At 42.6% G+C, this 57,671-nt stretch carries 47 protein-coding genes, 1 tRNA gene and 1 other RNA gene; 24 read left to right on the forward strand and 25 right to left on the reverse strand.

What is annotated here, in order from left to right:
• Nucleotides 1-120 precede the first annotated feature (120 nt).
• Both QA601_02665 and QA601_02670 read left to right on the forward strand, forming a co-directional pair.
• Nucleotides 121-1,824 (forward strand): hypothetical protein, encoded by a 1,704-nt coding sequence (locus QA601_02665; GenBank protein MDG5813966.1) that lies wholly within the window; start codon nt 121-123, stop codon nt 1,822-1,824.
• 371 nt (nt 1,825-2,195) lie between these two features.
• Nucleotides 2,196-3,536, forward strand: a complete 1,341-nt coding sequence (locus QA601_02670; protein MDG5813967.1) for a hypothetical protein — start codon at nt 2,196-2,198, stop codon at nt 3,534-3,536.
• Nucleotides 3,537-3,708: 172 nt separating this feature from the next.
• On the opposite strand, the gene QA601_02675 is transcribed toward QA601_02670, so the two are convergent.
• Nucleotides 3,709-4,398 carry a hypothetical protein gene (locus QA601_02675; protein MDG5813968.1) on the reverse strand — a complete coding sequence of 230 codons (690 nt, stop codon included), beginning with the start codon at nt 4,396-4,398 and terminating at the stop codon, nt 3,709-3,711.
• 705 nt (nt 4,399-5,103) lie between these two features.
• Between QA601_02675 and QA601_02680 the strand changes: the two genes are divergently transcribed.
• A complete protein-coding gene (locus QA601_02680) occupies nt 5,104-5,673 on the forward strand; it encodes a hypothetical protein (GenBank protein ID MDG5813969.1) in 570 nt (189 codons plus the stop codon).
• A 588-nt stretch (nt 5,674-6,261) separates the two neighbouring features.
• On the opposite strand, the gene QA601_02685 is transcribed toward QA601_02680, so the two are convergent.
• Nucleotides 6,262-10,878: a hypothetical protein gene (locus tag QA601_02685; protein ID MDG5813970.1), complete on the reverse strand. Its 4,617-nt coding sequence runs from the start codon at nt 10,876-10,878 to the stop codon at nt 6,262-6,264.
• 299 nt (nt 10,879-11,177) lie between these two features.
• On the reverse strand, nt 11,178-15,836 hold the full coding sequence (locus QA601_02690; GenBank protein ID MDG5813971.1) for a hypothetical protein: 4,659 nt from the start codon (nt 15,834-15,836) through the stop codon (nt 11,178-11,180).
• 640 nt (nt 15,837-16,476) lie between these two features.
• Between QA601_02690 and QA601_02695 the strand changes: the two genes are divergently transcribed.
• A complete protein-coding gene (locus tag QA601_02695; GenBank protein ID MDG5813972.1) occupies nt 16,477-16,629 on the forward strand; it encodes a hypothetical protein in 153 nt (50 codons plus the stop codon).
• Between the two features lie 225 nt (nt 16,630-16,854).
• Here the strand turns inward: QA601_02695 and QA601_02700 are convergent, their stop codons facing one another.
• Genes QA601_02700 through prfB form a run of 3 tightly spaced genes read right to left on the reverse strand, consistent with a single transcriptional unit; the run spans nt 16,855 to nt 19,229 of the window.
• On the reverse strand, nt 16,855-17,646 hold the full coding sequence (locus tag QA601_02700) for a Nif3-like dinuclear metal center hexameric protein (protein MDG5813973.1): 792 nt from the start codon (nt 17,644-17,646) through the stop codon (nt 16,855-16,857).
• On the reverse strand, nt 17,643-18,194 hold the full coding sequence (locus tag QA601_02705; GenBank protein ID MDG5813974.1) for a YkgJ family cysteine cluster protein: 552 nt from the start codon (nt 18,192-18,194) through the stop codon (nt 17,643-17,645). The genes QA601_02700 and QA601_02705 overlap by 4 nt, the downstream gene beginning before the upstream one ends.
• 15 nt (nt 18,195-18,209) lie before the next feature.
• Nucleotides 18,210-19,229: a peptide chain release factor 2 gene (gene prfB, locus QA601_02710; GenBank protein MDG5813975.1), complete on the reverse strand. Its 1,020-nt coding sequence runs from the start codon at nt 19,227-19,229 to the stop codon at nt 18,210-18,212.
• A gap of 369 nt (nt 19,230-19,598) precedes the next feature.
• Here prfB and QA601_02715 point away from each other — a divergent pair, with 369 nt between their 5' ends.
• Nucleotides 19,599-21,950, forward strand: a complete 2,352-nt coding sequence (locus tag QA601_02715) for a vitamin B12-dependent ribonucleotide reductase (GenBank protein MDG5813976.1) — start codon at nt 19,599-19,601, stop codon at nt 21,948-21,950.
• Between the two features lie 102 nt (nt 21,951-22,052).
• On the opposite strand, the gene QA601_02720 is transcribed toward QA601_02715, so the two are convergent.
• The 5 genes from QA601_02720 to QA601_02740 all read right to left on the reverse strand — a co-directional run bounded on the left by QA601_02720 (nt 22,053) and on the right by QA601_02740 (nt 25,707).
• Complete coding sequence (locus QA601_02720; protein MDG5813977.1) at nt 22,053-23,105, reverse strand: CDP-glycerol glycerophosphotransferase family protein; 1,053 nt, start codon at nt 23,103-23,105, stop codon at nt 22,053-22,055.
• A 176-nt stretch (nt 23,106-23,281) separates the two neighbouring features.
• The gene (locus QA601_02725; protein ID MDG5813978.1) at nt 23,282-24,199 is read right to left on the reverse strand and encodes an alpha/beta fold hydrolase; all 918 of its coding nucleotides are present in this window, start codon (nt 24,197-24,199) and stop codon (nt 23,282-23,284) included.
• Nucleotides 24,196-24,870 (reverse strand): hypothetical protein, encoded by a 675-nt coding sequence (locus tag QA601_02730; protein MDG5813979.1) that lies wholly within the window; start codon nt 24,868-24,870, stop codon nt 24,196-24,198. Before QA601_02730 ends, QA601_02725 begins: the two co-directional genes overlap by 4 nt.
• Before the next feature lie 430 nt (nt 24,871-25,300).
• Nucleotides 25,301-25,582: a hypothetical protein gene (locus QA601_02735; GenBank protein ID MDG5813980.1), complete on the reverse strand. Its 282-nt coding sequence runs from the start codon at nt 25,580-25,582 to the stop codon at nt 25,301-25,303.
• A complete protein-coding gene (locus tag QA601_02740) occupies nt 25,531-25,707 on the reverse strand; it encodes a hypothetical protein (GenBank protein MDG5813981.1) in 177 nt (58 codons plus the stop codon). Before QA601_02740 ends, QA601_02735 begins: the two co-directional genes overlap by 52 nt.
• A 427-nt stretch (nt 25,708-26,134) precedes the next feature.
• Between QA601_02740 and QA601_02745 the strand changes: the two genes are divergently transcribed.
• The 6 genes from QA601_02745 (at nt 26,135) to QA601_02770 (ending at nt 35,653) form a co-directional block, all read left to right on the forward strand.
• Entirely contained in the window at nt 26,135-27,091 is a 957-nt protein-coding gene (locus tag QA601_02745; GenBank protein MDG5813982.1) for a TIGR03885 family FMN-dependent LLM class oxidoreductase, read from the forward strand.
• Nucleotides 27,092-27,124: 33 nt separating this feature from the next.
• Nucleotides 27,125-29,032, forward strand: a complete 1,908-nt coding sequence (locus QA601_02750; GenBank protein MDG5813983.1) for a glycoside hydrolase family 15 protein — start codon at nt 27,125-27,127, stop codon at nt 29,030-29,032.
• A gap of 6 nt (nt 29,033-29,038) precedes the next feature.
• Complete coding sequence (locus QA601_02755; protein MDG5813984.1) at nt 29,039-29,968, forward strand: hypothetical protein; 930 nt, start codon at nt 29,039-29,041, stop codon at nt 29,966-29,968.
• Between the two features lie 131 nt (nt 29,969-30,099).
• Nucleotides 30,100-30,948, forward strand: coding sequence for a class I SAM-dependent methyltransferase (locus QA601_02760; protein MDG5813985.1), 849 nt, complete (start codon nt 30,100-30,102; stop codon nt 30,946-30,948).
• 498 nt (nt 30,949-31,446) lie between these two features.
• A complete protein-coding gene (locus tag QA601_02765; GenBank protein MDG5813986.1) occupies nt 31,447-32,424 on the forward strand; it encodes a transposase in 978 nt (325 codons plus the stop codon).
• 742 nt (nt 32,425-33,166) lie between these two features.
• Complete coding sequence (locus QA601_02770; protein MDG5813987.1) at nt 33,167-35,653, forward strand: CotH kinase family protein; 2,487 nt, start codon at nt 33,167-33,169, stop codon at nt 35,651-35,653.
• Nucleotides 35,654-35,769: 116 nt separating this feature from the next.
• Here QA601_02770 and QA601_02775 read toward each other — a convergent pair whose 3' ends face one another.
• From QA601_02775 to QA601_02825, 11 genes are all read right to left on the reverse strand, one after another.
• Nucleotides 35,770-36,186, reverse strand: coding sequence for a secondary thiamine-phosphate synthase enzyme YjbQ (locus QA601_02775; protein MDG5813988.1), 417 nt, complete (start codon nt 36,184-36,186; stop codon nt 35,770-35,772).
• A 138-nt stretch (nt 36,187-36,324) separates the two neighbouring features.
• Nucleotides 36,325-37,476, reverse strand: a complete 1,152-nt coding sequence (locus QA601_02780) for an acyl-CoA dehydrogenase family protein (GenBank protein ID MDG5813989.1) — start codon at nt 37,474-37,476, stop codon at nt 36,325-36,327.
• Nucleotides 37,460-38,263 (reverse strand): ribonuclease III, encoded by an 804-nt coding sequence (gene rnc / locus QA601_02785; GenBank protein ID MDG5813990.1) that lies wholly within the window; start codon nt 38,261-38,263, stop codon nt 37,460-37,462. Before rnc ends, QA601_02780 begins: the two co-directional genes overlap by 17 nt.
• Nucleotides 38,238-39,494 carry a beta-ketoacyl-ACP synthase II gene (gene fabF / locus QA601_02790; GenBank protein MDG5813991.1) on the reverse strand — a complete coding sequence of 419 codons (1,257 nt, stop codon included), beginning with the start codon at nt 39,492-39,494 and terminating at the stop codon, nt 38,238-38,240. The genes rnc and fabF overlap by 26 nt, the downstream gene beginning before the upstream one ends.
• 97 nt (nt 39,495-39,591) lie before the next feature.
• Nucleotides 39,592-39,825, reverse strand: coding sequence for an acyl carrier protein (locus QA601_02795; GenBank protein ID MDG5813992.1), 234 nt, complete (start codon nt 39,823-39,825; stop codon nt 39,592-39,594).
• Between the two features lie 62 nt (nt 39,826-39,887).
• Nucleotides 39,888-40,631: a 3-oxoacyl-[acyl-carrier-protein] reductase gene (gene fabG / locus QA601_02800; GenBank protein MDG5813993.1), complete on the reverse strand. Its 744-nt coding sequence runs from the start codon at nt 40,629-40,631 to the stop codon at nt 39,888-39,890.
• Nucleotides 40,632-40,648: 17 nt separating this feature from the next.
• The gene (fabD, locus tag QA601_02805; protein MDG5813994.1) at nt 40,649-41,572 is read right to left on the reverse strand and encodes an ACP S-malonyltransferase; all 924 of its coding nucleotides are present in this window, start codon (nt 41,570-41,572) and stop codon (nt 40,649-40,651) included.
• 40 nt (nt 41,573-41,612) lie between these two features.
• Nucleotides 41,613-42,572 carry a ketoacyl-ACP synthase III gene (locus QA601_02810; GenBank protein ID MDG5813995.1) on the reverse strand — a complete coding sequence of 320 codons (960 nt, stop codon included), beginning with the start codon at nt 42,570-42,572 and terminating at the stop codon, nt 41,613-41,615.
• Between the two features lie 31 nt (nt 42,573-42,603).
• Nucleotides 42,604-43,563: a phosphate acyltransferase PlsX gene (gene plsX, locus QA601_02815; GenBank protein MDG5813996.1), complete on the reverse strand. Its 960-nt coding sequence runs from the start codon at nt 43,561-43,563 to the stop codon at nt 42,604-42,606.
• A 56-nt stretch (nt 43,564-43,619) separates the two neighbouring features.
• The gene (gene rpmF / locus QA601_02820; GenBank protein MDG5813997.1) at nt 43,620-43,799 is read right to left on the reverse strand and encodes a 50S ribosomal protein L32; all 180 of its coding nucleotides are present in this window, start codon (nt 43,797-43,799) and stop codon (nt 43,620-43,622) included.
• 18 nt (nt 43,800-43,817) lie between these two features.
• Nucleotides 43,818-44,336, reverse strand: coding sequence for a DUF177 domain-containing protein (locus QA601_02825; protein ID MDG5813998.1), 519 nt, complete (start codon nt 44,334-44,336; stop codon nt 43,818-43,820).
• A gap of 411 nt (nt 44,337-44,747) precedes the next feature.
• On the opposite strand from QA601_02825, the gene QA601_02830 reads away from it, so the two are divergent.
• The 9 genes from QA601_02830 (at nt 44,748) to QA601_02870 (ending at nt 50,682) form a co-directional block, all read left to right on the forward strand.
• Nucleotides 44,748-44,836, forward strand: a tRNA-Ser gene (locus QA601_02830).
• Nucleotides 44,837-44,976: 140 nt separating this feature from the next.
• Nucleotides 44,977-45,075: signal recognition particle sRNA small type (gene ffs, locus QA601_02835), an RNA gene on the forward strand.
• A 25-nt stretch (nt 45,076-45,100) separates the two neighbouring features.
• Nucleotides 45,101-46,789 carry a DNA polymerase III subunit gamma/tau gene (gene dnaX / locus QA601_02840; GenBank protein MDG5813999.1) on the forward strand — a complete coding sequence of 563 codons (1,689 nt, stop codon included), beginning with the start codon at nt 45,101-45,103 and terminating at the stop codon, nt 46,787-46,789.
• 12 nt (nt 46,790-46,801) lie between these two features.
• Nucleotides 46,802-47,110 (forward strand): YbaB/EbfC family nucleoid-associated protein, encoded by a 309-nt coding sequence (locus tag QA601_02845; protein ID MDG5814000.1) that lies wholly within the window; start codon nt 46,802-46,804, stop codon nt 47,108-47,110.
• Nucleotides 47,111-47,118: 8 nt separating this feature from the next.
• Nucleotides 47,119-47,727 carry a recombination mediator RecR gene (recR, locus tag QA601_02850; protein MDG5814001.1) on the forward strand — a complete coding sequence of 203 codons (609 nt, stop codon included), beginning with the start codon at nt 47,119-47,121 and terminating at the stop codon, nt 47,725-47,727.
• Nucleotides 47,724-48,230, forward strand: coding sequence for a phosphatidylglycerophosphatase A (locus QA601_02855; GenBank protein MDG5814002.1), 507 nt, complete (start codon nt 47,724-47,726; stop codon nt 48,228-48,230). The genes recR and QA601_02855 overlap by 4 nt, the downstream gene beginning before the upstream one ends.
• A 2-nt stretch (nt 48,231-48,232) precedes the next feature.
• The gene (locus QA601_02860) at nt 48,233-48,553 is read left to right on the forward strand and encodes a DUF3392 family protein (GenBank protein MDG5814003.1); all 321 of its coding nucleotides are present in this window, start codon (nt 48,233-48,235) and stop codon (nt 48,551-48,553) included.
• 4 nt (nt 48,554-48,557) lie between these two features.
• Nucleotides 48,558-49,034, forward strand: a complete 477-nt coding sequence (locus QA601_02865) for a CinA family protein (GenBank protein ID MDG5814004.1) — start codon at nt 48,558-48,560, stop codon at nt 49,032-49,034.
• 277 nt (nt 49,035-49,311) lie between these two features.
• Nucleotides 49,312-50,682, forward strand: coding sequence for a rhomboid family intramembrane serine protease (locus QA601_02870; GenBank protein MDG5814005.1), 1,371 nt, complete (start codon nt 49,312-49,314; stop codon nt 50,680-50,682).
• A gap of 101 nt (nt 50,683-50,783) precedes the next feature.
• Here QA601_02870 and ung read toward each other — a convergent pair whose 3' ends face one another.
• On the reverse strand, nt 50,784-51,464 hold the full coding sequence (ung, locus tag QA601_02875) for a uracil-DNA glycosylase (protein ID MDG5814006.1): 681 nt from the start codon (nt 51,462-51,464) through the stop codon (nt 50,784-50,786).
• A gap of 171 nt (nt 51,465-51,635) precedes the next feature.
• On the opposite strand from ung, the gene asnA reads away from it, so the two are divergent.
• On the forward strand, nt 51,636-52,676 hold the full coding sequence (gene asnA, locus QA601_02880) for an aspartate--ammonia ligase (protein MDG5814007.1): 1,041 nt from the start codon (nt 51,636-51,638) through the stop codon (nt 52,674-52,676).
• Between the two features lie 183 nt (nt 52,677-52,859).
• The gene (locus QA601_02885; protein MDG5814008.1) at nt 52,860-53,285 is read left to right on the forward strand and encodes a hypothetical protein; all 426 of its coding nucleotides are present in this window, start codon (nt 52,860-52,862) and stop codon (nt 53,283-53,285) included.
• Between the two features lie 328 nt (nt 53,286-53,613).
• Here the strand turns inward: QA601_02885 and QA601_02890 are convergent, their stop codons facing one another.
• Both QA601_02890 and QA601_02895 read right to left on the reverse strand, forming a co-directional pair.
• Nucleotides 53,614-54,003 carry a hypothetical protein gene (locus QA601_02890; protein ID MDG5814009.1) on the reverse strand — a complete coding sequence of 130 codons (390 nt, stop codon included), beginning with the start codon at nt 54,001-54,003 and terminating at the stop codon, nt 53,614-53,616.
• Between the two features lie 102 nt (nt 54,004-54,105).
• Entirely contained in the window at nt 54,106-54,372 is a 267-nt protein-coding gene (locus QA601_02895) for a hypothetical protein (GenBank protein MDG5814010.1), read from the reverse strand.
• Nucleotides 54,373-55,653: 1,281 nt separating this feature from the next.
• Here QA601_02895 and QA601_02900 point away from each other — a divergent pair.
• Together QA601_02900 and QA601_02905 are read left to right on the forward strand one after the other, a co-directional pair.
• Nucleotides 55,654-56,448 carry a PhzF family phenazine biosynthesis protein gene (locus QA601_02900; GenBank protein MDG5814011.1) on the forward strand — a complete coding sequence of 265 codons (795 nt, stop codon included), beginning with the start codon at nt 55,654-55,656 and terminating at the stop codon, nt 56,446-56,448.
• A 21-nt stretch (nt 56,449-56,469) separates the two neighbouring features.
• Nucleotides 56,470-57,465, forward strand: a complete 996-nt coding sequence (locus QA601_02905; protein MDG5814012.1) for a GyrI-like domain-containing protein — start codon at nt 56,470-56,472, stop codon at nt 57,463-57,465.
• The last annotated feature ends 206 nt before the right edge of the window (nt 57,466-57,671 follow it).

A 57,671-nucleotide genomic window follows, 5' to 3' on the forward strand; every position in this document is an offset into this window, starting at 1 on the left:
GAATACATTTTTATTTTCTATTACTCTTAGATGAATGGCATACAACCGTATAATCATTTATTATTAATTGCAGAGAGCAGTTTTACCTGGTAATTATTATCATTCATCGGGAGGTCCAAAATGAAGGATAGGTCTTTACTCGTAATGACCATAGCACTTTGTATTGTGAATAGCGCTAATGCCTATAACGGACGAGTCGTCTCGTCCAGACATAGTGCAGCCAAAGGAGCTATTGTATATCTTCAATCAGACCCAAACATAAGCGATACCACCGATGAAAACGGAGAATTTTCTCTTCAAAAAGCTTCATCCATTGCTCCGAGAACAAAAACCAATAAACCTTCTTCAGTTAACATAAGAAACAATCAAATAAACTATACATCAACCGGAAATAAACGGGTCAGACTTGAACTTTTTACTCTTCAGGGCAGAAAGGTAAAAACCCTTGTTGATGAGATATTGTCTCCTGGTAACCATCTGTTTGACCTCTCTCTACACACCATCGCTCATCAGAGTATGATTCTCAGAGAAAAAACAGGAACAATAGAGTATACCTACAGAGTAACTCCCTATGGTAACACTGCATCAAATCGTTTCACAGGTGCTGCGGCCAAACCTGCTCTGCAGGTAAAAAAGCTGCAGGGGGTGGATTCTCTTATTATTAGCTATCCCAATTACCCTTTACTCTACTACCCATTGGATACAACAGAGAGTTTAGGCACAATTGTGCTCATTGATTCCACAAGAGGTGTTGCAGATAATATCACAGTATATAGTATTACTCCGTTCTCAGAACCGTTTGATACCATAAAGGGGCTCAGGGAAGGGGTGTACAAGTTTTCTGGACCTGCACCTGGTACCATGTGGTTATCTGGATATACCGACTACGTTTATGCCTTTCAGGAAGGTTTCTACAGTAGGTTTTATCCTATGCCTTTTTGTGAACATCATAGTATATATACAGCTAGCCCTGTTTCTCTGGATTTAGATACTATACCCGAAGCTGAAGGGATGCTAACCGGGGTGCTTTTTAGAAACCCGCCGTTTGCACATACTTTCTACGATGTGGATCTTGAAATAGAAGAGCTTGGAAAGAGTACTTCCGCTGACTCCAGCGGCAGGTACTTGTTTACTACTATTCCCGAAGGATCATACACCGCACAATTTGAAGTGGAAGGAAGTAAGTTCAGTTTTAGTGTGAATACGGATTCACCTTATCGTGATTTCACTTTTATGCTGCAGTCTGAACCCATCATTGTCAGGGCCCCCAATGTATATCTGTACCCTACAGAAACAACTGACATCTCTGTAACATTGTCATTTCCCCTTGGGGGTGAAGTGGTTACCTCCGATCCTGAGTACGGTAATGGGTGGGATGTTATAATTGACACTCTTGGCATGATCGATGACACCATACCATTTCTGTTCTATGAGGCCTCGCTTATGGGTCCGTTTAACTATGATAAGGCCTGGATTATCAGCGAGAGTAATCTTGAACAGGAGCTACGATCTCTAATGGAAGCAAGAGCGTTTGTGGGAAGAGAGATCGATGACTTTATTGACTACTGGATGCCGGTGCTGGGTGGGGCAGCACCATACTTTATCGTCTATCCCCAGGATATTAATGCCTTGATTGAGATTGATATTACCCCCCGTCCTCAAAGTGTTCACCGGGAGATGTGGCTTATCAGCTCACTTAACGAACCAATCGACATTCCTGAGCCTGAACCGATACTTTTTGATCGTGACGGATTCACCATGATGGAGTGGGGGGTGCTGCTTACACCGGAGCTTGATGCGAAGGTTGAGTCCGGGAATAAATAGACGGTAAGTTAGCTTTTAAATTAAAGGTATGGGATTGTTAAGAAGGGTACAGAACAATAGAAAGCTATACTGAGTATTGAATTATATTGTTCTTTTTCTTTCCCATTGCTCCAGCTTTACGATAACCATGGCAAGCAAGCTTCGCAAAATATAGACGGTTCGCTTGCCATTATAGTGAACACTTCTCTTTGATTCTACCACTACTCCTTTGCTATTGCTCTATCTACAGGATTTTTCTAATAAAGAAAAACATTCTAAAACAAAAACACAATGATGCTCTACATATAAATTTAGCCACATAACTTTTGTTTCACTCACCCTTGTATATTCTCCTGCCAAAATGTTAATTTATAACAAACCGGAGGTTTATAATGACTGTAAAAAATTTGAAAGATCTTAATTCCCTATCTCACGAAGAATTCCTGTCCACTGCAGAAGATGTACTCATTGATATCCACAAGATTAATGATAAACTGGCTGAATCTATCGGTCAGGATATGTCCGCTTACCGTCTCAGTATCACTTCTTTGCAGCAACTTAGCTGCTGGAAAGAGATCGATAGCTTAGAAAAAGAGCGCTATAGGTTATGGGAGCGAATGGTCGATACCTTAGATGATAATTTAAATGTGGAGATTGAAGATCCCACGATGACCCTCCACTACCTTCAGCTTACACCCGAAAGTGCTCTTTATGAGATTCCTTCCTATAAAGCATCATGGGAACTGCTTGAGCCCACAGAAGATGGTGATCGTTTTTTTTCAAGCGCCAATGCAGCAGATGGCCATTTCTGGGAACCGCCGGATATGGAAAACCTGATCAGAAGGCTTATTGATCCGCAGAACAGTTCTCTTTGTGAGATGGCCGGAATTCTTTCAGAAAGCAGTACGCTACAAAAAGTGCAGCTTCAATTGGACGCGCTCTGCAGTTCTTTGCCTGAGGACATAAACGATTCCCTGCGTAAAAAACGCTACTACATCTGCCTGGGGTTTTCCATATCAAATCTCTTTAAATCAGCAACTAAAGATTTTGTTCAGCTAGATGCCGGGGAGCTGTTTGAAGGCAGAATCAGGGAGCAGGAACAGATACGAAAACTTCAGATGTTCTCTTATGACCAGATCCCTCTGTCCCAGCTTTCAGTGCATGCGGAAAAAATCGTACAACAGGCCTATCAAAAAACCAATGACTCCTCCCTACTTAAACAATTTGAGGAGGCCCATAAGCCATTCATTGAAGTATTTAGTGAGTTTAAAAAACATTCATTATTTGAGCAGCTTGAGCAGGAAGAACTTGCTTTTTATAATGAGTTACGACGCTTGCTCGATAAGGTTGTCGGGTATATACCATGCTACAATCCAGAAGATCCTTCGTTCTGGGATAAACATATTAAAAGTAAAGAGTATAAAGCCTCTAAAAGCCTTACCTCACTGCTTAACAAGAGTCCCTATGATAAAATTGAATATTGGGAGCCTGACGAATCAATTTCTCCCCATAGCATTTATGGCATCATTGACGAGTGGAGTGAAAAAGAGAATTTAAAGTATCTAATGGACATTGGTGCCACTGAACTGTATGAAAGCACTTTGCAACTAAACGACAAAGCCGAAGAAACGGCTGATCTTATTCGGCAAGTGTACAGTGGTGCAAAACTTGAAGTTCTTAGATTCACACGATATCGTCTTTCGCTCTTTCTTGAGATCGTTCAAAACAGTTGATTCTCTCTGTTTGGAAAAACAAAAAAGCGTCAATGATGGTATCAGACAAAAAAACACAATGCTTACACCTTGAAAGCACTCCTCATAAGGATGAACCGGGTGAATACAATCTGCCCTGATGCAGTTAACCATTATTTAAAGGCCTGATAATTACTGCATCATGGTTCTATACTTATTTTACGGGCAGCTCGACCATCTCCTCAAACCTGACCCCATGAAAAATCATACTTTCACTTTCAAAACACAGCGTATCACCAATTGAGTTATGAAAGTAACTGAATTCAAATTCTATTCTGTTGATCCTTTTTGATGCATCAGCCCATGGAAACTGTGCCTCTGCATCAGCATCATAGGTAAATAATTGAAGCATTTCGGGAGTAACTTCAATCTGCTGCCAGTCTTCTGTTAAACCAAAAGTATAACTATACTGCCTTTGTTCATCGGCTTCATCCAGCAAGTCTGAACCAAAACGCATACGCAAAGTGCCCTGTCCCCTCGCATCAAAAGTAAAAGAGCTCATGGATGATAGATTCATTATGACTCCGCTGTTTTTTGAAGCTGGTAACGTACCAATCCCTTCAAAGGGATATTGGAAAGATTCCCCCAGTACTGCAGTAACATCCAAGGTTCCACCAGTAGTACTGTTTGGAACCTGTGATACGGTGATAGCACTGTTTCCTCCCATTTGCGGCGAAGATCCATAAATTACCCAACGACCGAATGAACGGTCGTAGCCGCGGGTGAGTGAATCTGAAAAAGTGTATCGAACCATATCGTCAACGAAATAGTCCAGAGAAGAATTAGCCACCTCTCCGGTCAGCGGATATAGAGATCCTGTAGCAGTGTTATGAAATCGTATCAACTTAAAATTCCGGGGCTGCAGGGACAGGTCGGCACTATAACGCTGCGCGACCTGAGAGGAAGAAAAATTATATCAACAACTCATAAAGGAAGATGTTTGCAAGTATTCCTTTACGCAATATTGCTTCAGGTGCTTATATTGTAGATGTGGTCAGCAGCGCTGGCAAATTCTCCGGCATACTAATTGTAAAGTGACTAGATATTTGCTTGGTAAAATATTTTTTGGTAAACAATAATTGTAAAGCTAGATGCTCTAGAGTTCCAATGGCAGCAGTTACTTTTGGGGGACTGCTGCCATTTCTAAATGATGAAAAGTATTTAATGTATCTAAAGAACTTACTTTAGATTATTTAATCAGTATGACTCTTTTCAATAGAATTTTCCGGCATAGTAATAAGAATCGGAACTATATCATTTGTATCAACAAAAAAAAATCAAACAGGGACAGATACCCTTATTATCTACTTTTACTGCGTTATGACCTGCATACTTTTTAACTAAAGCTTGAACTATAGATATAATCCTCATAAGAATTAATACCAGCAAGAGAACTTACTACCCATTTTTTCCTTATTATTTTGTACCGCCCCAAGCAAAAAACATAGTAATGAAGAGATCAATAATTTATATTAGACAAAATTTATTATCTTTACAGGATTAGGTCCTTAATTATGAGATTACTTGTCACTTACAATTAGGAGTAGTTATGTATTTGAAGAAGATTATGACAGTTGCCTTTGTTGCTACCATTTTTTTTCAGACTATACCAGCACAAACAATGCGAAATACGACTTCTATCCATCCTATATCACTTATTGCTAGTACTGCAATTCCGGAATTGCCCAGTACCTTCAAAATAACCTATGAAAGATATCGTCGTCCACAAAGTGCTCTAATACTTTCTCCAGAACTGAATATTTTGAATGACGCCCCCTTACAGTTTTTAGCACTTTCTGGTAGTGGAGGATTAAGAAGATATCTTGGAAAACCAGAATCTGGTATATACCTTCAAACAAAAGCACATGTAACTTATCTCAGTATTGAAGAATCCGATCGTTTTGGTAATAATAAATATGATGCTAAGGGAGTGGTCTTTAAGTTACTAGGGTATATCGGCGTAAAAGGCAAGTGGAATAGAATCTCAATTTTTGCAGATGGTGGTTTGGGATGGGCGTTCGGAAGTGTAAAATACAGCGGGGATTCCAATGCGCTTATCACTAGCGGAAGAGGATTAGGTTTTGATTTAAATTTTGGTATAGGCTATTCTTACTTTTAAAGGTAATAGTAAGGTCGATAAGGCAAAAAACAGAAAATGAACATTTTATAACCCAATACATGTTTTAAGTTATTCAATTATGAGAGTAATATATACGCTCCACTAACTTTTTTGTAATTTAATTACACAAAAATTCTGGTTAGAAGCATACCTGGAAATGAATCAGGTGAAAGAAATTTGGTTGATTCATCTCCGGGGCCCCTTTTCAATTCACCAATACCAAACTCCTCGCGCCAAACACTCTGTCAACAAAGAGCTAACTTCCTAAAATGAAGATAGCAATATTAGAGCATAGATAAGGCAAAAAACTATGCAGTAATGTAGGTAAACTTAGCATAAAACATTCTATAACCTTAGTACCTAAAATCATGTTCTATACGGTATACACGCTACCACATCGAAAGTTTTACTTTTTTACCTTATGTTTTTTTGTAACGTAAGTGTTTTTACCGATGGTACGCCTAAAAGAGTACAAGTACCATGGTTTTGAGAGATTGTGTTAGTTGGGATGAAAACTACTGTAAGAATTCTTCGGGCGTGATAAGATACTAAACAAGGGGAGTAGTATTACTCCCCTTGTTTTTTATTTTAGTTCTTTATAATAGAGAACAACTTCTTCTCACTATCTGTTCTCCTTGCACCATCTTGTGTGTAATGGGCTCTGAAATGAGCTAGGTATGTACCCTCACTTACATGCCTTCCACTTCTATTACTAATCGGATGCTCCCATTTATAGGTGAAAAATGTTCCTGAATCCCATTCCTCCATGCTTTCCTTCACAACAACATTCCCATTGTAATCATACACAGTAAGATCCACTGAAAAATTAGCATCTGAGATTCTTGATCTGAAATCTGCTCTAAATAAGATGCCTCTAAATTCACCCGCGCCCTGAGGAAGTACAACACTACTTCCCCAAGCATAAGGGCTTGGTCCTACATCTGCGCTAAAGTGAATTTCGGAGACGATTTGGAGTTCAACTCTCTTATTATTTGGATTTTCCTGTTCGTTTCCTTCAAGATCGCCTACACTTGCCACGGGGTTAATGTAAATCAGATCCCCAACATTGGGAAAGGCATCCTCAGATTCAACGACAAAAACATATTCATCTCCCCTTTGGCGGAAAAACCTTAATTCTAACAAGTACTCAGTACTTACACCATTTTCTTCAGTTATAAAGCTAAACGGTTCATTGTGTGAAGGAACTTCTATAGGTTCGCTGAAAACTACGAGTAAAGTATCCTGCGCAAAGCTATTATCATTTTCGATAAAGTCACCGATTTTGTAGGTAGCAGACTTAATTACCGGAGCGGCTCTATCTCTAACTGTTGCATTTACACCATCCTCAAAGCCAAGAAAATTAAGAGTTACTTCCATAAGCCCAGAGGTAACATCATCCAATTCTTTATTGAATGCCCCATTTAGATTAACCAGCACAATTGAGCTATCCTCACCAAAGGAGAACCTACTGTGGTCTAAGAGACCAGTTTTTGTGCTTTGAACCCAGCTAAATTCTGCTGTCATCTGATCCAATACTACATTCTTATCAAAGTGAAGCGCGGCCCGGTCGACTATACCATTTGCGTTACTATCGTAATAGAATGCAGACTGGATAACCGGAGGTACTGGTCGAAGACCAAGAACGATGGGTTCATTTTCCGGATGAATAGGAACACCGCGGGAGTCTTCCACATCTCCTGCAAATCTCAAGAGATCTCCCTCTTTAGGAGCATTCTCTCCCTCATCCCTGACAACGAGTTTAAATATGTCCCCCTGAGGTATAACTGATAAAACAGTAAGTGATATCTCATCATTATCTGCTTTAATCAATGTAAGCGACTGACCTTCAAGTGAACTTAAGGATACCCTTTCAGAGAAAGTCAACAGCAAGGTGTCTACACCTGGATTTAGTCGCTCATGAACGAGTCCGGTTTTAATCATAGGCCCTACACTGTCGACCACATTGAAAGAGATTTCTTCTACAAGTGGTGGATCGATAAGCGGGTCTTTGGATCTATAGTAGTGAACCCCTAAATTCCTTTCCCCAGTGAATGATGTAATCCTTTCAGGGAAAGGCTCATTAAAGATCACCGTTAGGTGCCTTGGATCATCAGGGTTTAGGGTAATATTATCCTGCCCGGCAACCCGCCTGTTTGTGTTAGCGGCAGGCCAGCTCAAAGCTATGGAATCAGGCATCTGTTCTACTTCTCTTATATAGTAGACTTCCATTCTGTTTACCCGTCCATCGCCATTGTCTGCATAAACAACACCCCTGTCTATTGCAGTAGCACTCTGAGTGAAAAATATATTCTCTCTAAAGTTCATGATTAGAGTATTGTCCACAGTTGGTCTAACTGCCAAAGTAGCATTGTCCACTACACTGGTTCCTGTAATCCAAACCCTCACCTCTCCATTTTCGAGACTAACTGTGTTGGTTGGAGTTGATGCATCAGGAGAGTCAAACACTATGACACCAGGATCTGGAATCAGCTCTAACTCAGTATCTCTGAATTCCAGGATAGTGTCTCCTCTAAGAGCCCTTATAACCACAGGAACTCTTTCACTGACCTCTGCCCTGACCTCCGCACTTTCATCATAGCCAAGTGTATCGCCATAGAAGATCCAAATTCGGTCGCTTGCACGCCCTACGATAAGTGTACCATCACCCGTAGCATTATTAGTGGTGAGTGTGGCTCTCATCTTTAGAGAATCATTAAGCGCCCCATTAGTCACCATTGCAGTGAAAAACGCGGCACCGGTGTCATTTGTGGTTGTAGTGGTCGGCGCCTCGAGGTCCCCAATTTGTGGATCTAAGCTTTGTATAGACACAGGGGCCTCTACGTTCACAGGATTAAAAAAGCGGTCACGTACCCTAACTCTGACATCATAGGGCTCTCCTGGTCTTATGATATCAGCTGTCCCGGGGGCAGGAGCTTCAAAAGAGATCTGATCCGGTTCTCCCGGAAGCACTACGAGGTCTGTTACACCGTAGAACAGTACGAAGGCCCCTTCCTGAGTAGGGTGGTCCCACACAGCACTTGCCTGTATTAGTTCACTACCACTAACGGTGAATGTTGCATTGCTCACCGTAAACATACCGCTTGGCATACCCGGTACACGAACTTCCTCCACTGGCATGGAATTGTCTCCCGGGTGCCTGAAAATTGTGTTTCCGGAAATAAGTCCCAGATCAACTTCGGTTAAATCTTCCCTAAATCTTTCACCGTCTGCTGATTGAGCAGTTAATCTGATTTGTACCTGTTCACCAGCCACCACGGTATCGGTAATCTCTCCACTGCCATCGAGTACGTCAACTGTGATCATGTAATCAAGTTCACGGTAGGGCAGAAAACCTACATCTGTAGTAACCGTACCATTAGGACCATCAGCCTCTATCACCAGTTCGAAAAAAGCATATTCACCCGGTGAGGCAACATTTCTGATGGTTATGGTGTTATTACGATCGATTCTAATATCTCCATCAGGAACATCAACAGTTGTTATATCAGCCTGGCTTATCGCAGTAGCATTACCACCAAACGCATCATCATCAAATTCGACGTCATTTAAAAAGCGGATATAGCCGATTCTTGGGTTGGCAAACTGGCTTGGATCATCAACATCAAGCATAAACTGAAGAATAGCAGTGTTATCATCATCGACTCTAACGGGTCCGGAAGGCCTTATTCTGGCTATATTAGATTGTCTGGGTGAAGACTGAATAGCCCCAATGTCCACAGGTGTTCCATCGCTTTTACGAATGTTTGCTTCGGGCCATCCCTGTTCCACTATATACTGAGCAACAACCGGATCATCCCAATCAGGAGTGAGAAATTGCGGATCATCGGGATCAAGCGAGAGAAAATAATCCTCCATTTCTATCCAACGATTATTTGCTGAAGAAGGAAATGGTCCACCCGCGGTTCTGGGTACAATCCTTGCCCCAGGCTCTATAAAATCAGGTGCGGAGACCTGCATTTCAGACCCATCAGAACATTCCACTGTAACTTCAGTTCCTCTTTCAACATTATCCATACCATTCATTATGCGTACCTGAGTGTAACCATCCATTTCTTCACCCAGCTGTCGGCAACTCTGTGGAATCTGAATATGACGACTTCCTATTTCAGGTTCTCCTATCATGGTAGAATACACAGAGTGTTTCATACGGTTTTCAAATGCCGGATCAAGTGCATGAAATGGGTTAGTAAAGTCACCGCCATACCCATCGGCCCAGTAATGCATTGGTCTGCTATAGATGTTATTGAATACCAGGTGATGTGCGCCAGGACGCCAGTGTCCTGCGAATGTTAAATAGTTGTTATGAAAGGTATTGTTGTAAATAGCAAGTGGTGAAAGAAGGTGATCCTTGGTAAAAAATGCGCCCCCAGCCTGATTGTCACCATCGGGCAAACCACTGACTAAGGAAACGATATCACTGGTCTGATGATAATTGTTGTAGATAAGATTAAACCTGATGGTTGACCCAAGGTCCCATACCGATTCCATAAATATTCCCCAGGAATTACTATGGATACGGTTATTTTCTATCAGATGGTCTCCTGTTCTACCAAAGTGAGCAAGTGGGATAACATTTTCCGGATTGATATCTGCCGGATTTGAGTTTCCATATATCCCCCCCTCATTTCTGTCTTTTATTGCGATCCCAAAATAGGCATTACGAAAGTCTGAGTTTCTTACAACCGTATTTCCTGCAATCCAAAGACACAGTGCGGCATTTCCATGAAACAGCGGATGCCTTCCCTCCCATACGCCCTGATAGCCGAATGGAGCAGCACCACCGCCATCCACGATTATCCCGTCTATGGTTACACCCCGTGCTCTTAATACTCTGAGTGCGCCGTTTTCATCGAAATTAATCGTTGCCGGATTTCGAGATTCCGCTTCATTTCTTGGGTGTACATTTTCTGTATCCTGCCACATTATTACAGGCCTGTTAGACGCGGTAGGATTACTTGATCTAAGAGTCAGATTGTGGTGAGTACTATCGATAGTAACCTGCTCTTCATAGACCTCAGTGTCTAGAATTTCAATTACATACCCCCGACCGGCTGCTTCCAGAGCTGCAGAGATAGAAGTAAACTGCCCTTGCCCCGGTGTTTGAGACACAGTTAATTGTTGCGAAAAAACCGACTGAGCTAAAAATGCAATCAGCATCACTAGTAGTGTTATTTTTCCAGACATCAAAATGGCCACTCCTTTTAAAGAGGGATGAATAAGTTCTTGTCTATAGTAGTAACATTTTTTATTTGGGTTTGAAAACAGAGTAAAAATGTAACCTTACTGCTTACTTAAACCTTTAAACAACTACTTTTTATGACTATTGTTCTATTAAATTATATATAAATTTTTTCTTTGGCAAAAGCAATCGATTCCTTGCTCTTACTGTTTTTTATGTACTCACCTGTTTAACACCATTACTCCTTCAAACAAAAAAGGAGAGACCCTTGTCTCTCCCCTCTTGTGCTTTCATCCCTCATTAGCTACTTATCCACATAAAACATCTTGGTGTGGTTTTTGTCTTCAGGATCTACACCTTCTCCCTCTACGCGTATTTTAGCCATATATGTTCCTGCACCGATATGTCGGCCACTCTGATTTCTCAAGGGGTGCTGCCATTCGTATAGCATGTAGCTTAAGTTTGGATCCTGTTCTAAATTTTCGCTGAATACTACGTTACCCAAATAATCATACACCACCAAATCAACATCTATGTCAATATTTTCGACTCTCGCTCTGAAGTCAATCCTAAACAGTACCCCCTGAAATTCGCCCCTGTTTTCAGGCAGGCTGACCGATTGACCCCATTTGTAGGGACTTGGTCCTACAAAGACCTGAATTTCTACAGGAACTGCTCCCACTTCAAGAGGAACCCTTTTGTTATCAGCATTTTCCTGGTAATTACCTTCCAGGTCAGAGATCTGTGCAACAGGGTTGATATAAATAAGGTCTCCGGTTCTTGGATAAAATCCACCGGGAATTGTATCAACGAGAAAATAGTATTGGCCGGCTCTTTCGGAATCGAGGCGCAGAACCATGCTGTACTCTTCCTCTTGCCCTCCCTCACGTGTTATAAACCCAAAAGGCTGATTATGTGAAGGTGTTTCACTAATTTCACTAAATTGTACCACCAATGTATCAGGAGCGAACAGGCCTTCACCTAATCCCCGACCTGGTCCATAGCGCGCTTCGGTAATTACAGGGGCTGCTCTGTCACGTACAATCGCAGTAACTTTTTCGGAAAACCCCTCAAAATGAAGTGTACCGGTCATTCTACCATCGGTATAATCAGCCACATTTTCTGTAAAGGCATCGACCATGTTGATGATCACGGTTGCATTGGTTTCACCGTAAGAGAACCTGTCACTATACAACGTGCCTGTTTCAGAATTATGAATCCAGGTAAAAGCCGCACTATCAAGAACAACATCCTTGTTGAAATGAATCTCAACTCTGTTTACAATACCATCTGCATTGGTGTCATAAAAGTAGGCTGAATCCACTTCCGGTGGAATAGGCCTTAGCCCCAATTCAACAGGAGTGTTATTGGGATGAGCTGGGATTTCACGGGAGTCCATGACGTTTTCTGAAAATTTCAGAAAATCACCCTCACCCGGGGCATTATCTCCAAGGTCTTCCACCACGACTTTGAATTGATTATCATCATAAGGGATATGACGAAGCACGTTAAGAGTAAACTCTTCCCCGGTTCCGCTCTTTATAAGTATCAGAGACTGACCTTCAAGTGTAGATAATGAAAGCCTTTCGGTGAATCTAAGGATAAGAGTATCGACTCCGGGTCTGAGCCGTTCGTGAACTATTCCTGAACTAATCATTGGCCCCACGCTATCGATGACCCTGAAGCGGTTTACTTCGACCAGTGGCGGATCGATAAGAGGGTCTTTTGATGTATAAAAATGAGTTCCAAGCTGATCATCTCCGGAAAAGGTAGTTATTGCGGGAGGGAAACGATCGAGAAATCTAACCGTAATATGCTTTGGATTCTCTTCATTCAACCGTATATCATACTGACTGGTGGCAACTCTGCGCACCTCAGCATTGTCCTCATCTCTTACAGGCCAAAACAACTCGATAGAATCGGGAAGTTCCTCTAACTCTTCCAAATAATAGACTTCCATCCTATTTACCCGCCCATCACCAGAATCTGCATAGACAACACCGTAATCCACGAGGGTTGGAGTTTGAGAGAAATAGATTTCATCTCTGAATCCCATAATCAACGTATTATCCTGAGTTGGAGCAGCAGAAATAGTAGCGCCGTCTACCACACTCGTTCCGGTGATCCACACTCTTACCTGACCATTTTCAAGATTGAAAATACGGGTCTGGGTAGTTGCGTCTGGTGAAGCAAATACAGCGACACCAGGATCCGGAGTAATCTCTATCTCTGTGTCTCTGTGTTCGAGTAAAGAGTCCCCTGCCTCACCTCCGTAAGCTCTTATCACCACAGGGATTTTTTCACCAACTTCACCCCTGATCTCTGCATTTTCGTCAAATGCAAGGGTATCGCTGTAAAAAATATGAAGCCTGTCTCTTGCTCTTCCAACCCGTAACCGTCCATCATCGGTGGCTCCATTGGCAGTCAATGTTGCCCTGAGGGTAAAGATGTCGTTAATATTACCATTGGTAACTTCAGCATTGAATAATGCCGCTCCGGTGTGGTCAGTTGTAGTTGTCGCGGGACCACTTATATCACCGATTTCTGGATTAAGGCTCTCGATTGTTACCGGTGCTTCAACATTCACTGCATTCCCGAATCTATCAAAGACTCTGACTTGTACCTGCCGTGAAGAACCGGGGTCGATAGTTGGCGCCTCATCAGAAACGGTGGTTGATGGAGGGTCTTCAAACACCACATTATCCGGAGTTCCAGGAGCAATTACCACATCAGCAGTACCGAAAAAGGGCAACTGCCTATCCCCGTATACCCAGGAGGCTGTAGCCGAGATATATTCTGTACCACCCCGGGGAACTCTGGTGAAAACCACCTCTGGTTGGGTACTAACTATTATTTGAGAAATCTCAAGCGCATCTTGCGGCTCTTCCCCTTCACCGGGCCATCTGTATAGGGTATAACCTGAATTAAGGTTAACTTCAACCTCAGTAAGGGTTTCGGTAAAACTTCTTCCAGTAGCAGCATCCACAGGTGCAAGCCTTAAACGTACCCGCTCACCTGCTCTGACCGTATCCAGCACATTACCACCCATATCGAGCACCTGAACTTCAAACAGATAATCAAGCTCTCTGTAGGGCAGAAATCCTACATCAGTGGTTACAGTCTGACCATTAGGTCCTTCACCCTCGATCACCATTTCAAAGAAAGCATAGTCACCTACACCCTGTACAGGAACATTTATTGAATTGGCACCGCCCCTTATGGGTGTAGAGGGTGGAGTGATATCTACAATATCGCTTGCCGCAATTACCGGCGCATTATTTGCAAATGAGTCATCAAATTCCACATCTCTAAGAAATCTGAGATATTTGATTCTGGGGTTACTGAATTCGGGTGGAATATTGAGGTCAAAAGCAAGGCTTGCCAAATTATTATCATCTATTAGCACAGGAGCGACAGGTGTGATTCTTCCGAAAACAGTGGGTACAGGACCCGATTGAGCTGCTCCGATGTCGACGATACTGCCATCCCCTTTAACTATTCCGGCTTCGGGCCACCCTGCTTCTTTAATGATCGAGTCTACTGTGGGATGATCCCAGTCCGGCACGAGAAAATCCGGGTGTGTGGGGTCATCGGTATTGAGAAAATGGTTCTGAATTTCAAACCAACGGATATTTGCGGAAGCAGGGAATGGGTCACCGGCAGAAGCTGCGAATAGGGCTCCTGGTGATATGAAATCGTTGGTTGGAACCTCAACCTCGGATCCATCATCGCACTCTATAGTTACAACAGCCCCACTTTGAACAGCCCCACCATCTATTCCATTCATCAAACGAACCTGAGTATATCCCTCCATTTCCTCACCACCTGACATGCGGCAACCCGGAGGGGTACCGATGTAACGTCCCTCAAACACAGGTTCCAGTGCCTGGGCCGCATAAATACTATGCTTCATCCGGTTAGGGTAGAGTGGATCCATGGCATGAAAGGGATTAGTATATTCTCCTCCACTATAGCCATCGGCCCACAGATATCTGGGCCTGCTGTAAATATTATTGAAGATAAGATGCTGTGCACCTGAGCGCCATTGGCCTCCAAAAGTGAGATAATTATTATGGAATGTGTTGTTATAAATAGCAAGCGGCGAAAGTATATGGTCTTTTGTGGTCATGGCACCACCCATGTTGTGATCACCATCCCCCAGACCACGAACTTCTGAAACTATATCTGAGCTCTGATGATAGTTATTGTATAAAAAGTTAAATCTTATAGTTGAACCCAGATCCCACACCGATTCCATAAATATGCCCCAAGAGTTACCATGGATATGGTTGTGCTCTATAAGGTGATTACCGGTTCTGCCAAACCCGGAAAGCGGTATAACGTTTTCTGGTGTAATGTCTGCAGGGTTTGAGTTACCGTATATCCCCCCCTCATTTCTGTCTTTCACTGCAATACCATAGAAAGCATTTCTGGCATCGGAATTTCTGATTACCACGTTTCCGGATATCCACAGACAAATAGCTGAATTTCCATGGAACAGTGGATGAGCATTTCCTCCATCACTCCAAACTCCCGGATACCCAAAGGGCATAGCACCACCACCGTCAACAATTATTCCATCTATGGTTACGCCCCGTGCTCTTAAAACGCGAAGTGCCCCGTTTCGGTCAAAGTTTATCATATCGGGATTCTGTGCTTCGGTTATATTCATTGGATGAACATTTTCGGTATCCTGCCACATTATAACCGGTCTGCTTGAGGATGTCGGGTTAGAAGAGGTAAGCGTCAGTCCGTTATGGGTACTGTCGATTGTTACCTGTTCTTCGTAGACCGCATTATCTAAGATTCTTATTACAGCACCTTCTCCGGCAGCATCTAACGCAGCCGAAATAGTGGAAAACATTCCTTCTCCATCCTGAGACACTGTCAGGATGGTTTGTGAGAAGGCTAACTGAGCCATCATAACAATCACCAATAAAATGATCGATTTTTTTGCAGACATAAATTTTGCCACTCCTTACTAAAGAGGGATAGATAGACAGTTCTTTATTAGTATAAGTGTAATAACACCTGTAACCTAAACGCAGTCACCCTGCAACTAAAACGCTTAAACTGGCTGTTTTATATAAGATAGTTCTACAGTTTAATAATAAATATTTCCGGTGTAAAAAGCAATCCATTCTTTGCTCCAGCACTGTTTAATGCACACATTTGTTTACACCTTTCTTTTGCCTCACCATTTCGGTTTGAATAAACCTACTTTAATGAATACATGCAATAAAAATCATTTCCAGCACCCCTTTCCACAATTGTTTAAGCAAGCGGAAACAGCACAGTATTTCCTAACGCCCTATATTTAATATACTTAAACCTAAGGAAATTGGTTTCTTTTTGAACTTTTTGTACTCTAAAGTGTACTCATCGGTTTAACAATGTCTCTTGTTAGTTGTTACATTTTTTCGCCCGGCCTTGCCTGAACAGTTTTAAAAGGATACAATAATAGCTATCAGCACATCGAATTTTTCATGGGAGGCAAAAGATGGAAGTTTCCCCACTGGATAGCCATCAATATTATAGTACAGTTAAACGCAGGTTGACTGCAAAGGTGGCGGAAGGCCTGCTGTCCAGGATGGGAGGTTTACATGCATCAACGAGTTGAGCACTATGTAACGCTCGACGATCGCCCAAACAGGGACACGATCATAGAGAAAGATGAGATATTAAGCCTTATCATAGATATTGAGGTCTTATCTAGTGAGAATTTCTATGATAAGTATTTTGACCTTGATGATTAGCGATGATGTCTCTTAAAAAAGGGTGATTATTGAGACATGTGTAATCGGCAGTTATGAAGACTTTTTGCTAAACGATGCTTCAATCCACGGTCTTCCAGCCGGAAAACGAAGAAAAGTCCGGCCTGAAAAACCGCGAGAAAAGTGTCCAAGGCATTGAGTTAACATTTCTGCCGTTAGTTTTACTCCCCCGATTAACCAGGTGCCATCATTTTAAGCAGAAACAATTCAAATTGTCGTAGGGATATCCAGAAAAACTGTTTCTATACCAAATTTTTCCGTGATCAGTTCACCAAGCGCCCGCACCCCGCCCTTTTCGGAGTGGTAATGTCCGCAATAGATCACATTTATCTCTGCTTCCAGCGCAGCGTGATAATTTTCATGGGATGATTCGCCGGTGATAAACAGGTCGACCCCCTTATTAATTGCTTCCTGAAGCTCCCCTGCTGCTCCGCCTGATACCACAGCAACCCGCTTAATATTATTAGTACCAAAAGGCAGCATCGACACCCTGCAATCCAGATGTTTGGTTAAAATTCTGGATATTGCATCAATTGAAACAGGCTCATTAAGGGTACCTTCAAACCCTATCTGCATCCCCTTATACCAACCAAACGGCTTAAGCGCTAAAAGACCTAGCATCTCTGCAAGTTTTGCGTTGTTACCAAGAGATGGGTGAAGGTCGAGGGGCAGATGAGAGGCATAGAGATTTAAATCGTTGTCTAACAAATATTTAAGGTGATTGTAAACAGACCCCGTAATTGATCGCAGACCATCCCAGATAATCCCGTGATGGGCAATAAGCATTTGGCAGCCGCTTGCAACGGCTTGTTTGTATGCTTCCATGCAGGCGTCTACGGTTAATGCAATCCGTTGTATCTCTTCACCCCCCTGAACCTGAAGCCCGTTTCGGGAAACGTCCTTTATAGCACCAGTGGCCAAAGTAGTGTCAAGAAAGGATACAAGGTGATCTCTTTTCACAAAATTATTGTCTGCAGAATTATTCGGTGTTGTTTTCATGTTTCAAACCCCAGAAAAGCTAAAAAGTGCTTAACTCCGCCCGTTTTACGGGAACTGTTCCATTTTTCTATAATAGAATAATAGTGAGAATCTTCCCTGATCTCTTGTTTTGCTATTTTTATCAGATCGTTTTCTACGGTGGTATGTGATGGTTTTGCTTTGCATTGAGTAATCTTATTCAAAGTTACAGATTCAATTTTCCTGTTTTTGGAATTGAGTTCAATGCTGTGGGGAAAGCTTCTGCACGTTACCGGGCGATTCTTATAAACGGAGCAGGTAAAATCGCCGCTGAGAAACACACATTTTTCACTAACTCTTTTAAGGCCCATGGCCCGTTTACCATACCTGAAACGAATCCATAGTGGCGCATCCGGATCGTAATTCATTTCTGAAGGGGAGAAGAAGCGTACAAATCGTTGCGGAGGTTGTTTTAAAAATCGGCTGATTCTCAAAACATCTCTGTAAGTGACGGGTACAATGGGCTCTCTGCAGCACCTCCCGCACCTGGAGCAATCAACTATAGTACAGACTCTTTCTTCACCCACCATCAATCCCTTCAGTTTTTAGAAAGAAAGAAGATACGATTCGATAAATTTATCGATATCACCATCCAGAACAGCTGCGGTATTGCTTGTTTCGGTATCGGTGCGATGGTCTTTTACCATATTATAGGGGTGCAAGACATAGGAGCGTATCTGACTTCCCCACTCAATTTTCTTTTTTTCAGTCATTTTAGACTGCCTCTGCTGCTCTTCGATCTCCTTATAGTGCTGCTTCACCCGCGCCTTCAACAGTTTAATGGCTAAAGAGCGGTTTTTAATCTGGGAGCGCTCGCTCTGACAAGCAACAACAATGTTTGTAGGAATATGGGTCATACGCACAGCACTGTCGGTTTTATTAACGTGCTGTCCCCCCGCACCACTTGCCCTGTAGGTGTCTACCCTTATATCTTTTTCATCAATCTCAAAGTCACCTGCTTCATCACTTAACGGGTATGCGTAAACTGATGAAAAAGAGGTGTGTCGCCGGGCGTTGGAGTCAAAGGGAGAGATTCTTACTAATCGATGCACTCCGGTTTCTGCCTTTAGATGTCCGTAGGCATAATCACCCTGAACTTCCATGGTCACACTCTTTATCCCGGCTTCTTCTCCCGGTGAAAGCTCAAGTATCGTCAAGCTGAACCCTTTTCGCTCAATCCACCTGCAGTACATTCTATAGAGCATGTCGGTCCAGTCGCAGGACTCGGTACCACCAGCACCACTGTGAATCGACACCACGGCGGGTGAATTATCGTCCTCTCCACTGAGTTTGCGAATAAATTCAATGTGCTCAATTTCTTTTTCCAGCGCCGCGGCCTGAGCCTTCAGCTCATCAAGAGTGCTTTGATCCTGTTCCTGCTCTGCAAGCGACAGCAACTCCTCTATATACTGCACTTCCTGCCAGGCATTTTCCCAGGGTTCAATCACCCTGCGAGCGTCTTTTATCTGCTTAAGCACCTTCTGTGCAGCTTCAGCATCATTCCAAAATTCATTTTCGGCCGATTGGGCTTCCAGCTGCTCTACAAGTGTCTTTTTCTTCTCGATGTCAAAGATACCCCCGTAGGTTTTCTATTCGGGCCTTAAATTCCTTTAATTTAGATGAATCCAAAACTTCTAACATAATATCCTCTCTTTCCTATAAACAGGTAAAAATAGTAAAAAGTACATCCTTTAATGATATAAACAGAATTTGTTTCCGGGTTTTTGGTTAAAAACTTGTTCTGACTCAATTTATTGAGTCCATACAGATCCTTTACACAGTATCTTGTGGTTGTGCCGGTTTTTTTTATTGACTTGAAAATTTATCTACCGTATTTTTACTCTCAACTAAAATCAAAATTCATTTCCAATACTTAATTACTGACCCCAAATTTTCATCTATTAAATACAGGGTGGAAGGAGTATTCAATAGTTATGGTCTCCCAAACTGACAGCAGTACTGGTAATTTCGGAAAAAGTGTAAAATCTTCTGTCTCGAAAAAAAAGGAATCAAAGCAAACAACAGTCAGTACCGATTCTCTCCGTGAAGAGCTAACCAAAAAAGCTATTCAGATAAGTGACAACGCCCGAACAGTCCTGGAAAAGCGCTATCTAAAAAAAGATGACAGTGGAACGGTGGTAGAATCGGCTGAAGATCTTTTTTTCAGGGTAGCACAAAACATTGCCAGTGCCGAGCTGCTTTTTGACCCTCAGGGTAATACGGATTTATGGACCGAAAAGTTTTATGATTTAATGGCTGCAATGGATTTTCTCCCCAATTCGCCCACTCTTATGAATGCAGGACGGGAGCTTCAGCAACTCTCCGCCTGTTTTGTTTTACCCATAGGCGATTCCATGGAAGAAATTTTCACTGCCGTTAAAAATACCGCTCTTATCCACAAAAGTGGAGGGGGTACCGGTTTCTCCTTTTCCCACATCAGACCTAAAAACGACCGGGTGAAGTCAACCAAAGGCATCTCTTCAGGCCCCCTTTCTTTTATGCGCGTGTTTGATGTGGCTACCGAGACGGTAAAGCAAGGTGGGACTCGCAGAGGTGCCAATATGGGCATCCTTAATTGTTCTCATCCTGAAATTCTCGACTTTATAGAGCTGAAAGCAACCGATGGCGTGCTTTCTAATTTCAACATTTCGGTGGGTTTAACCAACGAGTTTATGGAAGCCCTTGAGAGAGATGAGGAGTATACGCTTCGCAACCCAAGAACAGGTGAGGAGCAGGGAAGACTAAAAGCGTCAAAAGTTTTCAACCGTATTGTTGAACTTGCCTGGAACAATGGTGAGCCGGGGATCGTTTTTCTTGACCGAATCAATGAATCCAACCCTACCCCGCATATAGGCAAAATTGAAAGCACCAATCCCTGTGGTGAGCAGCCCTTACTACCCTATGAGTCCTGTAATCTTGGGTCGATCAATCTGGCGCACATGGTATGTGAGAAAAACGGAAAAAAAGAGGTAGATTACACTAAACTCAGCGAAACCGTTTGTACCGCAGTCAGGTTTCTGGATAATGTAATAGAAGTAAACAAATATCCACTTGAAGAGATCGGTAAAGTTACCAAAAGCAATAGAAAAATTGGTCTTGGTGTAATGGGTTTCGCCGACATGCTGATTGAGTTTTCTATTCCTTACAACTCACCACAGGCAGCAGATCTTGCCGAAGAGCTAATGAAATTCATTCACGAGGAAGCGCATAAGGTAAGTGCCTTTCTTGCTCACGAAAGAGGTACCTTCCCTAACTTTAAAGGATCTGTTTTTGACACCAAAGACGGCCTTCAGTTGCGCAATGCCACCGTTACCACCATTGCTCCTACGGGTACGATTAGCATGATCGCAGGCTGTTCAAGCGGTATAGAGCCGCTTTTTGCAATAGCGTATCAGAAAAATGTATTGGATGGAAACAAGTTTCTTGAAGTGCACCCCGCATTTAAAAGAATAGCACAGGAAGAGGGTTTTTATTCTGATGAGCTTATGAAAATGCTCGCCGAAACCGGTAGCCTTCATAACATACATGGTATCCCCAGGCGCATACGGGATGTATTTCTGACCAGTCATGATATAGAGCCCATTTGGCACATAAAAATTCAGGGAGCGTTTCAAAAGTATACTGATAACGCCGTCTCTAAAACGGTCAACTTTCGTAATGAAGCTACCACCAAAGAGATTGAGGAAGTTTTCCGGTACGCTTATAAGCTTAACTGCAAGGGTGTAACCGTTTACCGTGACGGGTCCCGTGTTAATCAGGTAATCACTTCTGGACAATCCGGCAGCACTGAAGCCACCGTTACACTTGCAGGTACAATTCAACCCCGACCACGACCTGCCGTTACCCATGGCCACACCTTCAAAACAAAAACCGGGTGCGGAACGCTTTATGTTAACATAAATTCAGACACCTTTGGTCTGTGCGAAGTATTCACCCAAATGGGGAAATCGGGAGGGTGCGCCGCGTCCAATGCAGAAGCCGTTTCGCGACTTGTTTCCCTTGGTTTACGAGCTGGAATAGACCCCAAGTCTATTATCGAACAACTAAGAGGCATCCGTTGCCCCATACCTACCTGGCATGGCGGGGAGATGGTACTGTCGTGTTCCGACGCGATTGCACGGGTGCTGGAAAAAGCTTTGAATAATCAAAACGGCAATACCAATCAGATAAGCTATTCGGGACTGGATATGGGCTTTTGCCCACAGTGCCCGGAATGTGGTGGTATCATGGAGCATGAAAGCGGCTGTGCTGTATGTAAAAGTTGCGGCTTTTCAAAGTGCGGCTAATATAACAGTACAGATGTGTGTTTAATGGATCTTCCTTTGATTGGACCATTAAACACACCAGTCTAATCTGAAAAGTCTTGGCCTTGCAACAATACCTTTGTTCTATTTTATTGCCAATTCCGGAACGAGTTCGATTATTCTCTGCGCAGCACGAAGACCGGCATATCCATCAGGTGATCCCAAAAAAGTTTTTGTAGCTTCCTTACGTGCCTGGTAGTAATGATCATTTCTTTGCTCTACAATACTCAAAGCAGCCTCAAGTTCATCAAATGAATTAATCTGAACAGATATTTTATTTATCAGCTCTTTAACTTCGTTAACTACACGTGGAGCGTCTTTAACTGTAAAAGTTACAATGGGTTTATCTAAAGCACAAAATTCAGCGATTATTGAGCTTGTATCACCAATGCAAACATCAGAAATCATAATATATTTTAAAATTTCATACTCTTTTATCAAATAGACCCCGGGTGTATTTTTTAATACATCAACATACTTATCACTCATCCATACATGTAAAGTAACAAGAATATTATATTTCTCTTTTAATTCGCCGACGCGGTCATACCACTTTTCAATCGCCGACATCCCACTTCCATCCCATGTTGCTGAGAACAGAAGAGTTTTCTTTAAAGGATTGAGACCTATTGTGTTAACTAAACTTTTAAGTTGTTCCCTTGTAATAGAACCATCAAAAGCACCATCAATTTTTGGACAACCTATTGTTTCTGCAGTTTTAACTCCTATTTTTTCAGCCTCTTTGCGATCGGCATCACTGGTCATAAAGAAAACATCGAAGAGATTAAAATACTGTGCTTTTGACTGACGTTTAAAACTGTATATTCCATGTTTAAATCCAATCTTTTTGATTTTTTTACACGGGAATTTCCATGCCATATTGCGGAACATAATAACAGAATCAGGAAATGATGGCATTACGGTGCCTTTGTATCCCAGTTCCCTAAGTTTCTGGAGAACATTTTTATTCTTTGCCACAAGATCCAGATTTCCAAGGTGTTTCCTGACGTTTTTAAATAGCTCTGCATCTAAAGCATCTTCGCAGTATAAAATATTTTTTTTCTTCCTACGAAAGATTTTTATTACTCTCCAAGTAAAGGAATAAACCGGACGAATAAAATAATAGGATAGTACCATTTAAATTTTCCAATCACTAAATTAATTTCTTTATTATATATAAAGAGTTACGATCACAGTGTATAGGTTAAAACAAATCAGCCGCCAAAATTCTTCTTTGAAGCTAACTAAGAAGTCAATCATTGCCTAAAATACTTATTAAACAAATAAAAAACAATAAAGCTCTAACGTCATCCCTATTTCTGCTCGAAATCCACCACCATTTTCCCCTCTCCGGAAATAAACGCTCTAATCCACTCAATGAATTTGCTATAGCCCACAACTGAAGGAATATCAGTATGAGCCGCGTTTTCTATTATCGCGGCAAAACCCTCCCTGCCAGTGTAGTTTTCCCAGATGGGCAATCCGTTGGTTTCTAACGCCAAGGTCTCATCCTCTGTTCCATGCAACCAGAGAAAGGGAATATCTATCTGTTTTATCCGTTCCATATTATTACCCCTGAAAGTGGTAACATATGAACCTGGCACATCAAAGTACAGTGCATCTTTAACCAGTGTTTCAATGGACCCTATGGGCGCTATAAAAGATAACGCAATTATGCTCTCGTAGGGGTTATGGGATGTAATTTTACCTCCTATTAAAGAACCCAGTGAGTATGCGATAACAACTATCTGAGGGTTACCATGATTTTTAAGATAGGATAGAGCAGTATGCCCATCTTCATAAATGTTTTCTTCAGTAGCCACTCCACTACTTCTGCCAAACCCACGGTAATCGATTGCAAATACCGGATACCCGCTTTCATAGAGAAGCCTTATTTTTGGCCAGTAGTAGTCTAAGTGTTTAGTATTTCCATGCAGGTACAGTATTACGGTGTCTTCACTAGTAAAATAGGATTGTGGTCCCAAAAGTATAGCCGCAATACTATCTGAGCCACTTTGCAAAGTCAGCTCATGAATCTTTTCTGGTCTAATCAGCCCTAAGGAATCTATAACATCATCTAACTCCCGTTCACCCCCGTAAAAATCGAATTTATAGCTCTCAAGCGCTTCCCCTTCAAAAAGAAAGGGATCAAGATTTAAGCATTGTAAACTGAAACACACAACTGCCAGCATGGAAATAAATATCAATTTAGGCTTTAAAGGTATTTTCATTTTCTACCTCCAAACGAGCGGTTAACTCCAATATAAATACCCCATATCCCATGCTGACCAATCCCCTGGTTGTTAACCGGTCTGCCGGAATTTTTAAGATGTGGAGTGAATAATCTCCCCTCAACCTGAAAACACCAGGTATTATGGTTTAACCCATAGCCCAGGTATAAAGCAGGTAACCAGCGATTTTTTTGTGGATTCTGATCTGTACGCTTGTTTCTGAATTCAAACCAGCTGTCTACACCAGTATAGAAAAAACTTTTCTTATGTTCCCAGTACCATCCAAGGTTCAAGGCGGGAAGTAACCGAAAACTATCTTCTTTAAAATTGGTTGTTAGTACAAAACCAGGGGAAACATAGGCGCCGGCATTCCACTTTTCTATTGTTAAGGGATGAAAAGTAATACCACCATCGATATGCATAACACCAAACAAAAGATCTGTCAGTGCCATACCGCTTTCAATGGAAACATCATCATATACACCGTATGAGTATCCGACATTAAGAAGCGGTAATGGGATATTGGTACCAGCGACTTCAGTAATTGGTCCACCAAAGCTTAAGGAGATTCGGGAATCACCTTTATTTAGAGGCTTTACATTACGAACCGCGGTACATGAGAGTAGTAGTAGCGCAAAAAAAACTATGGTTAGTGTTACTGTTTTTTTCATAAATCTCTTTTCTTTACCTATAAAACGCAAAATACTATTTAGACGGAGCAAAAAGCATAAATTAGCTCACACGTAGTAAGTACGAGCAATGGGCTTTGAGCAGGGAAAGGATAGTTTTTACAATTTTTTCTACCCCCGAAGCTTTTTTTTCCTTCCCTCTGTCTTCTATTTTCTGCGCGATTCTCATGAAGGATGTCTTGATCGGTTCTAGGGCGGAACTGATCGGTTCTAGGGCGGTACGGATCGGTTAAAAAAAACTGGTTATCGGGCATTAAGGAATATAAAAGGACGGGAAAAGCTATAGTTGGAAGGGCCGAGTACAAAAAGGCATAGTCAGGAAGTAATATGCTAATGCGCTAAGGACTAAAGGATGATGGGTTTCAGGAGTTTGCAGGGGAAGCAATCTGCTATCCCTTGCCTTAAAAAAATTTTAAACAGCTGCATTGGATCGTTTTTGCGCATTTATCACCGCCTGCTTGGCGCTTTCGAATATATATTCGAAACGGTCGACGATTCCTTTTCTAAGGTTGAAGGCTTCTCTTTTTAACTCCTGAAATTGGCTTATATGACATTTCTCCTCTTTGATACAAGAATCAACCTGGGCAACAGCGTGGGTAAATGTTCCTGCCCTGAAACAGACCGTTTTCAGGTAAATATGGTCTATTCTCGAATTTTTAAGATCTTCACCATATTTTTCAACCAGCTCTGCCACACGCCTCCCTCCTGCATCGCTTCAGAAAAGGGCATATTTATAACTGTTAGATTATCATCGGGGATTGATAGAATGTCCTCTTTTACCGCATTAAAACATTCAATCGGATCACGGATTTCGGTCATAAATTGCTCCTTGAGCCAGGTGTTACTACCTGTATAGTGATGGGACAGTCAAGACAGAACTGGTTTATATATTAATTATCCAACAATTTTTCTCTAACTACCGTTTGCAGTTTTTAAGCCATTTTTACGGCTACAACAAACTTTTATAGCTCTGCCAGCAATTAAGTAAAATGTATTTCGATTTGAAAGGAAGGCAACATTTTTTTTATGGTAGATTAAGAGTGCGGGGTTAAGGGATAGCACAATAGTAGTTTGACTACTCTCAAGCGTCGGGGTGAAGGATGAATTTTCTGCATCAATTAAGTACCCGATCTACAAAGGGACAAAAAGTGTAATGAACACCGCTCCTTCTGGCACGCATTCTGCATTACATCTATAGTGTGAACGATATATTCAGCCCATACCTTTTTCTGAAGGAGTCTGTTGTATGGTTGGTTATCATGCGTCGCATGAACAGTTTAAGCCTTCAGACCTTCTGAGGCTTGTACAGATGGCGGAGTCTGTGGGATTCGATGAAGTGCTTTCTTCAGATCATTTTGAGCCCTGGAGTAGTAATCAGGCTCAAAGTGGATTTGCCTGGTCCTGGCTTGGAGCAGCCATGCAGGCAACAGCAATCCCCTTTGGAGTAGTAACTGCTCCTGGGTACCGGTACAATCCCGCCATCATCGCTCAGGCTACAGCAACACTGCTTAATTGTTTTCCCGATCGTTTCTGGGTTTCGGTTGGCACGGGGCAGGCGCTCAATGAAAGTATCACCGGTCAGAGGTGGCCCGATAAAGAAAGCAGAAAGGAGAGGCTTTTTCAGTGCGCAGAGGTAATGCGTAAACTTTGGCTTGGAGAAACGGTTACTCACAGAGGTGACGTTACGGTGGAAAACGCCAATCTCCATACGCTTCCACCCTCCCCACCTCTTTTGATTGCTGCGGCGATCTCAGAAGATACGGCCCGCTGGGCAGGGCAGTGGGCAGATGGGTTGATAACGATCAGCCAACCGAGAGAAAAGCTAAAGCGTGTGGTTGACGCATTTAAGAGTGCAGGGGGAGAAAACAAGCCAATGTATCTTAAAGTGCAGCTCTCTTACGCACCGGATGAAAACGAAGCCCTCAGTGGCGCGTTCGAACAGTGGAAATATGTAATTCATGACAGCTCCGTAACCGCGGAGTTGAGAACACCGGAGCAGTTTGAGGCTGCATCGATGTTTATCACCCCCGATCAGATGCATGAGCATGTAAGGATCTCTTCGAGTATATCCAGATTTGTCGATTGGCTCAATGTGGACCTGGAGATGGGATTTAACAAGCTGATACTTCACAATGTAAACAGAAAGCAGGAGCGTTTTATTGAAGCATTTGGGACTTCAGTGCTTCATCAATTGGCAACATAGGTTAGGCCCAAAGAATAGGTAAGGAGATAACAGGTGAGTGCTGGGGGATATAAAGAAATCTCTGATTACGGGATAATCGGCAATCTCAGAAGCATTGCTCTGGTGGGAAGAGATGGCTCTATCGATTGGTGCTGTTTTCCTCATCTGGACAGTGATGCCTGTTTTGGTGCACTTTTGGATAATGAGCTGGGTGGGCATTTCTCTGTTAAGTTAAAGAACGGTCTTCTGGGGATTCAAAGATATACCGAAAGCACAAATGTACTTAAAACTGTATTGTCAGGAGAGAGTGGGGAGCTGGTCATTACGGATTTTATGCCTCTTAAGGGCAATATTTATACGCCGGGAAAATCAGAATCAAAGAGTGAAATCATAAGAATTCTTGAGTGCAGAGGAAGCCGCGCGGAGGTTTTCCTGGAGTGGGCTCCCAGGTTTAACTACGCAAAAAGCAAAACTACCATAGAGCAGGGCTCTAACGGCTGGATTGCCAGAGGCAGCGGAGGATACCTGATGTCACTGGCCGGTGTAGGTGAGGGGGAGAAATCCACAAGTACAAATAATGGATACGTAAAAGCGACGTTAAGGATTGATGGTGGGCAAAAACGTGTTATGGTATGCAGGTGGCAGTCCGATGATACGAATATCGATAGGGAGGAGGAGTTTAGAAAGTTATATGAAACAGAGATGGTATGGAAAGAGTGGGCAAATCAGCAGGGAATAATTGAGAATAAGGACTGGACAGGAAAATATTTTCCTGCGGTGATTCGTTCAGAGCTGGTATTAAAACTCCTTACTCACAGTGATACAGGCGCGATAGCGGCAGCAGCTACTACCAGTCTTCCGGAAACATTGGGGGGAGTCAGAAACTGGGATTATCGTTACACCTGGATACGGGACGCGGCTATGACCTCCCAGGCGCTGGTATCGGTAGGCCACACCTATGAGGCTCTTCAGCTTATGGAATGGATGGAGAAGGTATCCGAGATACGTTCTGAGAAGGACTTTAATCTTCAGATTATGTATGGTATTCATGGCCAGACAGAGCTTGGGGAGTCGGTGCTTGAACATCTGAGGGGGTATAAAGATTCAAGGCCGGTGCATATAGGCAACGGAGCCGCTTCACAGCTTCAGCTTGAAACTCACGGGGAGCTTTTAAATATCGCCTATGAACTGTCCCGAAGAGGAGAAACTCTTAGCCCGTATACCTTGGAATTTTTGGGTAAAACTGCGGACTTTGTAGCTGAAAACTGGAATCGCCCGGATCATGGGATATGGGAGATACGAGGACCCATGAGGCATTACACCTACTCGAAGGTAATGTGCAGGGTTGCTCTTCAACGGGCAGTTCATTTAGCCTCCAATTATGGCTTAAATGGCAGGGCCAAAAGATGGGTTCTTGCAATGGAGCGTATCGATAAGGATATTTTGGAGAAGGGGTATGATCCGGCAGTTGGAGCATTTGTGCAAAGTTATGAGTCAAAGCACCTTGATGCTTCAAATCTGAGAATAGCTTTGATGGAGTTTTTAGGTCCGGATCATTACATGATTCAAAATACAATCAACAAAACTTTGCAGGAGCTTACTGAAAATGGGTTAGTATACCGATATTTGTGTGATGATGGATTACCGGGAAAAGAGGGGGCATTTGTAATTTGTACATCCTGGCTTATCGATAATTTATCTATTTCAGGCAGAATCGAAGAGGCAACAGAAATGTTTGAATCTTTACTTAATAGGGCAAATCACCTGGGCCTTTTTTCTGAGCAGATAGACCCCTCAAGCGGTGAGTTTCTGGGCAATTTTCCACAAGCCTTCTCTCATATCGGCCTGATAAACAGCGCTGTTTATCTGGCTTATGGTCAGGGCAGATCAACACCTGAACACCATCCTATTGGCACCAAAATGCATAGAAAATTACAGAGTGGTAATCAGAGGAAACTGTAAGTACCTATGAACTCCAGGAAAAGATTACTGTACGCAAGGCTGGTGGGTGTACTTATACTGCTTATATTTTTGTCCTATTCCTATAAAGGATATGAGTCACAGGTGGAAACGTTAGTTTTTCTCGAGGATAATCTCACATTTAACGATTTTTCTTCAAACAATTCCCTTAGCGGCCGGGATCTGTGGAAAGAGTATGTGCCTTTTGCACAGGAAGTAGTAATCTATAATGAAGATAAAAGTGTGACTGAAGCGATGTGGCTTTCCTCTTCTGCCTTGATCAAGCGACCATTACTGGTAGTACTTGGTGACGATAATGGTCATTTAACAGACTGGAGTGTTCCGTTTGCTCACTTATCAAAGAAAAACAGGTGGAATTTTATTTTCCCTGATATCAAAACCGGATCTATTAATAAAACCAATCGTAACGAAGTGGAAAAAACAGCTCGAAAAATTAAATCCCTGGTAGATTACGCTTCTATTCATAGCAGAGTAGATAGTTCAAGGGTATATATAGTTGGGTTTAATACGGGAACGTTAGCAGCTCTTAGTTTCGCATCCCACTATCCACATCTGGTAAGTGCTCTTAGTTTATGGGGAAGTGAATGTATGCAGGATTTAAATGACAGCATTTTTTCTCTGTTAATTCAAAACCAAAAAGGCGGTCACTCAACCTTTATTCACTTAGCGCATGGGTTACATGACCCTGTAAACGATCCGTATAACACGCTCTATCTTTTTAAGCGGATTTCCGGAGCGAAGATAAATGGTATAGCAAGATTACTATCTGCTCATGATGAAGAATATGGAGGTGACACAATTTTTGAGTCACTGGCCGAATATACATACCAAAAAGAGAATATAGCCCTTTTTATTTTCGAAGGGGAACAGGATCTGTTCTACAACATAGCACTACGGCAGTTAGTACGAAGACCCTAAAGTTATTACCCTCTTTAAGATAACAAACAAAATGAAGACCTTTAGTTTACATAGCAAAGAGTGGCATTTTCTTTGCGGACCTATGAAATATATAGGTTTCGAACAGATAAATGTATTGTGATATGGAGATAATGATGGTACGAGTGCGAATCTGCACAGTTATGATAATTATAAGTGTTACGATGCTTGGAATTACTGATGCCGATGTAATGTATGTTCCGGCTCCGGTGGATGTGATAGAGCAGATGCTGGAGATTGCTGATGTTGGGGAAGATGATTTGGTGTATGATCTTGGATGTGGGGATGCTCGTATTGCTATAGCAGCAGTCACTCAAAGAGGGGCAAGAGCTGTTGGGATAGATAATGATCGAAACAGGATTAGATTAGCAATCAATGAGGCAGAATACTTAGGTATAAAGGAAAAAATACAGTTTGTGCAAGGCGATCTATTTGGCTATCCGGTGACTGAGGCAACAGTGGTAATGATCTATTTAGACCGGGAACTCAACCAACGTCTTCGCTATAAATTGTTAAAAGAACTAAGACCGGGATCAAAGGTGGTTTCTCATGAATATTGCATGGAAGACTGGAGAGCGGATATGATAAAACAGGTCCGTAATTCAAAAGTATATATGTGGATTATACCCGCAAATATTTCGGGTCTGTGGCGATTATATGATGAAGAGCAGGGCGAAAAAATGTTACATATGCAAGTGGTGCAAAGATTTCAGGATTTAGAAATTGAGGCTACGAGTGCAAAGGGAGAGGCTATACAATTAAAAGGCTCCAGTTTACAGGGGGCCTCAATGAGGATAATGCTTCAGGGTACAGATAAGCAATACTATCTGTACAGGGCAAAGTTTGATGGAGAAAAAATGGTAGGAGAAGTAGTAGCAGAAGATGGTACGATGAGGAGGTGGTATGGGGAGCGGGATGAAGGCACGAGGGGTCGGATTTTTTATCCAGCTTCGGGGATTTGAGGAGGTGTTTGGGGGGGGGGGGGACGGACTGTTTTATTTCCATTATCACTTCAAACCTAGGGACCAAATCATAGGGACGGACTGTTTTATCACCTAATTCCCAAATTGGAAAAGACGCCTCGTTCATGTAAGCACGCCAATGTATTTATTCAGTTATTCAATTAAAAATTTCTGATCTAATTAGACTATTATTGATTGATGTTATTGGGGGACGTATTATTGGGGGACGGACTGTTTTATTCCATTATCACTTCAAACCTAGGGACCAAATTATAGGGACGGACTGTTTTATCACCTAATTCCCAAATTGGTAAACTTGCCTCGTTCATGAAAGTACCCCAAATAGGTTTATTTCAATCATTCAAGTAAAAAGTTTCTGTTCCAATTAGATTAAAGGGATTTATAACCATAAGATATCAAAAATAGCAATTATGGCAAAAATATTGCTTATTCGAAATTCAGCAATATAAAAGTACTTAACTGAAATGAGGACACCTCATGCCACGCACACGACGCTTTGAAGAACCTGGTTCTCTTTATCACATAATGGCTCACTCAATAGAAGGTAAAGATATGTTTTGTGATGATTACGACAGATCCGAATTCCTTCTAAGGCTTGAAAAAGGGCTAAACAAAACTGGTTTTCAGTGCTACACCTGGACTCTTATGGATAATCATTACCATATGCTGATTAGAACAAACCATTTGAAATTGGAAAAACTGATGCGAGGCCTCAACGGAGGGTATGCACAGTATTATAACAAAAAATACAGTAGAACAGGGTATCTGTTTCAGGACAGATTCAAATCAGTTCTCTGTCAAGATCAGAACTATGCTGCTAATCTGGTTAAATATATCAACTTAAACCCTCTTCGGGCTGGTAAAGTTACATCGATGGAAGAGCTGAAGGCTTACACATGGTGTGGGCACAGGTTTTTGCTAGGAGAAAACTGTGCGATAGGGGAAAGGTTTCAAAGCCGGGCAGAATGTTTAGGTCGCTTCGGGAAAGAGGAGAAGGAAGCTGTTAGAAACTATATCCAGTTTTTGCAAGAAAACTATGTGGAAGATGTTGCAGAAGAAGCAGGGATGCTTTCGGAAGTCGAAACACAAGAGGTTGAAAAGTCATGTAAGGGATGGCCTACAGTTATAGGAGATGCGGATTTCATCAAGAGGGCAATGAAGCGATATCAAAGTGAAATGAACCTAAAGCATCGTAAAGCAGATTATCCAATTATACTGGAAAGTACAGCACAATGGGTGTGCAAAGTGCATCAACTGGAAAAGAATGAGTTAAAAAAACGTGGTTGGAATAATAACAGATCCAAAGCAAGAATCCGGTTTTGTTACCATTTAAATAAAAAGGAGCTTATCCCACCTTCAATCATCGCAAAATACCTTAAGATCACCATAAGTCCGGTAACAAGGATGATTGAAATTGGTGATATGTTGTTTAATGAAGAAAGAAATGTGCATTAAAAAGCTTTCGCTCAAAAAGTGATGATGCACGGTTAGGTTGAATAGATATTGAAGATTATTGATCACCCCTCCTAGTTGTTTGACTTCAGTAGAAGTTGCAACCAATTATGCTTATCCTATCTTTGTACTTTGTGTGGACAACAATACTTATTAGATTTTTAATAGTCCGTCCCCTAAAAGCCCATTCTTAACCGAAAGTGTAAGGCAAAAACCTAAACTCAGTCTAAGTTCAATCAACCAGAATTAACAAAAGATTATAACCACAGTTTTCCATAGGCTTGTGTATGTGTAGGATACTGCTGCCAAGTTGGTTTCAAGCATGAGTGTGGTTAGGTAAGTTATTCAGAAATTAAAGGTCCGTCCCTTAAAAAAGTAATAAAAACTAAAAGCCGTGCTCAGTACTATCCCCTTATCGGCCACAATCACACAGCAAGGCAAAGAAAAACTTAACAACGCACTTAGCCTGGATTACAAACAAGCTAAGGAATCCAACCACGGCTTTTGAGAAAATCGACGGGTACAACTTTCTATTCAGTTACTTAGATTGTGGTTGGGTGTTTTACTATTCAGATATTAACAGTCCGTCCCCACCAGAGCTCTCTAAAACCCTGAATCAAAACAAACTACCCCAACCCCTATCCCTAACCCACCTACACAAAAAAACACCAACCCTTGCTTTATCACTCTTTTTCCCCTATATTATTATAGTATATATAGGGAATTAAAAATGAAGGTGAGCGCCATGAAAAAATCCAATACTGTAGTAAAAGGAATAACTTTTCTGCTACTATGCAATTTAAGCGCTTTTGCTGGGCGGTTCAGCGGTACTGTCGTAGATTCTGAAACACAAAAGCCCATTCCCGGTGCACTTGTCTCCATAGGGCATACTCAGACCAGAACCACCAGCGATTCTGCCGGATACTTCTCCTTCTCTACCTCGGCTACTTCAGCAAGAACGGTTCAGGCACAACAAAATAGGAGTATGAGAGTCGCCTGGTACGGGGGACGGAGAGTCTTTGATTTCTCCAACGCACCTCAAATTACATCCTATGAGCTTTTTAATCTTAGTGGAAGATTAGTTCATAGAAAAGAACTGAGCGACAGCAGGGTCGTTTCTCCTCCAAATCTTGCAGGAAACATTTACATCATTAGACTTATAAACAGTGATATGCAATCCAAAGCATTCAAATGGACTCCCTTTTCCAATCGCTCCTCCTTCACACTACCTGCTGTGAAGGATAAAGAGATCGCTTCAACAGCACAGGCCGAAGGGCCTTTTCATCTTATATTTAGTCACGATGATTACTATGTGGTGAATCTGACTTTCCCCCGGGCTGCAGAAGGCGTTCGTATATCTATGCCTCCCGATCCAAGGAGTTTTGTTTTTAATGAAAAGGAGGTAAGGACCTATCGTTTCACAGTAAATGAGCAGGATTCACTCTATATGGAGGAAAATGCCTTACTTCAAAACTACGTTCCTGCCAATCTTCAATTTGAAGATCAGGACTGGGGTCAGGTAGGGCTTAGGTATAAAGGATCGATTGGGTATTCTTTACCGAATTGTTTTGATCCCGACAGAAGCAGTAATCTTCATAAATCAGTGTGTCATAAAATCTCTCTTAAAATCAAATTTGATCAGTATAACAGAGATAAGCGTTTTTACGATATGAGACGTTTGAATCTTCATGCCCTCTCTGCAGATCCAACGAAGATGCATGATATTCTGTCCTATGGACTCTTCAGAGATATGGGAGTTTTGGGTCCTCGGGTATCCTATGTTAAAATTTATATCAATGATAATTTTGAAGGATTGTTTTTGGCAGTAGAAGAAGTGGATGGGAGATTTGCCGCATCCCGCTGGCCCTCAAACAGTAACGGGAATATGTATAAAGAGGTATGGCCAACTACCGACAATCCTAACCACTATATCGATGCGCTCCGTTCAAATAGAAGTGAGCCTGACCCAAATGTGCAGCCGATGATCGATCTGTACCATGCCATTGAAGCTTCAACAGAAGAAACATTCGCGGAGAATGTAGGTAAATACCTTAATTTTAACCATCTGCTACGCTATATTGCTGTAGATAGAGCTATTAATGACTGGGATGGCATTATGGGCTGGTATGCAGACCAAAACCTTCGTTGGTATGGTAATCATAACTTTTACTTCTATCAGGAGGAAGTGGAGGGAGGTAAAATTTGGCTTGTCCCCTGGGATAAAGATCAGACCTTTAGACGCAGCGATCCGTTTATAGAAGATGCCGGTGTGCCGGATTGGAATGAAGCACCACCAACCTGTTCTGAAGCAATGCCGGTGTGGGGTGGTGGAGGTTGGGTACTTCCACCAAACTGTGATCCTTTGACCCGTATGCTGGCATCGGTTTTCTGGGATGACTTTGTAAAAATAGGTCACGATTTTTTGCATGATCTCTTTTCTGCAGAACGGATGATTGGAAAAATTGATACCTATGCTCAAACTATTGATGATATCATAAGAGAGGACCCCGTCGTAGATCACTCAAGCTGGGTTTCTAATGTCAATAGTCTTAAAACAACCATTCATATTCTGAGAACAAAATTTGAAAATCATCTCACCGGGTACAAGCCTGTTATTGACACGACAGATTACCAGAATCCTTTCCCTGGTACATCAGGTCACCTTCAGCTCGACCATTTGAACAATTTTGAATTCACGGTGGATCCAAATATAAGGTGGGCCTATTCATATGAATCCAGGAACTCTTTTACCGAAATTTCTCATAATACAGTGAACCCCATATCCGGTGATGCTGATTTTAAACTGTCATTTGAACTACATCCCAGTGGCCACGACAGCCCATGGAGTGAATGGTGCGGGGCAGGTTTAAACTTTGAAGAGGAGGCAAACCTGAGTGATGTTAAAGAAATTCATCTCAGTATAAGGTCAGACAGGCAGCGTTCATTGAGAATTTCAGTTAACAGCAGCGAGAGAGAAAGGCTTGGAGCTAAAGAAGACTATGGATGGGATGCAACTGTTAACAACCAAACCCGGACAATCATACTTCAAATGAATGAGATAGATTATCCTTCGTGGGGAGACCCCAATAACCCCGATATTGTCAATGAAGTGATTTCGACGGCCAATGCCTTAGCGTTCTCCCCGGGTGCTCAGTTTGATGCAGCCGGCGAACTTTCCCGAAATCCTGATATAGGGTATCTTCAGGTTGATAATATTCGCTTTGTTAAATAGAGTTCAGTGATAATGCAGGTGAACAGAGAGAAACTACTGTCTCGGTCTGTTTCCTGCATTTATCTGTGATGGTACTGTATACTACCTCTTTAAGTTTGAAGCGCCAGCTTTTTACCCTAATCTCCGACAACCTGCACGTACACTTTTCTGTTTCTGGGTCTGTTATCATGGTCTATCACCACAATCTGCTGCCAGGTTCCCAGTGTCATCTCTCCATCAACGAGTGGTACCGAAATGCCGGGTCCCATAAGGGTGGCTCTCATATGAGAAAACCCATTATCGTCTCCCCAGGTCTGAGAGTGATGAGAATGCATTGAGCTTGATGCAAGGAACTCAAGCCGTTCCTTAATATCCTGAACAAGTGCAGGTTCATATTCCATAGTTGAAACCGAAGCAGTGGAGCCTACGGCAAATACAGCTACAATACCATTTTTTATTCCGGAATCCTCTACGACCTGCTCTACTTCACTACTAAGATCATGAATATCAGAAAAACCCTTGGAATTAAATTCAATGGACTTGCCATATACCATTTGCAGACCTCCTGATACTGTATATTAAATGCTTGTGAGGGATTATTTATGAGAGAGATGCTTTTACACTAGTATAATAAAAAAAAGGAAAGCAGTTGTGAAACTACCTCCCTACTTAAAACTACAGATCCATTACTTTTAGGATGCCGCTTCCTTAATGAGCTGCAGAGCAATCTCATTTCTCTGAATCTGGTTTGTACCTTCATAGATTTGAGTGATTTTTGCATCACGCATTCTCTTTTCCATCGGGTACTCTTTCATATATCCGTAACCACCCATAACCTGAAGAGCATCAACCGTTACCTTCATAGCTACATCAGAGCAGTAAAGCTTTGACATTGCCGAGTCTTTGGCGAATTTCTTTTCACCGGCATCAATTGTGCGTGCGGTAGCATAGAGAAGAGCACGTGCAGCCTCGACTTCAGTAGCCATATCAGCAAGCATATGCTGAATTGCCTGAAACGATGAGATAGCTTCACCAAACTGTACGCGCTCCCTTGAGTATTTCACCGCATCATCAAGTGCACCTGCTGCAATACCCAGTGCCTGTGACCCTACACCGGGCCTTGAATAGTTAAGTGTATTGATTGCCACGATAGAACCCATACCTTCACGTCCAAGAATAGCACTTTTAGGAATGCGGCAATCCTGAAAGACAAGCTCTGTTGTGCTTGATGCTCTGATACCCATTTTATCTTCATGCTTACCAAAAGTGAAACCAGGTGTTCCTTTTTCCACTATGAAGCATGAAATACCACGTGCTCCTTTTTCAGGATTAGTTTTAGCAAAAACGGTATACACCTGAGCATTTTCGCCATTAGTAATCCACTGTTTTGTACCATTTAGTACGTAATGATCACCATCAAGCACCGCAGTGGTACGCATTCCCAGAGCATCACTACCAGCATTGGCTTCAGTAAGACCGAAAGCTGCTATAGACTTACCCGCTGCAATATCGGGAAGATACTTTTGTTTCTGCTCTTCGCTTGCATGAAGAAGAATGGGAAAAGTACCAAGAGCAGTTGCTGCCATTGCCAAAGAAATTCCCCCATCTATCTTTGAGAGCTCTTCAACCGCAAGACAGAGTTCAAAAACACCTCCACCGAAACCACCATACTGCTCCGGAATATAAAGGCCGCACATATCAGCTTCTGAAAGCGCCTCTACTACATCCCAGGGGAAAATACCTTCGTGGTCGTACTTTTCCCTGACCGGTAATATCTTTTTAAGAGCAATTTCCCTTGCGGTTTCAACAATCATGTTCTGCTCTTCACTAAGAAAGTAATTCATTCTTTCCATCTCCTTTGATACGGGAATTTATCAGGTCTTTGTTATAATTTACAATTGCAGATTGTGCTGCGTTCTGCTGAGCAACTTTTTTATTGGTCCCTTGTCCCTCGCCCATTGGAACACCTGCAATATCAATACGTACTTTGAACTGCTTTGCATGATCTGGTCCGGTTGCATCGATGGTGACATAACGGGGTATGCCAAAGCCGTCTCTTTGAGCCAACTCAAGGATTCTGCTTTTGTAGTTTATGTTACTCTCATCTTTAAGAAAATCATTTATTCGGTTAAACAAATGCCTGGTTAGAAAACTTCTTGAAGCATCTAATCCATTATCAAGATAAATGGCTCCAAGCAGTGCTTCAAATGCATTGGAGAGAATAGAAGCTCTGCTTCTGCCCCCGGATTTCTCCTCAGAAATACCTAGTATAAGATATGAACCCAAATTGATAGACAGGGCAACCTCACCCAGAATCTTTCTACTGACTACAAGGGATTTGATCTTGGATAATTGTCCTTCACTTTTTTCAGGGTGTGAAAGATACAAATGTTCTGTTATAAGACAGTTTAATACCGCATCCCCAAGAAATTCCAGCCGCTCGTTTGATAGTAACCCTTTTGTGTCATCGGGTGATATTGAGGATTTATGAGTCAGGGCCTGAGTTAAAAGGGTCTGGGTTCGAAACCTGTAGCCTATATGTTTTTGTAGCTTGTCAAGAGAACCAGTGCGATTGGTTCTCTTGACACGTAGCCTTCTGAAGAGATCAGTTATTGGCCTCAGAGGAGTCATATCTACCGATAAGTAGTGATGCGTTATGGCCTCCGAAACCAAAGGAGTTACTCATTGCGTATGTTATTTCCTTTTTGGCAGCCGTATTAGGAGTATAGTTGAGGTCACACTCGGGATCAGGGTCCTCATAGTTTATGGTTGGAGGAACAACACCATCCCGGATTGCAAGCACAGAAGCAATAAACTCTATTCCACCGGAAGCACCTAAAAGGTGTCCTGTCATCGATTTAGTGGAACTGATATTAAGTTTTGAAGCATGTTCACCAAACACCTTTTTAATCGCGATAGACTCGTATTTATCGTTTAAAGGTGTGGATGTACCATGAGCGTTAATATAGTCGACCTTTGATGGTTCGACATTAGCACTTTTTAGGGCCATCTTTATTGCACTCTGAGCACCAACACCATCAGGTGCAGGGTGAGAGAGATGGTAAGCATCACCTGTAGCTCCATACCCTACAAGTTCTGCGTAAATTTTTGCACCCCTTGCCTTAGCATGTTCCAGACTTTCAAGAACAATAATTCCTGAACCCTCTCCCATCACAAATCCATCACGTTTTGAATCGAAAGGGCAACTTGCTTTCTGCGGTTCATCATTTCTGGTGGACATGGCTTTCATGGAGCAGAAACCGGCAAAAGATATAGGCGTGATACCAGCCTCACTTCCACCCGTTACCGCAACATCCATCATACCACTTTTTATTGCCATCCATGCGTCCCCAATGGAGTGTCCTGCAGAAGCACATGCACTTACAACCGCGTAATTAGGACCTTTTAACCCGTAGGCCATTGAAACACGGCCAGCCGGCATATCGGTTATCATCATGGGTACTAAAAATGGCGATACACGTCCGGGCCCCCGGGAAAGCATCTTAGCGTGCTCATTTTCAAGAGTACGCAGGCCTCCGATTCCAGATCCCACGATTACTCCTGCACGATCCCGATCAATAGCATCTAAGTCCAGACCAGAATCCTGCAGTGCCATCCTGGCTGCAGCCAGTGCAAGAAGGATTACTCTGTCTGTTCTTTTAACCTCTTTAAGATCAACATAGTGACTAAAATCAATCTCTTTAACCTCTCCAGCTATTCTGCATGTATACTTAGAGGCGTCAAAGAGAGTGACATCGCCTAAACCCGACTTTCCAGCACACAACGCACTCCAGAAAGTCTCAATGTTATTTCCCACCGGACTTGTGACTCCAAGCCCTGTAACAACTACTCTTTTGGACATGAAAGATATTCCTTGATGCAGGTCTAAAAACTAAAGGGTTCTTTTGCTCCCGAATACTATCCGGTGGCAAAAGACCCTGTGAGTTTCTATTAATAATTTAAACTTTACTCTGCAGGTATTCCATGGCATCTTTAACAGTGCGCATCTTCTCAGCATCGTCATCAGGTATATTGAGATCAAAGGCATCTTCAAAAGCCATGATCAGCTCTACCTGATCAAGAGAGTCTGCACCAAGATCATCAACAAAGGAAGCCTGTGGATTGATTTTTTCCTCACTTACCCCAAGCTTATCAGCAATGATCCCTTTAATTTTTGATTCCATCTCGCTCACAACCTACTCCTTTCAAAAGTGATTATGGTCTGAATTAATTATATAAAATGGTATATACCACGTTACATGACAAGTCCACCGTCGACCGTTAAAACCTGTCCGGTTATATAGTCGCTAAGAGAAGAACTGAGAAACAGAACAGAATCAGCGACATCCTTTGCCGAGCCAAGTTTCTGCATAGGTATCTGACTTGAAAGTTTTTCCTTATCTGCATCCGATAATTTATCAGTCATTGCTGTTTTGATGAATCCGGGAGCAATGGCATTCACATTAACTGATCTGGCAGCAAACTCTTTAGCCAGTGTTTTGGTTAGTCCGATCATGCCTGCTTTTGACGCAGAGTAGTTTGCCTGACCTGCATTGCCCATTAGACCAACAACCGATGCGATATTTACTATTTTCCCCGAGTGAGCCTTCATCATCGGTCTCACAGCTTCCTTACAGCAGAGAAACGCGCTCTTAAGATTAACGTTTAAAACAGCATCCCAGTCACTCTCCTTCATTCTTAATATGAGGGTGTCTCGGGTGATACCTGCATTATTTACCAGTATGTCGAGAGAAGAAAATTCTCCAACAACATCCTTAAACATGGCCTTAACGTCATCTTCTTTGGAAACATCTCCCGATACGGCAATTGCCCTTCTTCCAAGAGCCTCGACCTCTTTAGCTGTTTCTTTTGCACTTTCAAGGTCTATATCACTAATAGCTACATCACAGCCTGCCTGTGCCAGGCGTAACACAATCTCTTTACCGATACCTCGCCCAGAGCCGGTTACAAGAGCTTTTTTTGAGGAAAGATCAATCACGTTTGCGCTCCTTCATTTTAGCTTTGTGTTAGCAGGAAATATATGTTTTCAACAGTTCCACATGGTATAACATTTAAAGAAGGGGCACTTTTTGTCACGAGGCCCTTTAAAACATTGCCTGGCCCGGTTTCGGCACACAACTGAGGACCAATTTCCGAAAGCTTATTAACCGATTCAACCCATCTAACAGGAGATATAAGTTGTTTTACCATAAGTGATTTTAAAAGGTTTTCATCGGTTTCTGCCTCTGCGGTAACATTACTAATTACCGGGCATTTGGCTTTATTAAGGGTAAGTGGCTCAATTACCTCAGAGAACTCCTGTGCAGCATTCTCCATAAGCGGAGAATGGAATGCACCACTTACAGGTAAAGGCATGGCTCTTTTGGCACCTGCTTCTTTAAGCAAAGCACAAGCCTCTTTTACCGCTTCCGTCTCTCCTGATATCACGGTTTGAGCAGGAGCGTTTTCGTTTGCAGAAACAACTGTTCCGCTATTTACCTTGTTTATTACTTCAACGATTGTTTCTTTCTTCATTCCAATGACAGCTGCCATGCTACCAGGATTTTCCTTCCCGGCACGAGCCATAAGCTCTCCTCTTTTTGCAACTAACCTGATACCATCTTCAAAAGACAGTGCTCCGGATGCGTAAAGTGCGCTGTACTCTCCAAGAGAGTGTCCTGCGGCATACTGAGGTTCTACACCTTTTTCTTTAAGTATATCGGTTATACAGGCTTCTACAGCAAAAAGCGCTGGCTGGGTATTTTCTGTTGCAGTAAGTTTGTCCTGAGGACCATCAAAAATTATTGAGCTGAGTGATCTTTCAAGAATCTCATCTGCCTGCCTGAAGCGTTTCTTTGCACATTCATACTGATCAAAAAGATCCCTGCCCATTCCCACTTTCTGAGAACCCTGACCAGGAAAGAGAAAATTTACTTTCATATTGTATAACTCCCCAAAACATTGCTATGTAAGGAAAAACCTAAAAATATACCAGTGCACTCCCAACAGTAACCCCACCACCCAGACAGGTGAAAAGAACTTTGGCACCTTCTTTTATCAATCCATCATCCCAAGCCTCATTAAGAGCAATGGGTATAGAAGCTGAAGAGGTGTTTCCGTATTCATCTAAATTTACAATTATCTTTTCCATAGGAAAACCCAGTGAATCGGCCACCGCGCGGATAATTCTAATATTCGCCTGGTGGGGAATTAAAAGATCTATGTCGTTAATGCCGATTCCTGTTTGCTTTATAACTCTTGCAGACGTGTCGGACATGAGCCTTACTGCGTGTTTAAAAACTTCATTGCCTCTCATCTGCATAAAACGTTTATCGCCCCATGCAGGAAGTTTGAGAATATCACCCAAGTTACCGTCACTTTCGATATGAGAAGCCATAATGCCTTTGCTAAGATCATCTTTAGCCTGAAGAACAACAGCTCCGGCACCGTCGCCAAAAAGAATACAGGAGTTTCTGTCAGTCCAGTCAAGAGTTTTTGAAATAATCTCAGACCCAACCACAATCATTGTTTTAGCCTGCCCGCAGAGAATCATGTTATTGGCTACAGTCAAAGCGTACACAAACCCGGCACAAGCAGCACTGATATCAAAAGCAAAGCCCCCCTTGCACCCAAGAGCAGCTTGTATCCTGCATGCAGTCGAAGGGAAGAAATAATCGGGAGTGAATGTTGCACAAACAATACCGTCTACATCCTGAGGCTCGATATCAGCTTTCTTCAAAGCTTGTGATGCTGCTTGTGTTCCAAGATCCGCAGCTGAAATATCCTCGCCCTTAGGGATAATATGACGTTGTTTTATACCGGTTCTTACGGTAATCCATTCATCGGAAGTATCTAAAAAACTCTCTATATCTTTGTTGGTAAGCACTGCTTCGGGTACAGAGCTGCCAACAGAGAGTATCTGTACACGTTTACTGTTCACTAAACCTCGCTTTAAAAAACTAACGCCTTTCCTAAGCAGCTTCACTGCTCAGGGTTCGAATTGCAGTCATTACAGCGTTTCTGATGGCTCGGATAGAAGAGCCACCATGTGCCTTCATAACTATACCCTTAACACCCAAAAAGGGAACAGCTCCATAATTTTCAGGGTTCAGAGCTTCCATGGTTTTTGCCAGAAAATCTAAATACTCAGGGCTATCTTTCAGTACCGATGCCGTGAGTGTGTAAAAACTTTCGCAGGCTTTTAATAGTACGTTTCCGGTAAACCCATCACACACTACTACATCAGTTTCTCCTGAAAGAACCTTATCGCCTTCGATATATCCTTTAAAAGAACTAAACCGTTTCTGTAAAACTTTTGAAGCTTCCTTTACAGAACGTGGCCCTTTGACCGGCTCTTTACCTATATTAAGCAAAGAGATGGTCGGCTCTGGTACACCTGCAAGCTTTTTTACATAATTGTACCCCATCTGAGCAAAAGAAACCAGGTGTTCACTACGGCAATTTAAATTTGCTCCTACATCAAGTAAAAGCACTGGTTTCTGCTTTTGAGCAGTAGGTATAAGAGCTGCAAGCGCAGGTCTGTTTGTATCTTCAGAACGCCCCAGGATAAAAAGTGCGGCACCTATAAGCACACCCGTATCTCCAGCACTAACAGATGCCTGAACAACCTTTTCTTTTTGAAGACTGACACACCTTACAATAGAAGACTCTGCGTGAGTTTTCCAGGCTTTGGAGCGATTGTCTCCAGGACGGATAAGCTCAGGACAGTGCTCTATTGTAAACTCAGAGCTGTCAAAACTTGTACGCCCTTTTAGGTGCTCAAGCACACGGGCTATCTCATCTTTATCACCACAAAGGAAAGTGTCAAAAGGTGATGCGCTTATAGCACGGGCCTCAAGTACACCCTGAATCACAACTTCGGGACCAAAATCTCCACTTTGCGCATCAACAGCAATTTTGAGTTTGCTCATGTCTCGATCGCTTCATGCATGACACTGCCCGGTTTGTTTTTTTGTTTACCCAAAACCTATTCTTCTGGAGTACTTACTTCCATCCCGGCGTAATGTCCGCAATTACCACAGACTCTGTGAGCTACTTTAGGCTGCTTGCAGTGAGAGCACAACACCGGATTTACTGGTTTTATAGCCAGGTGACTGCGCCTTTTGTCTCTGCGTGCGCTGGTAACTCGCTTTTTTGGTACTGCCATGTATCCTCCTTGTAAACATTAATCTTGTTTCTTGTTTTTCAGTTTCAATAATGCTTCCCAGCGAGAATCAATGGGTTTTTCTCCCTTTTTTTCACCAAGAGCATCGTAATGTACACCAGGTAAGCTCATTTCTATACCCTTACAGCTTTTAGAACATAAAGGCATCATAGGAAGAGCTGTCATAATTTCATCATAAATCGCCGGGCTTAGATCAAGAAAATCAATACTACTATCAAAATAGAAATCTGCTTCTGAGTCGTCCTCTGCTACTCCCTGGTGACCAGGGTTTTCCTTAATTATAAGGTATGTAGAAGATGTTACCTTTTCATTGTATTGTTTCAGACACCTGGAACACTCAAGTTCAACGGATGCATTGAAACTGAGATTAAAAAAGAGTGTTGCGCCATTTCTATCGATACTGGCCCTGCACTCAACTGCCTGTTTCAGTGGCGGTAACAACTCAGAAACCGATGTAAGCATTGAGTTTTGCTGAAAATCCGAATGCCCCTGCGGTATAGTTCTTATATCTACATTCATGTTTTTTTCTCTCTTATTCGGCCTCTATAACTAGCCGAATATAAATATAGAAAGTTATAGAAAATAATACCTCAATATACCTTTTACAAGTACGCTTTTTAACAATTTAACTCTGAACCTGAAAGAAATCCAGGGGAAGGTCATTACCTATACGCCGAAGTGGTTGTATTTATTATAAATAAGACAGAACAGAGGAAATGGTTTTTGAACCACACATTTCACAACAAAAAATGAACCTTGATGCTAACCACTTTAGCTTTTAGAGTTCTCCCCGCTTTGTTTGTGCCAAAAATTTGCTCAAATCCCCCAAAAGAATGCCATTTATAATGGCTTTTCCAGTAAGTTGGAACTTTTTTTTCCTGAAGCCGTCGTATTTTACTATATTAGTGTCGTTTTCGATAACACCGAAACGGAGAGGTGCCCGAGTGGTTTAAGGGGCACGCCTGGAAAGCGTGTGTGCGGCTCCCGTACCCAGGGTTCAAATCCCTGCCTCTCCGCCATTTTGTTGTTGGAACACAACAGTCAGAGGACAAAAATGTGGTGTAATTTCAAAATATTATAGTCTGATAGCCGTAATACTGTTTAATTACAAGATTGAATATTTGGTTCGAAAAAGTTATAAAACATGTGAAAAGATTGGGGCCAGGCCCTGCGCAACCAAAGGCTGTGAACCCCGCCAGGCCCGGAAGGGAGCAACGGTAAGCGGATTCTCGGTGTGCCGCAGGTAAACTTGGCCCCTTTTTTCCTTACCCCGGTAGAAAACTATGGCTTATCTGGTATTTGCACGAAAATGGCGTCCTTTATCCTTCGAAGATGTTGTAGGTCAGGAGCATATCACCGAGACGTTAAAAAAAGCGATAGAAACTGACCGGGTAGCGCACGCCTACATATTTACCGGCACCAGGGGGGTGGGCAAAACCACTACAGCCCGTATTTTAGCCAGAGCACTTAACTGCGATAAAGGCCCTACTACTAACCCCTGCGGAGAGTGCAACAGCTGCAAAAACATATTGGGTGGATCAAGCTTTGATGTGCTTGAGATAGATGGTGCATCGAACAACAAAGTAGAAGATGTACGTGATCTTCGCGATAACATCGGTTACTCTTCGATGGGTGGAAAGTACAGAATCTTTGTAATCGATGAAGTGCACATGCTCTCAAATTCCGCCTTCAATGCTTTGCTTAAAACCTTAGAAGAACCGCCGGAAAAAGTAATTTTTATCTTTGCCACAACAGAGCCACATAAAATACCGGCCACCATTCATTCAAGGTGTCAGCGTTACGATTTTAGACGTATTGGTGCAGAGCAAATACTTGCCAGGCTTATACATATCTGCGATTCGGAAAAAATTCCCTATGAACGCAGCGCACTGATGCTTGTGGCACGCAAGGCTGAAGGAAGCATGCGAGACTCCATGAGTCTTCTCGACCAGGTATATTCATTTTGCAAAGAAGCTATTACAGAAAAAGAGGTGCGTTCTGTTCTGGGGCTGGTAGGAACAGAGGTTTACCGCGAGGTAATGAATAACATAAAGGAGAAAAATCCTGTGCCTGCGCTTAAGGCTGTTCAGGATGTTCTTTATAATGGCTTTGACCTTCATGAGTTCATAACCGGCTTTCAGGATCATATAAGAAATCTTCTCTTTGCCCGCATCTCAGGAGCACTGGAGAGCCGGGGCATTGAGCTTGAAAACGATATTATTGAACAGCTAAGGGCTGAATCTCAGAATTTTGCAGAAACTGATTTGCTGCGAATGGCTGAAATACTGAAAAAAACGGAATCTGAACTTAAGTGGAGCGCCTTTCCCAGATTTCTGGTTGAAGTAATGATGCTTAAACTTGTGTACCTGGATAGTACATTAAATATCGAGCAACTCCTACAACTCGCCTCAGGCGGCGGCTCATCTCCGGGTGATGCTGTAGAAAATACCGCCTCGATTCTTTCAGCCGAAACTGAAGCAAAAAAAAAAAAGGAACTGAAGAATGAGCAACCCTCTGAGGCCCTGATAACGCCTGTTGAGGAATCGTGTGACACCATTCCTTTAGTTTCATCACCCAAAATGCCCGTTGATCTTAATCAAAACTGGCCTCTGTTTTTAGACACCTTCATGAATGAACGACCCGAATTAGGGGCACATCTCTCCCACGGACAGCTTGTTAGTGTAAAAGAAGAAGTCGTTGAGTTGGAGTTTGGGTATAACTACAGATTTCAATATCAGAAACTCACCCAAAAGAATAACAAAGAAGAGATAAGCAAGTATATAAAAACCTTTACCGGCCAGCCCTTAGAGGTTCGCATTACTTTAGATACGAGCAAAAAAGACACGCAGGTGGATAAACCGCCAATGCAGTTTACCCCCTCCAGACCCGTTGTCAGTATAGATGATGATATAGAAAAAGAGCCTATTATACAGACCTTAATCGACATGTTAGATGGAGAAGTACTTTCCTAAAGGAGTTATGCAATGAAAAATATGAACAAATTATTAAAGCAGGCACAGAAAATGCAGTCTCAGATGATGAAAGCTCAGGAGGAGCTTCAACAAAAGGAAGTTGAGGGGACTGCTGGGGGTGGAATGGTAAAGGTTATGCTGAATGGCAAAAATGAACTTACCTCTATAAAGATTAACCCTGAAGTAGTTGACAGTGATGATGTGGAGATGCTTGAAGATCTTATCATTGCCGCACATCAAAATGCGCAGGAGAAGATTAAGGAGATCTCCGAATCTACTTATGGTTCTATCTCCGGTGGGCTTAATATTCCAGGAATGTAATAACTACTATGGTTGGTTCACTCGAAAAACTGGTGGAGGCGCTTAGTCGTCTTCCTACAATAGGGCAAAAGAGTGCCTGGCGCCTTGCGATTCATCTGCTTGAACGACCCGAGTCTGAAGCGCTGCACCTTGCACATACAATTGAAGAGGTCAGAAAGAGCATTAAGCGCTGTGAGGTTTGCTTCAATTACACCGAAAAAGAGATATGTGATCTATGCTCTTCACCTTCAAGGGACGGCTCTGTTATTTGTGTGGTAGAAAAGCCGGCCGACCTTTTTACCATTGAAAAGGCCGGAAGATACAAAGGGCTTTACCATGTACTGGGAGGAGTGCTTTCGCCACTGAACGGAGTAACCGCAGAGAAGCTCAATTTGGCACCTCTGAAAAAACGAATAGAGCAAAAAACACCCAAAGAGATAATTATCGCTCTTGGTGGAAGCAGTGACTCAGAAACCACTGCAATCTACCTGGCACGCTTTTTAAAATCACAAGACCTTCGGGTGACAAGGCTTGCCAGAGGTTTGCCTGTGGGTATGGAGCTTGAGTATGTTGATCAGATCACACTCGCTCAGGCTCTTAACGAAAGAACAGACCTTGATTACGGAGAAAATCGATGACCTTAAACCCAGTGTTCTGGATACGTAAACTTTTTGCGACCTGCCTTTTAACCGGTTATATTCCCTTTGCTCCCGGCTCCATTGGTGCCGCTATTACCGTTATTCTTCTCTACTTCTTTCAAGACACCTTTCATTTTTTCCTTGGACCCGAGCACTTCCTTCGCTATTGGGGTATAATCATTATTCTCATAGCAATCTGCTTCTTCTTAACTGCCAAGGCAAAAGAGGTTTTTGGAAAAGAAGATCCACCACAAGTTACTTTCGATGAATTCGTAGGACAGTTTATTACCTTTTTTATGGTACCATTGTCCATCAGGACTCTTGTGCTTGGGTTTGCCCTCTTTCGATTCTTCGACATAGTTAAACCGTTTCCTGTTCATGTAATGGAAGAGATGGAAGGAGGAGTAGGGGTGACAATGGATGATGTAGCTGCCGGAGTGTTAGCTAATATTACCCTTATCGCCATACTTGGTACTTTCAACTGGATTATGGGAATGTTGTAATCATGGACCCGATACATTTTTTCTCATCATTTATCAGAGGTCATCTTCAGGAAATCTGTTTTGGTATTACAGCAGTAACACTGATGCTTTCGGGAAGACCGGTGAATTCAGTCGTTAAAAAATTCACCCATAACCTTAACTGGTTTTTACGGTACTGTGTTTATATAGTATTGTGTACTGTTGGATATGGTTTTCTCTCTAAGGTTCTGTATAAAGGGCTTTGGCATTGGTTTGCCAATCTCAATAATACTTCCCTGGTCTTATGGGTAACTTCTATTTACCTGGTTTTAGCGTATCTGGCTAAAGCACAGAAAGAAATTTGACCTTATGAATACTGTAGAGGAACTTGCGGCTATTCTTAAAGAAAAAAAGTACCGCATCAGTACAGCTGAATCCTGTACCGGTGGACTCATTGGCGCTAGATTGACCGATTTTAAAGGTTCATCAGAATTTTTCACCGGAGGAATCATAGCCTACGATAACAGAGTAAAGGTAGATATACTTGGTGTGTCACCAGATGTCCTTAATCAGGTGGGCGCGGTTAGCTCAGAAGTCGTTGAGGCAATGGCAACCGGGGCATCCTCTGTTTTTAAAACCCACTGTGCTGTTTCTGTCTCAGGCATTGCAGGTCCCGGTGGTGGAAGTGAAGAAAAACCGGTAGGCCTTGTGTATATCGGATCTTTGGTAAATAGTGATATTAAAAGCCGCGAATTTCATTTTACCGGTACCAGAAAAGATATCAGATATTTGGCTGTGAATGCAGCTCTGGGCATGATAAGAGAGCATATTTTATCATTAGATTAAACCTTTGTTGTTCATAAGCAAACTGCACATTTTGATTTCGATTGCCCCTCTTTCCTTCCAATAATTTTTCAATATTTAACTTTTCTGTAAAAATGATTGTCCTTATCTCTGATCAGAACCTATTTTGCTAAAAAGTGATTTTTGCTTCACTTAGTTGCTGACAGGATAATTAAGTTAGATTCTGATAGTTGTCCCAGACTTGTTGTCCTTCTGAATAATTTATATTGGAATACACTTTTCTGAATATTCATCAGCATTCAGGAGAATCTGCATGTTTATGCCATACAGTACAGATGAACATGATGGTGAAATAGGTATCATCTCAGTTTCTATTATTACGATCTGTGTCATCGTATTCAGTATCATATACTTTAATGATGTTGAGATTAGAAGACAGATGAGAGATGTTAATCGTGAGTTGATTCAGATAACCTATAATCCCGATTCTAATCCATCAATAGTTCAGGAGATGTTTGGGTTAGAAGAGACAAAGGATAAACGGGACAGATTTGTTCATCAACGGGATTCCCTTAAAAGCGTTTTAACGGAATTAGGTGAAAAACAGCTACTTCCCAGATTTGCCTTTATTCCCGAAGAAAAAAGCCTTGCTCAAATTTTTCTCTCTATGTTTGCCCACGCAAGCTGGTTTCATCTCCTGGGAAATATGCTGTTTTTCTATGTGTGTGGTGTAGTCATGGAAAAATACTGGGGACATTTACGCTTTTTGATGGTGTATCTGTTATCTGGTGTTGGTGCGGTGCTGGTGTATTTGTTTCAGGGGATAACGTTTGCATCAACATCAGATTGGGCTTCAACACCTCTGGTAGGAGCCTCCGGGGCTATTGCAGGGACGATGGGTGCAATGATGGTAATTCATCCAAAAAGTAAAATAAAAATACTGTTTTTCTTTTTTGTTTTGTTTACTACTTTTCAGATCAGTCTCTTTATCTATTTGGGGTTTTGGATATTCACACAAGTTCTTTATACACTAATGGACCCAGATATGAGCTCAGGAGTGGCATTCTCTGCTCATGTGGGTGGTTTTTTAACCGGTGTACTCTTTGCCTACCTACTAAAGGGAGATGAGCTAAAGTTTGATCCGCAAAGCTCTTTCTCTCATGCCCCAAAGCCAAAAAGCAGAGTGGCAATGCTATCATCCCAAAGAGAGCAAATTAACAAATCAGGTCAGCAATCACCAGTGCAGACAAACTCATCCCTTCTCAGCGAAGGATGGCTTGCGTTAAAAGAGGACAGAAAAGAAGATGCTTCCGAGTGTATTCTCAGAGGCATTGAATTGATTATGCATAATGCCGAACAAAAAAAGCAGGAAGTTGCAGAGAATATTGATAAGCTTTTTGAATCAAAAGGTAAGCTTACTATAAATGGCACTCAGGTATATCAATGGGCCAAAAAGTTACAACTATTAAATATGCCTATGTCAGCTCTGCGCTGTTTTGATATAGCTGCTACCACTGCCTCCGGGCTGCATCTTAAAATAAATTCCCGGTATGCCGCTGCTCTTTTACGCAACAAAATGATGATAGAATATCAAAAGGCCGAGGAAGACCTTAGATGGATTATCGATAAAGCACCTGACTCTATTCCAGCCAGGGATGCTCAGGAGCTTATAGAGGAGCTATCTGCTTAACGACCGGGCTCATTGTACCAAAAGTATGCTTAACCCTGAAACAGTGTTCCAACAAGCCGGGGTAAACTACAAACTGGATTTCTTAGCATTGACCAGCATTACTATAAACTCCAGTCAACCTCCGCTACTCCCTGTGACTTTAGTATCTCATTTGCCCTGGAAAAATGGCGGCAGCCAAAAAAACCCCTGTTTGCAGAAAACGGTGACGGGTGAGGGGCGGTTAAAACATGGTGTTTGGAAGTATCGATAAGCTCCTCTTTAGCCCGGGCGTAATTACCCCATAACAAAAATACCAGACCTGTCCTTTTTTCCGATAGTAGCCCTATTACCCGATCGGTGAATATCTCCCACCCCTTTTTCTGGTGAGAACCGGCCTGATTCGCTCTGACTGTAAGAGTAGCATTTAATAACAGCACCCCCTGTTTGGCCCATTTTTCCAAATTGCCACCTTGGGGTATTGAAGCACCGGTGTCGCTGTGCAGCTCTTTAAAAATATTCACCAGTGATGGAGGTTTTCTTAACCCATCACTTACAGAAAAACACAGTCCGTTTGCCTGACCCGGGCCATGGTAGGGGTCCTGCCCTAAAATCACCACTTTAACCCTGCTAAAGGGAGTATGATCAAAAGCGGCAAACACCAGAGGCCTGGGGGGATAAATGGAATATTTTTCATCCTCCTGCATCAAAAATTGGTTTAGGGATTTAAAATAATCCGAGCCAAATTCTTCCCTAAGGTGCTCTTTCCAGCTGCTTTCGATTGAAAGGTCCTTTATTTGAGACATAATGATCTTTCGCTACGTTTGAAAACTAAAAAAAATAAATATGTAACCCAATGCGCAAAATACCTTTGATGCTTTTTATTACGGTTTGTGCTAAACCATTCGTACTACCAAAAGCGTGCTGCACTTATTATTTTGGAAGTCACCTTCTCTGAAATTCATCGAAAGTATGCAATGAAAACACAGCTCTATTTACCCAAAGATTATGCCCCCCTGCTGGATATTAAGCAAACAGAACATGCAATTACAGTCATTAAAGACACTTTTCAGATGTTTCTGTCGGCAGAACTGTTTCTAAGAAGAGTAACTGCGCCACTTTATGTGCTGAAAGGAACAGGTATCAATGATGACCTAAACGGTACTGAGCGCCCGGTTACATTCCCCATCAAAGCAATGCAGGACCGTGAAGTAGAAATTGTTCACAGTCTTGCAAAGTGGAAGAGGATGGCACTGGTGGATTATGAAATAGAACCTGGCTTTGGTGTATATACCGACATGAACGCTCTTCGTCCCGATGAAGATTTGGATAACACCCATTCGGTGTATGTGGATCAGTGGGATTGGGAAAAACACATCAATCCTGAAAACAGAAACCTCGACTATTTAAAATCTGTCGTGACAAGGCTCTATGAAGTAATAAAGAAAACCGAATTTGTGGTCTATGAAAAGTATCCCCGGATAACTCCACTGCTACCGGAGCATATCACCTTCATTCACGCAGAAGAGCTCTGTGAGATGTATCCAAAACTTAGCCCCAAAGAGCGGGAAGATGAAATTACCCGTCAATACGGAGCAGTATTTGTGATCGGAATCGGTGGTGTTATGCCCTGTGGTGAAAGGCATGATGGCCGTGCCCCCGACTATGATGACTGGAGCACACCTACTAAGAAGAACTTTAAGGGACTCAACGGTGATATCCTTCTATGGAATCCTGTTCTAAAAAAAGCCTTTGAAATTTCCTCCATGGGCATACGGGTTAATGCGGAGTCACTTATCACACAGCTGGAAGAGCATGATCAAACACAAAGAAAAGAGCTTCTGTTTCACAAACGACTGCTTGCCGGCGAACTTTGTGATTCAATAGGTGGTGGAATCGGTCAGTCCAGATTAACCATGTTTTTTCTAAGAAAAGCACATATTGGTGAGATTCAAGCCAGTGTGTGGCCTGAAGAGATGAGAAAACTCTGTAACGAACACAATATCATACTGCTGTGAGGGTACAAATGAGATTAATTGTGAAGAATGTATAGTAAACGAGTGAATCTGAACCGGTGTGGTACAGGATGATCAACCGGGTTTACGAGCTCTCCCGGAGTTCACAAAAGTATTTTGCCGCGTGTGAAAAATATAGGGAACCCGGTTTCCTGATGCAAAAAGATGGTTACCGTGGCGTAGTAGATGAGCAAATTCAGTGAAAGGAAAGTGGAGGAGGCAATAACGGTGCGAAGCATACTTAGGAGCGGTAAATTTCTTAACCTTGCCGGTGGCTTTATGATAGCTTTTTCAATCCTGGTAGCTTATGGGCACACTATCTTTATTCTTCCTTACATTGCCGATGTTGCTTCAGCCGGGGAGGAGATGCTTTTCCGGCCATTAGTTTTTCATATGAATGTCGCGGAGTGGTTCAGGGTGTGGTTTCTTTTTGTGGTTATCCTTGTTGCTGTTCCTGTGAAAATTTTCTCTAAAAGACTCCGCCATTACAAAAGCTATATTCCGCATATATGCATTACCTTTGGCGTTTTGTTAAACACCTATGTGGTCTCAATGATTTTTCTCTCTTTTATACAGTATATCATCTTAACAATGCCAGCTCATTCCGGATAAAAACTAAATGCTGTGTTCACGACAGTCAGACAGTCAGACAGTCATTACCATTATAATCCCCTCCAGTTAAACCATCTCCTTTGACCAATTTTGCTTGGGCATGCATATATTTCAGATTTACCTTACAAAACCTCTTCTAATCCAATTATGCGCTCCATTTGAAAATCACCAATAATTTTTCTGCTGAAACTTCAGACACTTCCTCATCCGTTACCGCGCCATCGGCAATCTTTTCTGTGGTAATTGATCCCTCTCCAACCTCACCTGTGGGAATCTCCGGCCTGCTTTTAATCTCGTTCTCCCTGTAACTATCCTATTCTTTTTTTAATTACTGCAAATACAGCGGCTTACATGCTTTCAGTAAGCACTGTTTGCGCATCATGCCCTTTGTTATGAGGAACACGCCTTGTGTTATAAGGAACACGCCCTGTGTTATAAGGAACACGCCCTGTGCAGTGAGGAACACGCCCTGTGCAGTGAGGAACACGCCCTGTGCAGTGAGGAACACCCCCCGTGCAGTGAGGAACACCCCCTGTGCAGTGAGGAACACCCCCTGTGCAGTGAGGAACACCCCCTGTGCAGTGAGGAACACCCCCTGTGCAGTGAGGAACACCCCCTGTGCAGTGAGGAACATGCCCCGTGCAGTGAGGAACACCCCCCGTGCAGTGAGGAACATGCCCCGTGCAGTGAGGAACACCCCCCGTGCAGTGAGGAACATGCCCCGTGCAGGGGTGTTCGACCCCTGTTCCTCACTGTTTCACTCCTGTTCCTCACTGTTTTACTCCTGTTCCTCACTGTTTTACCCGTGTTCCTCACTGTTTTACCCGTGTTCCTCACTGTTTAACCCATGTTCCTCACTGTTTGGCCTGTGTTCCTCACTGTTTGGCCTGTGTTCCTCACTGTTTGGCCTGTGTTCCTCACTGTTTGGCCTGTGTTCCTCACTGTTTGGCCTGTGTTCCTCACTGTTTGGCCTGTGTTCCTCACTTTTTGGTCTCTGTTTTACACTGTTTGACCTGTGTTTTACACTGTTTAACCTTCGTTTCACACTGTTTGACCTGTGTTTTACACTGTTTGGCCTTCGTTTCACACTGTTTGGCCTCTGTTTCACACTGTTTGAACCAGCCCCCGGTACGGTCTGCAATAAACAGTGTAAGCTATAAACGATGTAAAATCATGGTATTAAAATGTGCCTGAAAGATTTCCTAACCGGATAATCCTAGTATTCGGATGATAGCTGAAAAGATGTTGAAGCAGTTTTAACTGTGCTGTCGTGGTATTTCTATGGTCGGTAAAAACATGTTACCGAAAAGAGGCATAAGCAGTTACATTAATGCTAATTACAAGATTTTTGAGCAAAATATTTACACTTTCTGGACCTTTACCTATATTAATACACTAAATTGGCGTGCTAAGAATAGAGATCGAATCCCCTTGGCACAGGGGGCAGTTGTAGAGCAGCTCTGTTTAACAACGTAAGTACACAGGTGCGAACGGAAGTGAGCCCCACGAGAAAAAGTTAGGGACATCGATCCGCCCCGATCACCGGCTCGTGAGTGTTTTCGCCGGTCTTTTTTTCCGGGCCATCGAGTCCGCGAGTTTGGCCCCTCCCCGGCTAAATCACGAACAGAAGAGCCGGTGCGGGGCTCCCAGGGCGTTCTTTGCCTACTTTCTTTGGCCCTGGAAAGAAAGTAGGTCGCCGAAGGCAGTCAAAGGATGAAGTAAATCTAAAATTGAAAAAAGAACGTAACCCGGGAACGTTATAGTCGATAGTTCGGCGTAAAGCTCCGTCCTGGCGCTTAAAGATAATACAACTTGAGATACTTGCAAAACCAAATAACAATTGTTTGATTTGAAAAGAATAGCGAAAAAATTAACAGAAGAAATTTGATCATAATTTCATAGGTGAAGATGTACAAGATAAACAAGTCTGAATATTTGCTAAGGCAAAGAAAGTACACAGGTGCGAACGGAAGTGAGCCCCACGAGAAAAAGTTAGAGACATCGATCCGCCCCGATCACCGGCTCGTGAGTGTTTTCGCCGGTCTTTTTCCCTGGGGCCATCGAGTCCGCGAGTTTGGCCCCTCCCCGGCGAAAACACGAACAGAGGAGCCGGTGCGGGGCTCTTAGGGCGTTCGTTAATGCAGTGTGCCCTATTGTCCAAAACACTATGCGGTAACCAAGGGTAAGTCAATGAGGTATTTTAGTAATTAGTTCTATATCTGCTTTATAAACCAAAACTCCTGATGAATGATGGACCGACATAGCGTCGCCGACTAAACTTTCCCAACCCTGGTACACCATCACCTCTGGCGAATTCTATTTTACCAGATTACCTCTCTTGAAAACTAAACCCATGGGACTACACACTATGAAGCTCTTTCAGGTAGATTCATTTACATCACAACCCTTTTCTGGTAATCCTGCAGGTGTATGTATTGCGGACAAAGAGATCAGCGAGCCCACAATGCAGAACATCGCAGCAGAAATAAACTGCTCAGAAACAGCCTTTTTAAAACGGGTGGATAACGGGTACTCTATCCGTTTTTTTACCCCTACTCAGGAAGTAGATCTCTGTGGCCATGCTACCCTTGCTTCATCCCACATTCTCTTTGAGCTGGGGTTGGAAAAGAGGGATGCCGGAATCCTTTTCCACGCAAATAACGATGACATTCCGGTTAACTGTAATGACGGATGGATCTCTATGGGATTTCCCAAAGATCATCTCATTGATGAAACGCTGCCGGTTCCCATCCAAAGTGCGCTCGGTTTTTCAGACGGGGTTGTGGCAGTAAAAAAGAGCATCAAAATGGACAGGTATCTGATTGAGGTGGATTCTCAGAAAAGGGTTTTGGAGGCAAATCCCGATTTACCGGCACTGAAATCATCACGTACCATCGTTAGTGTTACCAGCCGTTCCCGGGAAAACAAATATGATTTCGTATCCCGCTTTTTTGCCCCCCACGCGGGCATTCCTGAAGACCCGGTCACCGGCTCTGCACATACTTCTTTGGGAGAGTACTGGAGTGGTAAACTTAACAAGAACTCGCTGACTGGTTTTCAGCTTTCAAAGCGTGGCGGTGAAGTCAGGGTTGATGTTGAGGACAAGCATAACAAAATCATGGGTAAAGCAGTTACGCTGTTTAAAATAGAGCCGCTTTTTTAAAATCGGCTATAAAGGGTTACTATGAATCTCACCCCACAGCACAGAGAGTATATAGCGCGAATTAACCGCGCCATGGACCACATACAAAAGAATTTCCACAACCAGCTTCAGCTTAAGGAGATAGCGGCTGTAGCTAACTTTTCACCATTTCATTTTCACCGGTTATTTAAGGGGTTGGTTGGAGAAACGCTTACGAGCTATATTCAGCGTCTTCGGGTAGAGATGGCAGCATCTATGCTCCTGAATAGCCCCAACGCTTCCATTACAGCGATCGCCTTTGACTGTGGATTCTCCGGCTCCTCAGCGTTTGCCCGCCTCTTTAAAGATCATTTCGGTATGAGTGCGTCCAAATGGCGTGATGGGGGAGCAGTGGAATACTTATTGAATCGCAAGAATGGTAAAGCGAATAGCAATAACTGCAAAGACTATCCTGCACGGGAAGGGTATATTAACTGCAAAGAAGAGCCCCGGGACCTCTTCACTGAATCTACCCTTAGTGAGTTTGAAAGGAGGCAGGTTATGCCTGTACCAAAAAGTGTTGAAGTTAAAGAGATCTCTCCTATGACTGTAGCCTACGTTCGTCACATCGGCCCCTACAAAGGTGATTCTTCGCTTTTCCAGAGTATGTTTGAAAAACTAAGTTCCTGGGCCGGACCACGAGGGCTCTTCAAGCAGCCTGATCTTAAAGTTCTCTCTGTTTATCATGATGATCCCTCTGTTACGGATGAAAAAAATCTCAGGGTAAGTATGTGTATTACAGTTCCCGACACTACTGAAGTCGGTGGGGAGATTGGAAAAATGACCATTGATGGGGGCAAATATGCTGTGGCCCACTTTGAAATTACCGTTGATGAGTATGAGAAAGCCTGGGATTATGTATTTGGTGAGTGGATGCCAAAGAGTGGCTATCAACCTGGAAATGGTCCCTGTTATGAACTAATGCTTAACAACCCTGAAGAGCATCCGGAAGAGAAACACGTGATTAAAATCCATGTTCCTGTTAAGCCTTTGCAGTAAGCTTTTCTTGTTGCAAGTTTTGGGGAGCATATTGCTCCCCTTTTTTTAAATACACAAACATTTCTCATGGCACATTAGTTTAAAAAAGAGTAGTGTTTTTTGGGAGCTCTTTAACTCCCCCAAATGCTAATGAATGGGAAATAATCTTCTTTTTTTCTCCGACCTGCTATATGTGAAGAGTCGGAGTATAGTTAGTTTCTGTTCAG

The sequence above is a fragment of the Chitinispirillales bacterium ANBcel5 genome, assembly GCA_029688955.1.
Classification (GTDB): domain Bacteria; phylum Fibrobacterota; class Chitinivibrionia; order Chitinivibrionales; family Chitinispirillaceae; genus Cellulosispirillum; species Cellulosispirillum alkaliphilum.

What these genes read in the sequence shown, in the direction of transcription:
- QA601_02665 (MDG5813966.1), top strand. Translation starts at nt 121, where the DNA reads ATGAAGGATAGGTCTTTACTCGTAATGACCATAGCACTTTGTATTGTG.
- QA601_02670 (MDG5813967.1), top strand. Translation starts at nt 2,196, where the DNA reads ATGACTGTAAAAAATTTGAAAGATCTTAATTCCCTATCTCACGAAGAA.
- QA601_02680 (MDG5813969.1), top strand. Translation starts at nt 5,104, where the DNA reads ATGTATTTGAAGAAGATTATGACAGTTGCCTTTGTTGCTACCATTTTT.
- QA601_02685 (MDG5813970.1), bottom strand. Translation starts at nt 10,878, where the DNA reads ATGTCTGGAAAAATAACACTACTAGTGATGCTGATTGCATTTTTAGCT.
- QA601_02690 (MDG5813971.1), bottom strand. Translation starts at nt 15,836, where the DNA reads ATGTCTGCAAAAAAATCGATCATTTTATTGGTGATTGTTATGATGGCT.
- QA601_02695 (MDG5813972.1), top strand. Translation starts at nt 16,477, where the DNA reads ATGCATCAACGAGTTGAGCACTATGTAACGCTCGACGATCGCCCAAAC.
- QA601_02700 (MDG5813973.1), bottom strand. Translation starts at nt 17,646, where the DNA reads ATGAAAACAACACCGAATAATTCTGCAGACAATAATTTTGTGAAAAGA.
- QA601_02705 (MDG5813974.1), bottom strand. Translation starts at nt 18,194, where the DNA reads ATGGTGGGTGAAGAAAGAGTCTGTACTATAGTTGATTGCTCCAGGTGC.
- QA601_02715 (MDG5813976.1), top strand. Translation starts at nt 19,599, where the DNA reads ATGGTCTCCCAAACTGACAGCAGTACTGGTAATTTCGGAAAAAGTGTA.
- QA601_02720 (MDG5813977.1), bottom strand. Translation starts at nt 23,105, where the DNA reads ATGGTACTATCCTATTATTTTATTCGTCCGGTTTATTCCTTTACTTGG.
- QA601_02725 (MDG5813978.1), bottom strand. Translation starts at nt 24,199, where the DNA reads ATGAAAATACCTTTAAAGCCTAAATTGATATTTATTTCCATGCTGGCA.
- QA601_02730 (MDG5813979.1), bottom strand. Translation starts at nt 24,870, where the DNA reads ATGAAAAAAACAGTAACACTAACCATAGTTTTTTTTGCGCTACTACTA.
- QA601_02740 (MDG5813981.1), bottom strand. Translation starts at nt 25,707, where the DNA reads ATGACCGAAATCCGTGATCCGATTGAATGTTTTAATGCGGTAAAAGAG.
- QA601_02745 (MDG5813982.1), top strand. Translation starts at nt 26,135, where the DNA reads ATGGTTGGTTATCATGCGTCGCATGAACAGTTTAAGCCTTCAGACCTT.
- QA601_02755 (MDG5813984.1), top strand. Translation starts at nt 29,039, where the DNA reads ATGAACTCCAGGAAAAGATTACTGTACGCAAGGCTGGTGGGTGTACTT.
- QA601_02760 (MDG5813985.1), top strand. Translation starts at nt 30,100, where the DNA reads ATGATGGTACGAGTGCGAATCTGCACAGTTATGATAATTATAAGTGTT.
- QA601_02765 (MDG5813986.1), top strand. Translation starts at nt 31,447, where the DNA reads ATGCCACGCACACGACGCTTTGAAGAACCTGGTTCTCTTTATCACATA.
- QA601_02770 (MDG5813987.1), top strand. Translation starts at nt 33,167, where the DNA reads ATGAAAAAATCCAATACTGTAGTAAAAGGAATAACTTTTCTGCTACTA.
- QA601_02775 (MDG5813988.1), bottom strand. Translation starts at nt 36,186, where the DNA reads ATGGTATATGGCAAGTCCATTGAATTTAATTCCAAGGGTTTTTCTGAT.
- QA601_02780 (MDG5813989.1), bottom strand. Translation starts at nt 37,476, where the DNA reads ATGAATTACTTTCTTAGTGAAGAGCAGAACATGATTGTTGAAACCGCA.
- rnc (MDG5813990.1), bottom strand. Translation starts at nt 38,263, where the DNA reads ATGACTCCTCTGAGGCCAATAACTGATCTCTTCAGAAGGCTACGTGTC.
- fabF (MDG5813991.1), bottom strand. Translation starts at nt 39,494, where the DNA reads ATGTCCAAAAGAGTAGTTGTTACAGGGCTTGGAGTCACAAGTCCGGTG.
- fabD (MDG5813994.1), bottom strand. Translation starts at nt 41,572, where the DNA reads ATGAAAGTAAATTTTCTCTTTCCTGGTCAGGGTTCTCAGAAAGTGGGA.
- plsX (MDG5813996.1), bottom strand. Translation starts at nt 43,563, where the DNA reads ATGAGCAAACTCAAAATTGCTGTTGATGCGCAAAGTGGAGATTTTGGT.
- rpmF (MDG5813997.1), bottom strand. Translation starts at nt 43,799, where the DNA reads ATGGCAGTACCAAAAAAGCGAGTTACCAGCGCACGCAGAGACAAAAGG.
- QA601_02825 (MDG5813998.1), bottom strand. Translation starts at nt 44,336, where the DNA reads ATGAATGTAGATATAAGAACTATACCGCAGGGGCATTCGGATTTTCAG.
- dnaX (MDG5813999.1), top strand. Translation starts at nt 45,101, where the DNA reads ATGGCTTATCTGGTATTTGCACGAAAATGGCGTCCTTTATCCTTCGAA.
- QA601_02845 (MDG5814000.1), top strand. Translation starts at nt 46,802, where the DNA reads ATGAAAAATATGAACAAATTATTAAAGCAGGCACAGAAAATGCAGTCT.
- recR (MDG5814001.1), top strand. Translation starts at nt 47,119, where the DNA reads ATGGTTGGTTCACTCGAAAAACTGGTGGAGGCGCTTAGTCGTCTTCCT.
- QA601_02855 (MDG5814002.1), top strand. Translation starts at nt 47,724, where the DNA reads ATGACCTTAAACCCAGTGTTCTGGATACGTAAACTTTTTGCGACCTGC.
- QA601_02860 (MDG5814003.1), top strand. Translation starts at nt 48,233, where the DNA reads ATGGACCCGATACATTTTTTCTCATCATTTATCAGAGGTCATCTTCAG.
- QA601_02865 (MDG5814004.1), top strand. Translation starts at nt 48,558, where the DNA reads ATGAATACTGTAGAGGAACTTGCGGCTATTCTTAAAGAAAAAAAGTAC.
- QA601_02870 (MDG5814005.1), top strand. Translation starts at nt 49,312, where the DNA reads ATGCCATACAGTACAGATGAACATGATGGTGAAATAGGTATCATCTCA.
- ung (MDG5814006.1), bottom strand. Translation starts at nt 51,464, where the DNA reads ATGTCTCAAATAAAGGACCTTTCAATCGAAAGCAGCTGGAAAGAGCAC.
- asnA (MDG5814007.1), top strand. Translation starts at nt 51,636, where the DNA reads ATGAAAACACAGCTCTATTTACCCAAAGATTATGCCCCCCTGCTGGAT.
- QA601_02885 (MDG5814008.1), top strand. Translation starts at nt 52,860, where the DNA reads ATGAGCAAATTCAGTGAAAGGAAAGTGGAGGAGGCAATAACGGTGCGA.
- QA601_02890 (MDG5814009.1), bottom strand. Translation starts at nt 54,003, where the DNA reads ATGTTCCTCACTGCACGGGGGGTGTTCCTCACTGCACGGGGCATGTTC.
- QA601_02900 (MDG5814011.1), top strand. Translation starts at nt 55,654, where the DNA reads ATGAAGCTCTTTCAGGTAGATTCATTTACATCACAACCCTTTTCTGGT.
- QA601_02905 (MDG5814012.1), top strand. Translation starts at nt 56,470, where the DNA reads ATGAATCTCACCCCACAGCACAGAGAGTATATAGCGCGAATTAACCGC.